Annotated in this window: 44 protein-coding genes and 1 tRNA gene (2 of these 45 running past the window's edge); 25 read left to right on the plus strand and 20 right to left on the minus strand. The window is 54.7% G+C overall.

Going from position 1 to position 57,671, the window contains the following annotated elements:
- Nucleotides 1-310, plus strand: the 3' end of a protein-coding gene (gene aroA / locus ACXJJY_RS08705) for a 3-phosphoshikimate 1-carboxyvinyltransferase (protein WP_456387037.1). 995 nt of this gene lie to the left of the window's left edge; only the last 310 of its 1,305 coding nucleotides appear in the window; its start codon lies beyond the left edge, outside the window; it ends in the stop codon at nt 308-310.
- Nucleotides 311-350: 40 nt separating this feature from the next.
- Here aroA and ACXJJY_RS08710 read toward each other — a convergent pair whose 3' ends face one another.
- Entirely contained in the window at nt 351-2,195 is a 1,845-nt protein-coding gene (locus ACXJJY_RS08710) for a DEAD/DEAH box helicase (protein WP_456387039.1), read from the minus strand.
- A gap of 23 nt (nt 2,196-2,218) precedes the next feature.
- Here ACXJJY_RS08710 and ACXJJY_RS08715 point away from each other — a divergent pair, with 23 nt between their 5' ends.
- Nucleotides 2,219-2,482 (plus strand): hypothetical protein, encoded by a 264-nt coding sequence (locus ACXJJY_RS08715; protein ID WP_456387041.1) that lies wholly within the window; start codon nt 2,219-2,221, stop codon nt 2,480-2,482.
- Between the two features lie 98 nt (nt 2,483-2,580).
- On the opposite strand, the gene ACXJJY_RS08720 is transcribed toward ACXJJY_RS08715, so the two are convergent.
- From ACXJJY_RS08720 to ACXJJY_RS08730, 3 genes are all read right to left on the minus strand, one after another.
- Nucleotides 2,581-3,222, minus strand: a complete 642-nt coding sequence (locus ACXJJY_RS08720; protein ID WP_456387043.1) for a response regulator transcription factor — start codon at nt 3,220-3,222, stop codon at nt 2,581-2,583.
- Nucleotides 3,222-5,285: a sensor histidine kinase gene (locus ACXJJY_RS08725; protein ID WP_456387045.1), complete on the minus strand. Its 2,064-nt coding sequence runs from the start codon at nt 5,283-5,285 to the stop codon at nt 3,222-3,224. The genes ACXJJY_RS08720 and ACXJJY_RS08725 overlap by 1 nt, the downstream gene beginning before the upstream one ends.
- A 277-nt stretch (nt 5,286-5,562) precedes the next feature.
- On the minus strand, nt 5,563-6,705 hold the full coding sequence (locus ACXJJY_RS08730; RefSeq protein ID WP_456387047.1) for a cytochrome c3 family protein: 1,143 nt from the start codon (nt 6,703-6,705) through the stop codon (nt 5,563-5,565).
- A gap of 678 nt (nt 6,706-7,383) precedes the next feature.
- On the opposite strand from ACXJJY_RS08730, the gene ACXJJY_RS08735 reads away from it, so the two are divergent.
- The 16 genes from ACXJJY_RS08735 to ACXJJY_RS08815 all read left to right on the plus strand — a co-directional run bounded on the left by ACXJJY_RS08735 (nt 7,384) and on the right by ACXJJY_RS08815 (nt 27,931).
- The gene (locus ACXJJY_RS08735) at nt 7,384-8,472 is read left to right on the plus strand and encodes a cytochrome c3 family protein (protein WP_456387049.1); all 1,089 of its coding nucleotides are present in this window, start codon (nt 7,384-7,386) and stop codon (nt 8,470-8,472) included.
- Between the two features lie 360 nt (nt 8,473-8,832).
- A complete protein-coding gene (locus ACXJJY_RS08740; protein WP_456387051.1) occupies nt 8,833-10,905 on the plus strand; it encodes a hypothetical protein in 2,073 nt (690 codons plus the stop codon).
- A 2-nt stretch (nt 10,906-10,907) separates the two neighbouring features.
- A complete protein-coding gene (locus tag ACXJJY_RS08745; RefSeq protein WP_456387053.1) occupies nt 10,908-11,489 on the plus strand; it encodes an LpoB-related protein in 582 nt (193 codons plus the stop codon).
- Between the two features lie 3 nt (nt 11,490-11,492).
- Nucleotides 11,493-12,986: a hypothetical protein gene (locus ACXJJY_RS08750; protein WP_456387055.1), complete on the plus strand. Its 1,494-nt coding sequence runs from the start codon at nt 11,493-11,495 to the stop codon at nt 12,984-12,986.
- A 3-nt stretch (nt 12,987-12,989) separates the two neighbouring features.
- Nucleotides 12,990-13,586: a hypothetical protein gene (locus ACXJJY_RS08755; RefSeq protein WP_456387057.1), complete on the plus strand. Its 597-nt coding sequence runs from the start codon at nt 12,990-12,992 to the stop codon at nt 13,584-13,586.
- Nucleotides 13,547-15,196 carry a peptidyl-prolyl cis-trans isomerase gene (locus ACXJJY_RS08760; RefSeq protein ID WP_456387059.1) on the plus strand — a complete coding sequence of 550 codons (1,650 nt, stop codon included), beginning with the start codon at nt 13,547-13,549 and terminating at the stop codon, nt 15,194-15,196. Before ACXJJY_RS08755 ends, ACXJJY_RS08760 begins: the two co-directional genes overlap by 40 nt.
- A gap of 127 nt (nt 15,197-15,323) precedes the next feature.
- Complete coding sequence (locus ACXJJY_RS12995; RefSeq protein WP_498040274.1) at nt 15,324-17,189, plus strand: cytochrome c3 family protein; 1,866 nt, start codon at nt 15,324-15,326, stop codon at nt 17,187-17,189.
- Nucleotides 17,186-18,361, plus strand: a complete 1,176-nt coding sequence (locus tag ACXJJY_RS08775) for a cytochrome c3 family protein (protein ID WP_456387061.1) — start codon at nt 17,186-17,188, stop codon at nt 18,359-18,361. Before ACXJJY_RS12995 ends, ACXJJY_RS08775 begins: the two co-directional genes overlap by 4 nt.
- Nucleotides 18,362-18,520: 159 nt before the next feature.
- Nucleotides 18,521-19,414: an NHL repeat-containing protein gene (locus tag ACXJJY_RS08780; protein ID WP_456387063.1), complete on the plus strand. Its 894-nt coding sequence runs from the start codon at nt 18,521-18,523 to the stop codon at nt 19,412-19,414.
- 11 nt (nt 19,415-19,425) lie between these two features.
- On the plus strand, nt 19,426-20,493 hold the full coding sequence (locus tag ACXJJY_RS08785; protein ID WP_456387065.1) for a cytochrome c3 family protein: 1,068 nt from the start codon (nt 19,426-19,428) through the stop codon (nt 20,491-20,493).
- Nucleotides 20,494-20,498: 5 nt separating this feature from the next.
- A complete protein-coding gene (locus ACXJJY_RS08790; protein ID WP_456387067.1) occupies nt 20,499-21,821 on the plus strand; it encodes a hypothetical protein in 1,323 nt (440 codons plus the stop codon).
- 161 nt (nt 21,822-21,982) lie between these two features.
- On the plus strand, nt 21,983-23,431 hold the full coding sequence (locus tag ACXJJY_RS08795) for a hypothetical protein (protein ID WP_456387069.1): 1,449 nt from the start codon (nt 21,983-21,985) through the stop codon (nt 23,429-23,431).
- 228 nt (nt 23,432-23,659) lie between these two features.
- A complete protein-coding gene (locus ACXJJY_RS08800; RefSeq protein ID WP_456387071.1) occupies nt 23,660-24,769 on the plus strand; it encodes a cytochrome c3 family protein in 1,110 nt (369 codons plus the stop codon).
- A gap of 28 nt (nt 24,770-24,797) precedes the next feature.
- Complete coding sequence (locus ACXJJY_RS08805) at nt 24,798-25,382, plus strand: methyl-accepting chemotaxis protein (RefSeq protein ID WP_456387073.1); 585 nt, start codon at nt 24,798-24,800, stop codon at nt 25,380-25,382.
- A gap of 88 nt (nt 25,383-25,470) precedes the next feature.
- Nucleotides 25,471-26,658, plus strand: coding sequence for a cytochrome c3 family protein (locus tag ACXJJY_RS08810; protein ID WP_456387075.1), 1,188 nt, complete (start codon nt 25,471-25,473; stop codon nt 26,656-26,658).
- Complete coding sequence (locus tag ACXJJY_RS08815) at nt 26,633-27,931, plus strand: NHL repeat-containing protein (RefSeq protein WP_456387077.1); 1,299 nt, start codon at nt 26,633-26,635, stop codon at nt 27,929-27,931. The genes ACXJJY_RS08810 and ACXJJY_RS08815 overlap by 26 nt, the downstream gene beginning before the upstream one ends.
- A gap of 151 nt (nt 27,932-28,082) precedes the next feature.
- Here ACXJJY_RS08815 and ACXJJY_RS08820 read toward each other — a convergent pair whose 3' ends face one another.
- The 11 genes from ACXJJY_RS08820 to ACXJJY_RS08870 form a co-directional block, all read right to left on the minus strand.
- A complete protein-coding gene (locus ACXJJY_RS08820; protein WP_456387079.1) occupies nt 28,083-29,135 on the minus strand; it encodes a tetratricopeptide repeat protein in 1,053 nt (350 codons plus the stop codon).
- A 106-nt stretch (nt 29,136-29,241) separates the two neighbouring features.
- Nucleotides 29,242-31,023: a cytochrome c3 family protein gene (locus ACXJJY_RS08825; RefSeq protein ID WP_456387081.1), complete on the minus strand. Its 1,782-nt coding sequence runs from the start codon at nt 31,021-31,023 to the stop codon at nt 29,242-29,244.
- Nucleotides 31,024-31,376: 353 nt separating this feature from the next.
- Nucleotides 31,377-33,521 carry a cytochrome c3 family protein gene (locus ACXJJY_RS08830; protein WP_456387083.1) on the minus strand — a complete coding sequence of 715 codons (2,145 nt, stop codon included), beginning with the start codon at nt 33,519-33,521 and terminating at the stop codon, nt 31,377-31,379.
- 115 nt (nt 33,522-33,636) lie between these two features.
- Nucleotides 33,637-34,593 (minus strand): NHL repeat-containing protein, encoded by a 957-nt coding sequence (locus ACXJJY_RS08835; RefSeq protein WP_456387085.1) that lies wholly within the window; start codon nt 34,591-34,593, stop codon nt 33,637-33,639.
- Nucleotides 34,594-34,642: 49 nt separating this feature from the next.
- The gene (locus tag ACXJJY_RS08840) at nt 34,643-35,563 is read right to left on the minus strand and encodes a hypothetical protein (RefSeq protein ID WP_456387087.1); all 921 of its coding nucleotides are present in this window, start codon (nt 35,561-35,563) and stop codon (nt 34,643-34,645) included.
- The gene (locus tag ACXJJY_RS08845) at nt 35,560-36,465 is read right to left on the minus strand and encodes a formate dehydrogenase subunit gamma (RefSeq protein ID WP_456387089.1); all 906 of its coding nucleotides are present in this window, start codon (nt 36,463-36,465) and stop codon (nt 35,560-35,562) included. The genes ACXJJY_RS08840 and ACXJJY_RS08845 overlap by 4 nt, the downstream gene beginning before the upstream one ends.
- Before the next feature lie 5 nt (nt 36,466-36,470).
- Complete coding sequence (locus tag ACXJJY_RS08850) at nt 36,471-37,526, minus strand: cytochrome C (protein ID WP_456387091.1); 1,056 nt, start codon at nt 37,524-37,526, stop codon at nt 36,471-36,473.
- Between the two features lie 13 nt (nt 37,527-37,539).
- Complete coding sequence (locus ACXJJY_RS08855; protein ID WP_456387093.1) at nt 37,540-38,277, minus strand: hypothetical protein; 738 nt, start codon at nt 38,275-38,277, stop codon at nt 37,540-37,542.
- Between the two features lie 833 nt (nt 38,278-39,110).
- Nucleotides 39,111-39,187, minus strand: a tRNA-Arg gene (locus ACXJJY_RS08860).
- A 73-nt stretch (nt 39,188-39,260) separates the two neighbouring features.
- Nucleotides 39,261-41,447, minus strand: coding sequence for an Rne/Rng family ribonuclease (locus tag ACXJJY_RS08865; protein WP_456387095.1), 2,187 nt, complete (start codon nt 41,445-41,447; stop codon nt 39,261-39,263).
- A gap of 180 nt (nt 41,448-41,627) precedes the next feature.
- Entirely contained in the window at nt 41,628-42,617 is a 990-nt protein-coding gene (locus ACXJJY_RS08870; RefSeq protein WP_456387097.1) for a radical SAM protein, read from the minus strand.
- A 487-nt stretch (nt 42,618-43,104) separates the two neighbouring features.
- On the opposite strand from ACXJJY_RS08870, the gene ACXJJY_RS08875 reads away from it, so the two are divergent.
- The 6 genes from ACXJJY_RS08875 to ACXJJY_RS08900 all read left to right on the plus strand — a co-directional run bounded on the left by ACXJJY_RS08875 (nt 43,105) and on the right by ACXJJY_RS08900 (nt 50,323).
- The gene (locus ACXJJY_RS08875; RefSeq protein WP_456387099.1) at nt 43,105-45,405 is read left to right on the plus strand and encodes an LPS-assembly protein LptD; all 2,301 of its coding nucleotides are present in this window, start codon (nt 43,105-43,107) and stop codon (nt 45,403-45,405) included.
- A 17-nt stretch (nt 45,406-45,422) separates the two neighbouring features.
- The gene (locus ACXJJY_RS08880) at nt 45,423-46,412 is read left to right on the plus strand and encodes an acetyltransferase (RefSeq protein ID WP_456387101.1); all 990 of its coding nucleotides are present in this window, start codon (nt 45,423-45,425) and stop codon (nt 46,410-46,412) included.
- Between the two features lie 23 nt (nt 46,413-46,435).
- Nucleotides 46,436-47,515: a lytic murein transglycosylase gene (locus tag ACXJJY_RS08885; protein WP_456387103.1), complete on the plus strand. Its 1,080-nt coding sequence runs from the start codon at nt 46,436-46,438 to the stop codon at nt 47,513-47,515.
- 95 nt (nt 47,516-47,610) lie between these two features.
- Nucleotides 47,611-48,753: a murein transglycosylase A gene (gene mltA, locus ACXJJY_RS08890; RefSeq protein ID WP_456387105.1), complete on the plus strand. Its 1,143-nt coding sequence runs from the start codon at nt 47,611-47,613 to the stop codon at nt 48,751-48,753.
- Nucleotides 48,750-49,409: a class I SAM-dependent methyltransferase gene (locus ACXJJY_RS08895; protein ID WP_456387107.1), complete on the plus strand. Its 660-nt coding sequence runs from the start codon at nt 48,750-48,752 to the stop codon at nt 49,407-49,409. The genes mltA and ACXJJY_RS08895 overlap by 4 nt, the downstream gene beginning before the upstream one ends.
- A 110-nt stretch (nt 49,410-49,519) precedes the next feature.
- Nucleotides 49,520-50,323, plus strand: a complete 804-nt coding sequence (locus ACXJJY_RS08900) for an SAM hydrolase/SAM-dependent halogenase family protein (protein ID WP_456387109.1) — start codon at nt 49,520-49,522, stop codon at nt 50,321-50,323.
- A 14-nt stretch (nt 50,324-50,337) separates the two neighbouring features.
- Here ACXJJY_RS08900 and ACXJJY_RS08905 read toward each other — a convergent pair whose 3' ends face one another.
- From ACXJJY_RS08905 to purF, 5 genes are all read right to left on the minus strand, one after another.
- Entirely contained in the window at nt 50,338-50,991 is a 654-nt protein-coding gene (locus ACXJJY_RS08905; RefSeq protein WP_456387111.1) for a methyltransferase family protein, read from the minus strand.
- 65 nt (nt 50,992-51,056) lie between these two features.
- A complete protein-coding gene (locus ACXJJY_RS08910; protein ID WP_456387113.1) occupies nt 51,057-53,714 on the minus strand; it encodes a cytochrome ubiquinol oxidase subunit I in 2,658 nt (885 codons plus the stop codon).
- Nucleotides 53,711-54,808 (minus strand): hypothetical protein, encoded by a 1,098-nt coding sequence (locus ACXJJY_RS08915; RefSeq protein ID WP_456387115.1) that lies wholly within the window; start codon nt 54,806-54,808, stop codon nt 53,711-53,713. The genes ACXJJY_RS08910 and ACXJJY_RS08915 overlap by 4 nt, the downstream gene beginning before the upstream one ends.
- 127 nt (nt 54,809-54,935) lie before the next feature.
- Nucleotides 54,936-55,127, minus strand: a complete 192-nt coding sequence (locus tag ACXJJY_RS08920) for a ferredoxin (protein ID WP_456387117.1) — start codon at nt 55,125-55,127, stop codon at nt 54,936-54,938.
- 356 nt (nt 55,128-55,483) lie between these two features.
- Nucleotides 55,484-56,914, minus strand: a complete 1,431-nt coding sequence (gene purF / locus ACXJJY_RS08925) for an amidophosphoribosyltransferase (protein ID WP_456387119.1) — start codon at nt 56,912-56,914, stop codon at nt 55,484-55,486.
- A gap of 410 nt (nt 56,915-57,324) precedes the next feature.
- Here purF and selD point away from each other — a divergent pair, with 410 nt between their 5' ends.
- A protein-coding gene (selD, locus tag ACXJJY_RS08930; RefSeq protein WP_456387121.1) for a selenide, water dikinase SelD crosses the window boundary here: on the plus strand, nt 57,325-57,671 show its beginning. It continues 739 nt past the right edge of the window; the window shows 347 of its 1,086 coding nt (coding positions 1-347); it begins with the start codon at nt 57,325-57,327; its stop codon lies beyond the right edge, outside the window.

Raw genomic sequence — 57,671 nt, forward strand, 5'->3', positions numbered from 1 at the left:
TGTTGCTCATCTGCGGATCAAGGAATGCGACCGGCTCAGCGCCATGGTCACTGAACTGCGCAAGCTGGGGGCCGAGGTGGAGGAAGAGCCGGACCGGATGATCATCCACGGCCATGGCGGCAGCGACCTGCATGGGGCCGAAATCGAGACCTATCACGATCACCGGATCGCCATGTGCTTTGCGGTGGCTGGCCTGCGGGTGGAAGGCGTGCGGGTAACCGGCGAGGATTGCGTGAAAAAATCATTTCCGGATTTCTGGCAGCGTTTCGATCAGTTGACAGGCGACCGTCCCGTCGTGATCAGAAGCTGAATCGGTTGTCGTCTGAATAACCCTGAGATCCGGCCGGGCATCAGGTATCAAGGACCAGGCTATGACCCTCCTTTTTCTGCTGAGTTTTGAGCCTGCCATGATGGTGTTTGCCGCCGTGACCGGAAGGTATCCGGCTTCTGGTTGTCGTCCGCGTTTCATTGGTTCCTGTACGCTCTTTTCCTGCCGCTTGACGCCGCTGCCGTGTCCGGTCGGAACCGTGTCCGGGATTTTTCTGTTCCAGTCTGGAAATCCGTAACCTCTGGCCCGAGACCCAGACCTTTTTCAGAAGCTTGAAAATATCCCTGGGCATGCCTTCGGGCAGGTCGACCAGGGTAAAGGTTTCCTGGATATTGATTCGGCCGATGTGCTGACTGTCGAGTCCGGCCTCGTTGGCAATGGCGCCGACGATGTTGCCCGGCTGCACCTGATGGGCATGGCCTACTTCGATGCGGTACCGTTCCATGCCCTTTTTGGGCGGGGTCTCTTCCTTGATCATCGGCTTGCAGTTCCCGGAAGCCCTGCTTTCCACTCTGGTCCGACGGGTTTTTGCCTTGCGCCGCTGTTTGCTCTGCAGGAGAAAGGGCGTATCGCCATGCACCAGGCGCGCCAGGGCAGCGGCGATTTCCCGGGCCGGGACATTATGTTGCTCTTGATACTCTTCCACCAGTTGAGAGAAGAAACCCAGGTCCTCGCTGGCCAGGGTTTTTGTGATCCGCTGTTTGAAGCGCAGAATTCGCTGGTCGTTGACCATTCTGATTGTCGGCAGCTCCATGGCCTGGATTTTTTTCCGGGTGGCCTTTTCGATGGCGGACAGCATCCTCCGCTCCCTCGAAGTGACAAAGACAATGGCGTCACCATGGCGTCCGGCCCTTCCGGTTCTGCCGATGCGGTGGACGTAGGATTCGCTGTCACTTGGAATATCATAGTTGATCACGTGGCTGATTCGTTCCACGTCCAGACCCCGGGCAGCCACATCGGTGGCCACGAGAATGTCCAGGGAGCCTTTTTTCAGCATGTCCACGGTGCGTTCGCGCTGGTTCTGGGGGATATCACCGTTCAACGGGGCAGTGGCGTAGCCGAGCGCTTCGAGTTTTTCCGCCAGTTCCACGGTGGCTGTTCTGGTACGGACAAAGATGAGCATCCCGTCAAATGGTTCGGCTTCCAGGATCCTGGTCAGGGCGTCGAGCTTGCCCATTCCCCTCACCGGCCAATATCGCTGGCGGATGGTATCTGCGGTCGAGGTTTTCACCTTAATGGTGACCTCGGCGTGGTCGGTCAGGTGTTTCTTGGCAATCCGGCGTACTTGCTGGGGCATGGTGGCTGAAAACAGGGCAATCTGCCTGTCTGCCGGGGTCTGGTGAAGGATCCACTCCACGTCATCGATAAAACCCATGCGCAGCATTTCGTCGGCTTCATCCAGTACAAGGGTCCTAAGGTTACCCAGCTTTAACGTGCCACGACGCATATGATCCATCACTCGTCCGGGGGTACCCACCGCCACATGGACGCCGCGCTGCAGGGCATGGAGCTGGCCCCGGTAGTCCTGGCCACCGTAAATCGGCAGCACGCTCAAGTTTTTCAGGTTTCTGCCGTATTTCTGAAAGGTTTCCGCCACCTGGATGGCCAGTTCCCGGGTGGGGGTCAGGACCAGCACCTGGGGGTCTTTCTGGCCGAGGTTCAACCTGGAAAGGACAGGCAGGGCAAAAGCAGCGGTCTTGCCGGTGCCGGTCTGGGCCTGGCCAAGCACGTCCCGGCCTTCAAGGAGCAGAGGGATGGTCTGGATCTGGATGGGGGTGGGGGTTTCGTAGCCCACATCTTTCAGGGTTTTCAGCAGGGATGTATTCAGCGCCAGCTGATGAAATGCGCTTACGGTTTCGACGGTCATGTATGGTTCCTGGAAAAGAGAATGTGATTACCGGCAAAATTCAGAAAATGGCTGCACCTGAAGAGAACATCGCAATCCTCTATGAGACTGTGAAAAAAACAGCCTCTCACTGGTATTCCCTGATGAGGAGTCTTTCCATTGCTCAGCGATGTTCTCTGTTTGTTGCTCCGGTGGTCAGTTTGGCTTGTAATCAAAAAAAGATAAAAGTGGTGGAGTGTCTGGGGAAGGGAGTCAAGGGCAGTGATGTCCGTGACTGCCCTGTGATGATTTCTGGCTTCAAAATCTAACAGAATACCGGTTTATGGGGCAAGTTGCTTGCTTTATTTACATCAGAACCCTGCGGTGGTTCGATATTCAAACGTAGACAGTGCCACATTCGAAGTATTTACAGCTCGGTCAGTCCCTCGCGGATGGCGTACTTCACCAGTCCGGCCACCGACGAGATGCCCAGTTTGTCCATGATATTACGGCGCCGGGCCTCAATGGTTTTGACACTGACATTGAGCTTGGAGGCAATCTCTCTGGTGGAATACCCCTCGGCCAGGAGCTGGAGAACCGCCCGTTCACGGGTGGTCAGGTTTTCTTTTTTGTTGGCACTGAGCAGATGCTGGCGGTAATCATTGATCACCGTATGGGCAACCTGGGGACTCAAATAGGTTTGGTTGTTACATACAGCCTGCACGGCATTGCTGAGCTCCTTGAAGGCACATTCCTTGAGCAGAAAACCGGAAACTCCGGCCTGCAGGGCACCGTTGACAAACCGCTTGTCGGCATGCATGGAGAGAATAATCACTTTGCAGCGCGGATTCTCGTCCACAATCTCGCTGGCCGCGTCTATGCCGTTCATTTCCGGCATGGACAGGTCCATGATCACCACGTCCGGCTGCTTTTCCCGTACCAGTTCCACGGCCCTGCGGCCGTTCTCCGCCTGGCCGACCAGCTCCAGGCCATGCTGCCTCTCGATGAGCAGCGACAATCCGTCACGAACGATCTTGTGATCATCGGCAATCACTATTCTGATCGGCATTACTCCTCCTTTTTGTCGTGTTGATCCATACCTGTCAGCGGAACAATCAACCTGATAACCGTGCCGCTGCCTTCAGCCGACTCGATACGCATACTCCCACCTATGTTCATGATTCGCTCCTGGATCGAAAACAGGCCAAAACCCTCCGGCCCTTCATCCGCCTTTACCTCTTTGGCAGCAGGATCAAACCCCGCTCCCTGGTCCCGCACTTCCACCTGCAGGCAAAAATCCCGCTGGTGTACCTGCACCCAGGCCCGGTCGGTTCGGGCGTGCTTTACCACGTTCATCAGTAATTCACGAATGGCGCGGAAAGTAAGGGTCAGGACAGGAGAATCAGTATATTCAGTCAAGGGATCACACTCGGTCTCGACCTTGAGCCCATACCGTTCATCCATGATTTCCACCAGCCATTCCATGGCTGCACCCATGCCCAGCTCATGCAGCACGGGCGGACAAAGCTCGAAAGTCAGGGTACGGGTATCTTCCAGAGTCTGACGAAGAATCTCGGAAACCTGAAGCAGCTGCTCCTTGATTTCATCGATATTTTCCGCCTCCATGACCGAATCAAGGAACATTCGCGAGACTGACAGGGACTGACCGATCCTGTCATGTAAATCAACAGCTATCTGCCGCCGCTGTCGCTCTTCCACGGCCAGCAGCTCTGAAGAAAGCGAACGGAGTCGTTGCTGATAGTTTTTAAGCTCTTGTTCGTACTGACACCGCTCGCTGATTTCCTCCTGGAGCAGGGCATTGATTTCCAGCAGCTCCATGGTCCGGTTATGGACCAGTTTCTCAAGCCGGGTGGTGATCTTGCGCAGGGAGGCCTCGGCTTTGCCCCGCTGCTTGACTTCTTCGGCCAGCCAGACGCTGACCTCCCACAGGTCCAATTTGTTGTCCTTGTCCCTGGCCGCGCCCTGGATCAAGCCTTTTCCTCTGTTCTTCTTCATGTCGGCCAAAAGATTCTGGTCCGGAGGGAGTTCAACCACACTGCGCAGCTCGGCTCCATTACCAGGGTTACGTCCATCCGACTTGGCCATCAAGGTGGCCAGGTGGAAAACCCTGGAGATGGAGTGGACCACCCGCTTTTGGAACAAAAGAATCAGAAACAGGGCCAGGATGCCGGTGGCGATATTTGAAAAAAGAACATAGTTGAAGATCATTCTGGTCCGGGGCGAGATAAAGCGATCCACAACGGCCTGCAAAACGATAGTCGGTCGGCCCAGGTAGTCGGGAAACAGGGTATAAACCTCCAGGTGATCATCGCACTCCCTGAAAGCATAGAGAGCATCACGCAGAAGAGCAACCACGACCTCGCTCCTATCGGGTCGACTCTGAAGATCTGAAAGCAGGAGGATACGCAGGTTCACCCTTGTCTGATCCCTGAACCGCTCCTCGATCTTGCGGTCAATAAACCGGCCAATCACCAGGGTCCCGACCCTGGTTTCCTGCTGATGGCCGAAAAATACCGGCCGTGAAGCAACGATCATCGGCCTTCCTGAAGCCACAATAATACCGGCAATAGAACCGGAAGCCTTGGTGTGGGTCAGCAGGGGATGGTTTGCCGGGAGCCCTTTTGTCGAAAATTCAGGTATCTGAAGCTTATCCATGGTCTTCAGGTCAACAATCCGTGACCAGACCACATTGCCGGACCTGTCATAAAATATGATCAAATTAAGTCGGCTGTCCTGAAAGGTGAAGTCGCCAAGGTTCGCATCGATGTATTCCTGGTAGGGATCCATGATAAACCGGGCGGTCTTGTCCCACGAGGCCAGGTCCAATGCCTGAGAATCAAGGACCTCTATCTCTTTTTGCAGCGTGACGACCACCCTTTCCATGTCTTTTCTGGCAATTTCCCGCTCCAGCCGCTCGTTGGCAGGGACTACCACGTTCCGGACAATAAAGAGATTGGCCAGCGAGAAACCGGTTACCAGAATAAGAAGGCCGACGATGAACTGGATACGCAGTTTACGGATCTGTTCATTGATCTTGCGATGGACAAAGGCAAAGGAGGACTGGTTGCGGTGTTGATTTGGAGCTGCCTGTTTTTTTTCAAGCGAAAGCATCACCGGCGCTGAATCAGGGTATACGGGGGGATTGAGGTGCGGAAAGTGTTCCGGAACCCGGTCTTATGAGTGTATCATGAACAGTATCTCCTTGACCAGCGGTATCTGTGTTCTTCCGAGAGATGAAAAGGGTGGGAGCCCCTGACCTTGACCGGCAAAAAACGTTGACGCCTTGATGCTGGTGGACGACCACCCGAAACAGTAAGCGTTCCGATCGGCTCCAGGGGTAGATGAGCAGGCGGGCCGGGAAAACCGGGATCCCGGCCCGAGGCTCTTGTCAGTCTTTGGTGGTATGGCAGGCGAAACATCCCGCCGTGGTGGCAGCCTGTCCGCCACCGGCCACCATCTGGGAGTAATCCCAGCGCAGCATTGAGCTGTAATTGCTGGCATGGGCCACATGACAGGAAAGACACATGACCGCGTCACTGCCCGGTGTAACGGTTCCGCTGGAGGATGCGGGCACTGCCCCGGTTCTGGCCACAGGAGAGCCTGGGTCATACACAGTATACTGGGCATACTCGCCGGTCGCAGGCAGTGAGAGATCGGTGGGATGCCTGATAAATGGAGACATGGTGTCCGTGCCGATACCATCGGAGGCGTTGTTGGCTACGGTGTGAAAATTACCGTGACAGGTGGCGCAGAACTGGCTCATGGTCCCATCCGGAGGCGCCACCCCGGCACCATCACTGGTATGACAGGACGAAGCATTGCTGCATCCCAGAGCCACTGGTGCGGTGAGGCCGAAGTACTCGTTATGACTGGCCGCCGAAACTGTCTCTTCCCAGTCCCCGCTTTCAAAGCCTTTGACCCCCATGAGAAAACGGTAACTGTCAGCAGGCTCGGTCGGGTTTGCCAGCTGTCCATCCACGTTGTTGTGGTGGGAGCCGCCTATGCCATTGCCCTTACTGGCATACCGGTACCCGTGGCAGCCATTGACACCGGCGCAGGTCAGGTTGCTGGTATTGACATTGATGCCATCGTCGTGTCCATAGAGCACGATGCCGCCCGGAGGGGCGTAGAGGACAGCATCGGTACCGGTCAGTGGGCCGATGTTGTGGCCCTTTCGATCCGAGGCGCCACTGCCCTTGAGGCCGGATATATAGGCGAAATTTCCTCCAGCCAGATCAATCCCGCCGGTATGCATGACCTGCGGCATGCGATCCGTACCGAGGTTGACGACCGCGGTTGAGCCGCCCTGGGCATGACATCCCAGACAGGTCCCGCGAAGAAGATTGTTGTTGGGCGAAGTGTTTGCGTCAAACGTCATGGGACTGCCCCCCTGACTGTTGTGCATGGTATGACAGTCGCCGCAGTTACCCTGAATTTTTGCTGACACCGGAGTTGATATCAAAAATACACCGAGCATCACCGAGGCCATGACCACAGTCATGGACAACCGGCCTTGTCCTCCATCCATCATGGCTTTCCTCCTTGCACACTGGTGGTGCCAGTGTTCAGGCACCGCTGTTTTCCTCCTCCTGTTATACTGATGATTATATCAGATTCAGAGGAAAAAACAACGGACGATACTCGGCTTCGGGAGCTTGCCGGGCAGGAGTGGCCTGTTCCGGGAGCACGAAGGCCAGGCCGATAAAACAGCGGCACCTTTTGGTCAGTCGTCTGTCACGACCAGTACCATCCGGTTAACATGGGGTAATTAAAGAGATTTTTTTTCTGTCAGGGCAAGGGCCGGTCGCGGGCGTCCATTGTTTCTCCGGCAAAGGGCAGGAAAAGGTGAAGGCGAGGCAGGGTCACCCATGGATAACCAGATGTCAGGCCTGGTTTTCCCGGGCCGGGACGAGGGAGTTGGAGTCGTAAAATTAGGGAAAGGATAATCGCTTTTTTGCCTTTCTCCCATGATTTCCGGAAAAACCACACTGTGTCAATAAAAGTGTTGATTTTCTCTTGTCAAAAAGCCGGATGACTTTTAATATGTAAGTAAGGAAGAGGAGTGAGACGATTCAGTCTGACAGTTAAAGAGATCCTTCTTTTAACTCTGTGCAAGCGCAGCGCCAGGGTTTTCAGGCAACAAAACCATTGGTCGCAGTTGGAGGGAGGATAAGACGCTGAGCTTTTCGCTTAAACAAGGAGGAACATCATGAAAGGTATCGCACACGACGGCAGGATCAAACTTTTGGTGCTGGCAGGAGCAGGGTTACTGTGTCTGCCGGCGCTTTCCCTGGCCAAGGTGACAGGGCAGTGTGCCCAATGTCACACCATGCACAACAGTCAGGGGGGCAGCCCCATGGCCGTAGATGCGGCGGGTACATCTCAGGCGACACCAAACAGTGTGTTGCTGGCAAAAGGTTGTGTGGCCTGTCACACCGGCACCAACGACGGAACCAACAACATCCCTTTTGTCAACTCCACCACCGCTCCGACCTATGGTACGGATGGTACCGGTGCAACCACCAACACACTGGCTGGCGGTAACTTCTACTGGGTTTCGGCAAGCGGTGGCGCCACTGACGCCGCTGGCCATAACGTGGCCACCGACGGTCTGGCGGGAGCGGACACGGCGCTGGGGAACACCCCTCCCGGCGGTAGTGCGCTGTCCAGCCAGCTGACCTGTGCCGGTGTCACCGGTTGTCATGGTGATCGGAGCGCGACCAGCGATTTTGCCGCTATCTCCGGGGCCCATCACGGTAACGATGGCACCATCGATGGCACTACGGTTGCAACCAGTTTCCGCTTTCTTAATGGAGTTGTAGGGCTGGAAGACAGCGATTGGGAATATCAGCCCACCGCAACGGCCCATAACCAGTATTATGGCGTTGATCGGACCACGGAAGCAAATGCGGCCGGGACCATCAGCAGCCTCTGCGCCCAGTGTCACAATGATTTTCATAACGGGACCGGCAATGTGGCTGGCTCTGCATGGGGGAGCCCGTGGGTCCGCCATCCCACCGATTTCGACATGGGGAATACGGCTGTCGGCTCCGAGTACCGTAATTACGGTGGCGCCGGGGTTAACGCCTACGTGGTCTCTGCCCCTGTGGCCAGTGCCGATTACAGTGCGGTTAAATCGTCGGTTACTTTTGCCGATGACACCATTGTCACCTGTATATCCTGTCATCGGGCCCATGGCACTCCCAATGCAGATCTGCTCCGCTGGGACTACAGCCTCGTCGATGCCGGCAGCGGCAACACGGGCGGATGTTTTGAGTGCCACACCACCAAGAACTAAGCGTATTTCCTGATACGCCGCTTGGACTCCGGCAAAACAAGCCACCCCTTCCTGCCAAGGCTGGAGGGGGTGGCTTTTTTAGGGCACGATTTCCGTAACCTGCTGCTCGTTTTCGCTGGCCACATCAGCTGGTGGGCAGAACATATTCAGCCGTAGCCACCAGCCGGCACGCAGTACAGGGCCGTTCAGGTGCTGGAAAAAGCTCGCCGGAGGAGCGCTCTCTCGCCTTGCGCTGCAATCGTGACCAGGACGCATACCGATATCAACTCCGGATTATCCGGGCCGGAAAGCGACAGTAGAGGTGTCTGCCGCCGACCTGAATTGTCTCTGGCAATGCCTGCAGGAAGTCTATTCCTGTCCATGCTGTTTTTTCTTATCCTCGACCTGGGCATATTCTCATGTCCACCTTCTGCCCATTCAGAACTTCTCGGGCTTGACGCATCCTGGAGGCTCAGCGAAACCGGGCAGGACGACCAGGACAGGGTCAGCTCCCTTGGCCAGAGGTACCATGCGCAATGGAACCCCCGTATCAGTGATGCCATCACCCTGGACACCAACATTAATTACTCCCGAACCTGGACCGCTGGCACCGGCGTATATGAAACCCTCTCTCCCACGGCCAATTTTCTGGTCCGTAACGATCTCTTTCAGGCCGAGCTGAACGGACTTGTCAACCAGACCACCAATGTCGAATCACAAAAACAGACCGACCAGACCTGGGAAGCCTCGCTGACCTCCAACTGGCAATACGATTGGTGGCCTACTCTATCCGTTTCCCATGGCCAGAACTACCTCAGCGACGATGAAACCATTCACCTGGTTGACAACGACCGTACCTGGACGGAAATAACCGCTGGCTGGCGGTACGGCGGGGTCAACTCATACTACTCGTATTACCAGCAGGAACGGAACGACTCGGTCGAAAATTCGACCTATTACGAAAAAAAACACTTCGGCCGTCTGGAGTACAGTCGCATGCTCTTCGATGATCGGGGCCAATTTTCAATCTCCGAGCAAATCACTCACTCGACCACGGATTTCTCCGCCATCGTGGCAGCAGGTCAGACCATTGATATTTCATTGACCCTGTCCCAGGGGCTGGCCGGCGTGGACGACACTCCCGAAGACTCCAGCCTGCCCGCAAACCCGGCCCTTATCGACGGTAACTCCAACACGGTCGCGTTTACCATAACCCCGGGCCAGGAGGTCAACCTCGGCATAGGAACAGATTACCAGCGAGTCGATCTCCTCCATGTGTACACCACACAGCTTGATGCCACTTCCGTGAGCCAGGTCGCCGACTTGCGCTGGGACCTGTACACCAGTGATAACGGGACAAACTGGCAACGAGTTCTTGTCAATCCTTCGACGTCTTATAATCAGACAGACAACAGGTACGAAGTGATCACCGGCGGTATACAGGCCATTTACATGAAGCTTGTGGTTACGGCCTGGCCGGCCACCGCCGATATTCCGGTCACTGAGATCACTGCCTTCAGGACAGTAACCTCGACCGGTGACAACGTGACAGACTTCCAGCGCCAGGAAAAGTATCTGACAGATTTGAATTTCCGCTTTGATCCCTCCGTGAATACCCGGTTCTCCTATTCCCTGGTCTGGGACAGTTCCAAATTCAACCTGGGCAATGACCGGACCCGTTTCTTTCAGTCGGCAAGTTTCAGCTGGCAGCCAAGCAGGTACTTCGCGCCTACCCTGACGGTCAACAATACGGATACAATCAACTCCGACACCACCGATACCACAACCCGTTCATATGGGCTCAACATTCGTTCATCTCCCACGGAAACCCTGGACACCAGCCTGAGCGTCACCCGTAACGAGAACTACCAGGATGGCACCAGGCAGTCCAGTAATCACACCATTACGCTGCTGACCTCCGCCGTCCTGTACCCGGACCTGGAGTCCTCCCTGGACATAAATGTTTCCTTCAACAAAAACGAGGCAGACAAGGCAAACACAGAGGAAACTTTCAGTGTCCGCTGGAGCTTGACAGCACGATTACGTCCCGGCCTCACCGCTGATCTGGTCGCGGATTACGCCGGTAATTCCCTTGACTGGTCGGCCATAACAAGCAATACGGACTCAGGAGGAAAAGCGACTCTCAATATCAACTGGCGGCCATCTGACCTGGTTTCTTTCCAGATGAATGGTTCCCAGGGTTACGGCAACCAGGAGGACGACAGTCAGAGTCTGCTGTTCGACTCCAAGTTCTCCATTCTCCGGACAAGAAAAACCCAGGTTACTGTCGGTTACCGGACCAACTGGAACCAGGAAGCCACCGACCACAGCCTGAACACCAATTTAAGCTGGAATATCAGCCGATACCTGACCCTGCAATCCCTTGCTTACTACCGGTTGACGGACGACCAAAACAGCTGGGCCATCAATGCCAGCCTTACAGCCAGGTTCTGATCATGAAAAAGACGATAATCTACTCAGTACTTTCTGTTCTGTTTCTTCTGCTCCACGGGTGTGCCACTATGGAATCAACGAGCACAACAACATTTGTGCGCGAGGGGGTTGACCTGGGATACGTAACCAGGGTTGCGGTGCTACCCTTTGAAAACAACACCCAGGATGACTTCGCCGCTCAACGGATACGCGACATAGCCGCGACCCAGATTCTTGCCATGGGCGTCTTTGATGTGGTGGACAAGGGAATCGTCGATAGTGCCCTGCAGGAGTTGGCCATCGACCAGGACACCCCGCTGGACGCTCCGCTGGTGAAACGGCTCGGACAGAGACTGGGGGTCCAGGGCCTTATACTTGGAACCGTCAATGGTCTTGGGGAGCGGCGCCAGGGCTCGTTCAGCTACCCGGAAATTTCCCTGACCCTGGAATTGCTCGATACCACCTCGGCCCTGGTGCTGTGGAGGGTGAGTGACACCATGAGCGGTTATTCTCTGTCGGACCGCCTTTTTGGCCTGAACCCGCTGGATTCTTTTCAACTTACTGTCAATCTCCTGAAAAATATGCTGTCCACCATTCCCAGGTAAAAGATGAGAACCCGGGCACACATACTGGTCCTTCTGCTCTGTTTTGCCATTATGTGGCCGCTGCCGGGCAGGGCCCAGACCATAGCTCTTTTTCCGCTGCTGGACCTGTCCAGGGGTGCCAACGGGGTCAACATGGAACTCACTGCCCAGCTGCGCCGGCATCTGGAACAACTTGATTTTGAACTGGTGGATGAAGAAACGATCATGCGCTTCCTCGTCCGTCACCGGATCCGGACTCTGGGGCGTCTAACCAGTTACGAAATATCCCTGGTGAGAAAAGAGCTGAAAAGCGAGTTCACAATTATCGGTACAGTATGCGAGTTGAAAGACAAGCCCGGCCCGGCCATCAGCCTGAGCCTGCAGATGATTCGTACGGCAGACAGGACCACGGTCTGGTCCAATGTCCTGGACCTCTATTTTGCTGACAAGCTCACCCTGCTGGGACTTCACGACCCGAAAGCCCCGGTCGACCTCTACGAAGACCTATTCTCCGGCCTGCTTGACTCGATCCCGGTCAAAAAATTGCCGGTCGTTGCGGAAAGCAGGGAACTCAACATGGACTCTGTGGAACTGGCACCGCAATACGCCCGGCCGGGAGAAGATATCTCCTGTAAGGTCAAATTGTACCGCCAGCAGGTGGAAAACCCTGTTCATCCTGTTCTTGTCGCCAGGGTAGGGGACAGTGAGTATCCCCTGCTCCTGGACGAGGAGAAGTACTACTTTACCGCCACCTGGCCGGCCCAGCGGGAAGGAGGCCGATACGCGGTGACCCTGGATGTCCGTTGGCCTGATGGTTCCTCGCAGAGCCTGTTGATCGGTTCCTACAGTGTGGATACCGATCCTCCGGAGGTCAAGCTCAACCTGGTGGCCAAAAAGATGGACGGAGAGCTCTATTTCAACGACAAACTGATTATTATCCCCAAACTCCTTCACCCGGAGCCGGTGGTCCGCTGGGAGATCATGGTCCTGGATGACCAGGATGAGGTCATTGTCCTCCAGGGCGCCTCCGAGCATATCCCAAGACGATTGACCTGGCGGGGTAAAACCAGCCTTGGCGGGATGGCGCCGGATGGCGATTATCGCATTGTCTTCAGGGTGTGGGACCGGGCCGGACGGGAATCCTCGGACGAGGCCTGGGTCATCTATCGTCACCAGCCACCCGACATTGTCCTGGAGGTTACAGAAGAGACTGGACAGCTTCTTGTTGATGTGGATAACCTGGAGTTGACACCCATTGAATACTGGTGGATGAAATTCTTTGCCCCTGACGGGCGGTTACTCGAGACGATTGAAGGCGAAGAGTTGCCGACAACCGTGGTCCTGAACCTGACAGGAAAAGAAGAGCGCGCCGGTCCCATTGAATGTATTATCATGGCGCAGGACATGCTTGGCAACAAAACCCGGCACCGGGTTCGCGATCTGCTGCAGCTGCGGCCAATGGAAGAGCCGGAAGACGAAAATATCGAAATGGAAACCGAATGGGTGGAGGAGTTCTGAACCGTGACCCTTCATCTTCGTCCGCTCATACTGTGTGTTCTGGTTGTCCTTGGTGGTTGTGCCCGCTCGGGACCAACACTCAATGTGTTTGCGCCGCTGCCGGAAAACGCATCGTGCAGAGTGGCCCTGCTGCCGATATCCAACAAAAGCAACTACCCCCAGGGCGGAAATATTTTCTATAAAATTTTTATCTCCGAACTTGTGGCGTCGGGACCATGCAAAATTGTTCCGGAAGGTGATATCCTGGAACTGTACCAGGAGCTGATGATCTATCCCGGTCAGTTGCCGACCAGGGAGCAACTGGAAATTATCGGAGGACGGCTGGGGGTGACAATGTTCATCAGCGGTGAAATCCTTTCCATGAAGGAGCCTCGAAGAGGGGTCTACATGGAACCGGAACTCTCGCTGATCCTCAGGCTGTACGATGGCGGAACCGGAGCCTCCCTCTGGTCCACCTATTATCGGCGCCAGGGATCACAGTACCATACTGTCCTGCATCTTGGGCGTATAAACACCATTTCCGGGCTCTCGAAACGTATGGCCCGGGAAATAATAACTCTATGGCAACAGAAAGGACTCGCATCATGCCCTACACCCTGACCCGAACCATCCTCATTTGCTGCATCACTCTGCTGATGGTCATCTCTCAGAGCCAGGCAGGTTGGTTCCGGGACGACACCCTGGTCACCATCGACCGGGAAAAATATACTACCGACGATTTCATGACCTGGTGGGAAAACTGGCGGGAAGAGGACCAGCAACTCCCCGCAACTCCGGATCCCTTTATCGACTGGACCCTGTTGTACCGGGAAGCGGAAAGAATGAAGCTGTACGAGGATCCGGCCTATCGTCAAAAAGTGCTCACCTTTCTCAAGGCCAGAACTCTGATGATGCTCAAGGCCGAGGAGGTCGACCGGAAAATCGATGTCAGCGACGAGGCGATGTGGCAGCGCTACCAGAAGCAGTACGCGCCCATGTATCAGTTGAATATCCTCTTCTTCCATACCCGGGAAGAGGCTGAAAAGGTTATCGGGAAGTTTGAGAACGGGGTGGCCGCTGATGAAGAGTTTTCCAGTCTGCAGATCGGCAAAGAAGGACTGGTATCCCTGCAGACCAGGTGGTACAGGCCGGTGGGTGTCAATCCGGAATGGCTTGAAATTATTCACACCCTCAAAAAAGGTCAATTTTCTTCTCCTGTGGTGTGGCAGAAAGGCTTTGTCGTCCTGCGGCTGCAGGACAAAAAGGAAGGCAGCAAAGAAGATTTTGCTCAGGTACGAAAGTCGATAAGGGACGTTCTCTGGAAAGAACAGGAATCTGTCCGCACCAGGGAACTGCTTGAAAAACTGAGAAAAAAATATAAGGTAACCATTGATCAGGAAAAACTGGACGGTCTTGACCTCAATGCTCCTGACGAGTCTTTTGGGGACGATCCAGTAATATCCACAGACCGCGGATCCGTGACCGAAAAACAGTTCATGGCCCAGGTTCGCCGATTGCAGCGCTTCAGGCAGCAGAACGGCTTCAACCAGGACAGCGATTTTGATTTCAAAAAACAGGTCTTAAACGGAATAATCGATCAGACCCTGACCACCTGGGAAGGGCTTGCCCGTGGCTATGAGAAAAAGGATCCCTTGAAGGGAGTTTATACCTTTTACTGCCAGCATCGATTGATCAAAAGTCTCGAAGAGCGGCTCTTTGTCCCGGAAGCACGGGTAACAGAAGAAGAAATTGAAGAATACTACCGGGATAACATAAAAGAGTTCACCCAGCCGGAAATCATCAAGATGGCCATTGTCGAAGGGACCCAGGACTCTCTCACCGCTTTGTGGACCGAAGTGGCGATGGGAGGAGATTTCATGGAGGTGGCCCGGGAGCGCCTTGGCCACCCGGTTCCGGTACGTGAGATTCCGTACAATCACCTGGAACCGGAAGTCAAAGCTGTGGTCGATAAGCTGACAAACGGTGAAGTCAGTCCGGTCTTTACGGTCAAGGACCATGTGACGATGCTGCAGCTGGTGGAAAGAAAACCGGCCAGGGCAATGTCGCTTACCCGGGTTAAAGAACATATCCGTGACAAGCTCTATCAGAAAAAGCTGGCCGCAGCCAGAGAGGCCTTCCTCGCCAGGTTGCGGGCTCAGTCCACTATAGAGGTCAATGACAAGGTCTGGCAGAAGCTAAGAGAAGAAATGGAAGCGACCGATGAAAAATAGAATATCCGCAAAAGATTTACTGGTGCTGCTGGGAGTGGCGGCTGGCATCCTGCTGATTTCGTGCGTGCAGACAACCAGGCAGGCAACCAAGGCCGAGGCCAAAACATGCCTGGACTGCCACCCGGAAATGGGAGAAAAGTTGTTGCAGGGCAATGTCCACAAACCCGTGGCTGAACACCAGTGCAGCTCCTGTCACCTGCCGCACGGTCTCATTGGAGGACTTTTTCTGCGCGAGAAAGAGCCTTCTCTGTGCTATGTATGCCACGACAAAATGCGCCCGGATCCCGGCCAGAAATCGTCCCATGATCCTGCCGGCCCGGGAAAATGTTCCAATTGTCATGACCCGCATAACAGTCCAAACCCCGCTCTTCTTAAAACCACGGGCCCTGAAAACTGTTACTCCTGCCATGACCGAACGAGCTTTGAGAAAAAATTTGTTCATGAACCGCTTGCCAAAGGGTGTCGAACCTGTCATGACCCGCACAAGTCCGACCACATAGCCCTTCTTGATCAGGAGCCGGATACCCAGTGTAAAAGCTGTCACGAGGTGGACAAAAAAACCTTTGTCTCTGCCCACAGCAATTATCCGGTTACCACCGGGTGCCTGCGCTGCCATACGCCGCATGCCGCTGACCAACCGTCTCTGCTCCGCGGCAATCTGCATCAGCCGGTCAAGAAGGGAGAATGCGGCAGCTGCCATAAGGTCGAGCAGGGTACAATTCTGACCGTGGACACACCGGACAATCTCTGCCTGAAGTGCCATACATCTCCCGATCCGGGAGGACCCGGTAGCGGACACAAACCCTATATGGACAGAGAGTGCACATCCTGCCACGCGATCCACGCCAGTGACGCTGAGCTTTTACTGAAAAAAGAGCCGGAGAAGATATGTCTTTCCTGCCATCAGGTGGAAGAGACTCCTGTTGCCGATTCCATGGAAACAGACAACACCGGGGCCAGAAAAGTACAAATCATCAAAAGTGTTCACCAGCCAGTGGCATCCGGTAACTGCATGGCCTGTCACAGTGGCCATGCTGCGGCTGAAAAAAATCTGCTTAAAGTCGAGCCTGAAAAACTCTGTCTTTCCTGCCATGAATCACGGCTCTATGAAGAAAGCCCGGCCTCGCATCAGCCCGCAAACGGCAAGGCATGCGATACCTGCCACCAGCCGCACAGATCCTACAATCCTTCGCTGCTTGTCCAAAAACAGAAGCAACTCTGTTTATCCTGTCACAAAAAAGAGTCGGACGAACAGGGAAGGTTCAGCCTCCACCGTCCCTTTGCAACCGGCAACTGCGTGGGCTGCCACAGCCTGCACGGCTCCACGGAGGAAAAATATCTTAAGGCATCCCGGACAAACGGTGCTCTCTGTCTCTCCTGTCATGAGAATATCCAGCAGTCCGGAGAGGCGATCCGTCCCCATGAACCTGTGGCTACGGGCCGCTGTGACGCATGTCACGCACCGCACGCCGCCGACTACGCCAATGTCATCCGGCAAAAACCAGGCAAGATATGCCTTTCCTGTCACGAAGATGTGCAGACTACCATCAAAAATACAGCGGTGGTGCACAAGCCGGCAGTGGATGAAAACTGTATCAGCTGCCACGCGGCCCATGGCTCCCCCCACGAGCACATTCTTAAAAAAGGACAACCCATGCTCTGTCTCACCTGTCACACCGAGGTGGCCAGGGACTGGCGTAAGGGTGTGATTCACGAACCGGCCGTGAAGAACTGCATGGAATGCCACCGGGCCCATGGTTCCGATGAACCGGCAATGATCAACTCCCGTCCGGAAGAACTTTGCGTCCGGTGTCATGAAGGTGAAACCCCGGACTTTCTTGCAGCCCACTCAGGTATCAAGCCCGGGGCGGGTTCCTGTGTAAGTTGTCACGACGCCCATGGAAGCCCGGAAAAAGGCCTGCTCTATCCGGTCGGTCATACACCGTTTGTCGAGGGAACCTGCAAACCCTGTCACAAAGGGAGGGGTAAATGATTTTACGCCAACTCTTTTTCAGCCTGATTCTGATCATTGGTTTGTCAAGCGTGGCTCCGCTGTCAGTCCCGGCGGCAGAGGTTTGTTTTCAGTGTCATGATGCCAGGCGGTTTCAGGCGCGCTATGTGCATAAACCGGTCGCCGGTTCTCAGTGCGCCACCTGTCACAATCCTCATGTTGCCCGGTTCGCCGGCCTGCTGCGCAACCGTGAAGATATCCTCTGTTACAGTTGTCATAAAAAAGAAAAAAACAGCTTTGAGCAGGGGTTTGTCCACGAACCGGTGTCAAAAGGTCAGTGCAGTGTCTGTCATACCCCTCACGCTTCGAACCAGAAGGCCCTGATCCGTGACAATCTGGCCGAGGACTGTTTTGCCTGTCACGAGGCTTTGCCCAGGGAATTCAAAAACACCCACAAGCCTTTTGCCGACGGACAGTGCATGTCCTGCCACCGGCCCCACCGTGCCGACAACCTCGAGCTTCTGAAGCAGGAACCGGATGCCCTGTGTACTTCCTGTCACAGCACTTCCCTGCTGGCTCAAAAACACAAGGGTTATCCCGGACAGCTCAACAACTGCCTTTCGTGCCACAATCCCCATGGCAGCGAGAGGCCGGCTCTGGTACGCAATATCCTCCACAAACCGTACGAGGAAGGCTGCGCTTCCTGTCATGACACCTCGGGCGGCAACACCATGACAGCCTGCCTGACCTGTCACGAAAACATAAAAAGCGAAATATATGCCCCTCACAGTCACATGACCAGAAACGGCGGCAACTCCTGTCTGAACTGTCACTCGCCCCATGCCGGCAATGACAGGGCCCTGCTCAAGGGACCGGAGCGGCTGCTCTGTATAAACTGTCATGAAGAGACCATGGCCGGTTACAAAAAGAGCAAATCCAAGCATCCGCCGGTCAAAAAATGCAGCCAGTGTCACCTGCCGCACGGAGGCCGGGACCTGGCTCTTCTCAAGGGTAATGGCAATGATGTCTGTGTCCAGTGTCACGAGGACCAGGGGAAATTCACCCATCCGGTCGGGCCCGAGGTTCTGGATTCGAACACCGGCCAGATGGTGACCTGTGTGTCCTGCCACAACCCCATGGGAACCGAGCATAAATATCACCTGATAGAGGAAGGGAAGAAGGCATTGTGCGTGCTCTGCCATAAAACCTACTGAGCAATGTGGCTGGACCAGCTATCCCAACGTAGATCGGACTTTTTGCGAGGCCATCAGTTTTGCTGGTGATCAGAAAAATATCGTTGGGTTTCGTTCCTCAACCCAACAATGTCACTGCGTGATTCCGCCGCTGCGGAACAACGATGAGGTAATCGTGCGATGAAGATCAGAGTGTCAGCCTGGATAACGGGACCGTTTTTGACTCTGGCCCTGCTTTTGACGTATAATACAGTAACGGTAACCGCCGGCTCGCCCTGGCGCTGGAGCCTTGTTCTCAAACAAAGTGTGCCCAAAGACGCCATGATCATGCCCACCGCCATGTATATAGATCCTGACAAGGGGCATTACTACGTGGTCGATTCCGGCCGTAACCGGCTGCTTTCCTTTGATCGCCGGGGCGAACTTCTGCACATTTTCAATGCCGGCAAAGCCCTTGATATCCCCTTTGACATTATCCGGACCGGTCAAAACGGAATCTGGGTGGTGGAAAAGGGCAAAAACTCTCTCAGCTATATCGACATCAAGGCCCGAAAGGTCGTCCCCCATACCCTGAGATACCAGGGTGAACTGATCTATCCGGACCGGATAGAACCACTGAGGGACAATATCCTGGTTCTCGACAAGGCCACCGGCAATATCATCGAATATACCGCCGACCTGGTTTCCCGCCGACTCTTTTCCTGCGACAACTGTCCCTGGGGATTTGTCGACTTCAAGGTCTATAACGGCAAGATCTGGGCCCTGGATCAGCGTAACAAAACCATCCAGCGCTTTAACCCGGATGGCCGGGTGGAACAGGTGCTGGAGCTTGGTGACGAGGTAAACTTCCCTGTCTCGCTCGCGGTGGGTCCGTCCGGGTACATCTATGTCCTTGACCGGCACCGGCGTGATATTGCCGTATTCGACAGGGACGGAAAATTCAAATATCGGTTTTTGCGCGGTGGTATTGCCCAGGGGCAGCTTTACTATCCCATAGAGCTCCGGTTTGACCCGTGGGGCGGACTCTGTGTGGTCGATGAGGGAAATGCCAGAGTCGAGGTTTTCCGCCGATAGGGAGGGGCCATATGATGCGCCATAAAATCTGCTGGGCTGTTTTCGTGCTGATGGCCATACCGATCGTGGCCGGCGCCAGGGTAACAGGCCCCTGCGTGAACTGCCACACCATGCATAATTCCCAGAACAACTTTCCGGTCACCGACAATACCAGCCCCAACAGTGCTTTGCTGGTATCGGACTGCGTCGGTTGTCATACCGGGACCAACAACGGTCTCAACGACACCCCTTATGTCTTTGACACCAATCCGCCCATGTATGGAGTGACCGGTACCGAAACCACGGCCAACACCCTGGCCGGCGGTAACTTCTACTGGGTCGCCTCAGCCGGCACCCTGGTTGACGACCGGTTCGGTCATAACGTGTCCGGCATCACCGCACCCGACGCCACTCTGACCCAGCCACCAGGCGGAGACGGCACTTTCAACACCCAGCTCCGATGTGCGGGTACTTCGGGCTGTCACGGCCGACAGGCCACCAGCGACCAGGTATCTTCCATGAAGGGTGGGCATCACTACAAGGATCATACGATCTGGCAGGATGGAACCACCCTGGCAAAAAGCTATCGTTTTCTGGAATCCATACAGGGGCTGGGAGATCCGGCATACGAATTTCATCCGGACTACCTGCAGCATAACAAGTATTATGGCCGTGACCGGACCTCGGAAACCGACCAGGCACCAGGAACCATAAGCTCCCTGTGTGCCCGCTGCCACCGGAATTTCCATGATGGCTCCGGGTCCGTAGCCTCGGCCACCACCTTCGGGACCGGAGTCTGGCTTCGGCATCCAACAGACTTCGATATGTCCGGCGCCATGTCTTCCACCGAATATCGGCAATACAACGGTGGTTCCGGGACCAACAACCTCTACAGTGTCATATCACCGGTGGCCACCGAGGATACCTCGACAACCCTCAATACAACTGTCTTCACGACCCCAAACGATGCCGTGGTGATGTGCCTCTCCTGTCACCGCGCCCACGGGACACCGTACAGCGGCATACTGCGCTGGGACTATAAAGCGTGGCCTGCCGCAGGATTCAACGGCTGCGCAGTCTGCCATACCACCAAGGATTGATGGAAATGGATTGTACAGATACAAAGACACTCATCACCGGTTCAGTAAAGCGGCCCAGAGCAGCAGCTATTGTTGTCATCCTGTTCATCCTCGGTATTATCGCGCCTTCCGGGCTCCAGGCCGGTCCCTACATGAATTCAGCCCACGGCTCGGCTATGAGCGGAGTCTATAGGCCCACCATCGGTGATCAGCCTCCATCCGGGGCCGGTTATTCCCGGGGTAACTGTGCCCACTGCCACGAGCAGCACGCCTCGGTCAATGGGGCAGAACCTTTTCCGACCAATGGTCCGGCCGCCTATGAAATCTTTGCGCCGAACTTCAATACCGCTGCGCAAACAGGGCCCTATATCGAATCAGACAACTTCTGTTTTTCCTGCCACAACTCCACGGCCTCGATCCAGGTTGTACAAAACAGGGATTACAGCGAGACCTTTGGCTGCGACAATTTCGGCAGTGGTCCCACCTCCATCATGGACGCAATGAACCAGCAGTCCTATCACAATCTTTACGATATCTGGACTTTCTCCCGCAACCAGTTCAACTGGTTCAGCAATGATTCAAATCCATGCGGCGCCTGCCACAACCCGCATCTTGCCCGAAGAAATATGGCCAATACCAAAGATCCCGCTTTTTCGGCCATTTCAAAGCCTGCGGACCATTTTTCCCTCTGGACCCAGACCATGGACAATGCGTTCAACACCAGTTATGAACCACCATTCTGCAACGACACCGCCACCACCCGGGAACCTGATGGCAGTGGCGATGCGATCAGCGGCCGGGCCGCTACTCCGGATTATGTCGGTTTCTGTACCGATTGTCACAACACCACGACTACCATAACTTCGACTCTGCTGGGAACAGTCATCCAGATCGACTGGGGACCAGGCGGTGATAAACACGGAACCGCAGGGGACAGTCCAGGAGATACTATCAAAGCGCCATACAGCGGGACATCGACATATGTTCTTTCCTGCGCTGATTGCCATGAGCCCCATGGAGCCCCAAACATCAGGCTTCTGCGCCGGCGTGTCAACGGTAAAGATCTGACCGATGCCACCGGGACAGCCGCCTCGATAACCAGCTCAAATTCAAACCAGTGGGGTTATCTGTGCCGTAACTGCCACATGGATGACTATGACGCCACCCAGGCCCAACTGCCAGGTTACCAGTACTCCACCGGAGCCAGAAACAAATGGGAGTATATTCATCATCTGGCAAGCGATCGGCCTTATGTCCAGAAACAGTGCGGATGGTGTCATCCCGGTGGAGGCATGAATCCTCCGCCGATTCCGTGTAACCAGTGCCATGTTCACGGCCAGACTTTCTAATCGATTACAGGTGTGGGTCAAGCAGTACTACTGAAGATGAAAGCCCTGTGTCTCAGCTTCGGAGAGATACATTGTGGATGGACTGGAATACGTGCGCAGGGATGTATCCTGCACATCCTTGGCTTTTCTGTTGCCGCTTTTGCCGTAACAGGAGCGAAACCATGATGACAACAATGCCTTCATCCTCCTTTGACACAAACTGTTTCCGGGTCGTCCTCCTGGTCCTGCTGCTTGCGGTGGCCGTCGGCCTGAGCTCATGCACACCTTCAGCGAACAGCGGCTTTTCCTACAGCCCGGCATCTGGTGCCCGGCAGGGGCGGATTTCCGTTTTTCTCAACCTGGTCGAGCAAGGAGACCCGGACATACAACTCTCCATCCGTTCCCTGGAGATCCTTGCGACAGGAGGAAAGTGGCAGCCTCTGAACAGTGGCCCGTTCACGGTTTCATACAAAAAAGGTAGCAGTGGTCAGCACTTCCTGACCAGGTCTCCCCTGACCCGGGGAAGGTATTCCCGGCTGAGGATCACCATTGAGGAGTTTCGGCTGAATGGCTCGCCTCTGCCTCTGGCAGTCCAGCAAACCGAACTGTTTTTACGGCAGGGACTCTACGTGGGACCGGGAGACTCACGCTCTCTTTTTCTCACCTGGAACATCAGGGACTCCATCGGTGCTGACGGCAGGATACACCCTGCCATCAGTACAGCTTCCGATGTTCGGCATCTCATCGCTGACGTGGCCTATGTGGTTTGCCCGGAGCTTGACACCCTGTTCATGATCCGTACGGATAAAAACTGGGTTTACGATTCCCTTGGAGTGCAGGGGGAACCGGTTTCACTCGTACCTGATCCCGGAAATCCGCAGGAAACCCTGTATGTGCTCAGCCGCCGGAAAAAAGAGATAAGCAGGGTTTCGCCCAGTGCCAACCGCGTGGTGGAAACATATCCCCTCCCCATGACCGGAGATCCGGTCCACATGACCATCAGCCCCGACGGGCGCTGGGGATATATTGCTGACCGGGGCCGGGGATATATACTGCGCATGGACATGGTCTCCGGGCATATCGATCAACGGGTCCGGGTCGGTTACGCACCCTGTTATGTGCTTTACCTCGAAAAGATGAATCTGCTTGCCGTAAGTCTCGGCATGGCCCAGACCGTTGTTCTCCTTGATCCGGCGACCCTGACTACTGTCCGGACCATATCCACCGGTAACCGGCCCGAGGGTCTGGCTCTTTTCAAGGACACCCTGCTTTACATCGCCGAATCGGGTGCCAACTCGATACTTGTCCATGATCTTGAAACAAACAGGAAGCGCAGTCGTGTTCCTGTGGGTTACGGGCCCCGCCGATTCCTTGCCACTACAGGTTTGATCTATGTCGCCAACCACGGTTCCAGGTCCCTGTCTATCCTGAGCCCAGGACAGCTTGGAGTGACACGGACCATTTCCCTTTCAGGTCGGCCACTGGAACTGGCCGAGGCCAGGCGCAACAGGTGGATCTATGTCGGGAACGAGGAGCAACAGGGTTTGACCATCATTGACCCTTTAACGAGCAGGATCGCAGGAATTATCGAGCTGGGTGGCTCCCCGGGGGGGATTGCGGTTATCAATTGACAAATGGACCTTTACCCACCTGTTGAAAAGCGTGGTAGTTTTTCAACGGCCTGTTACAGCGGCAAACAGGTCCTGTCCGTACACTTGAAAAACATGGAAAAAAGTACTGTCCCTGAAGCGAAAGAAAATATTCTCCAGTCCAGCCCCTGGTTTTTGTTGCTGTTGCTGTCTATCCTGTCAACGATGCCTTCCTTGCAGGCACAGGCAGGTGTTGCGCAAACCGATCCTATGGACTGCCTCAAGTGCCATGCCGAAACCTTTGGTCGGGCCATGGGCATGGCCCATATCCATGCCCCTGTACTGGAGCAGAACTGCGTTGTCTGCCATGTGGCCGCTGCTTCCGGCAGTTCCGATTCACTGTCTGCAAAAGAAAAGCGCCCGGAGAGCGTAAAAAGCGTGCGCAAACCAAAAAAAATACACTGGCTGAAAAACCATTACCAGCCCGACCGGAACCACTTTTTTCTCGTGCCGGCCAAAAGAATCGGCGAGACCATTTTTATTCGCAAGGCTGGGCCGGAGGGACGGCCTGAGATCCTTTCCTATACGACTCCGCCGCTGAAATCCCTGCCGCGGCTTGAAAACGACCGGAAGCCACCGGTGATCAGCGACGTCCACTTCCTTGGGATCGAACGCGGTGTCATCCCCGGTGCGGTGATAAGCTGGAAAACAGATGAGCCTGCCACAGTAAAAGTCCTGTACGGTATCCGCCGGCCGGAAGAAAACACGACGCCGTACAACCCGGTGCTGGCGACCAGGCATACAACAGTACTTTCCCCGGTCAAACTCAAAAAGACATATCTTTATATGATAGAGGCCAGGGATATGTTCGGGAATGTCGCCCGATCACCGGTGCATCGGTTTTCTGGCAGACAGTTCAGCCCTGGTTCCCTGCTTTCCGAAGCGCCGGTGCCGGATCGCTCCGTTCAGATAGAGCACCACTTTTATGCAAAGGGGAACCACTACCTGTTCCACTTCGCAGCCGATCAACCAACCTACCTGTCGATAGGAACCACGCGCCGTTCCAATAGAAAGAAAATGGAAATCCAGGGCGAAGATACTTTCGGGGCATCCATACAGCATGTACCGCTTAAGAGCAGCTACGAGACCAACATGATGGTCTGCCGTGCATGCCACGAGCAATACTGGCATGGAGTTTCCCATCCAATCAATGTCAGCCCTTCAAGAAATGTAAAGATCCCGGAGAACTATCCCGTTCTCTCGGACGGGCGTATCACCTGCATGAGCTGTCATGAGGCACACGCCTCGCAAAACGAGGCCAGGATAAGAAGAGCCAGCAAGCGTGATCTGTGTATAGACTGCCATCGCAATTATGGCTAAATCGGTGTGATATATGGGGTTAGAGGCCATGAACGGTACAACAAAAATTCAGCCGCAACACGCAGGGCATTCGGGCCAGAAAATAAAGAGAAAAAAACTCAACCTGGCGGTCAAAAAAGAGCTGCAGAAGTGGCTGCTTATCCGCATAAGCGGTATAGTACTGCTCTGTTCCCTGGTGGCAGCGCTCATACTCTATCTGTATGCCAGGAGCGAAATAACCTCATCGTTTTTCGATGCCCATCTCAAGATCCGCCGGGTCAGTGATCTTCTGCTGCCGGTGCTGCTCACAGGATCGGTGGTGAGCATGGTGGCAGGATTTCTTTTGGCCATGTTTCTGCCTCAGAAGATCGCCGGTCCGGTATACAGGATCGAAAAAGATCTGGAACGGGTGCGGGAAGGGGAACTGACCAAGGAAATCCGTTTGCGCAACGGTGACCTTCTCGTGGATTTGGCTGGCGAAGTCAACAGGACCACGGGCAGTATCCGTGAATATGTACAAGATATAAAGGAAAAATTCCGTACAGTGGAAAAATCCGTGTCAAGCGGCGACGAAGCACTGGTCAAAAATGCTCTTCTCCAGCTGGAGGAGAGCCTGTCCCGGCTCCGAACCTGAGAAGCGACACGTACCATCGAAAAAACCGGCTTCTTCAGTTGCAGACGTACGCTGAAGCTGGTGTCCTCAAACAAGGTAAAAATACATCATGCCCTGCCTGAACAAGTTATGTCCCACGGCCCTGGTCAGACTCTGTGCCCTGCTTTTTTCATGCATCGTGTTTTTACCGGGATTGGCCCACGCCTACACAATTCTGACCCCGGACCCGGGTAAGGGCAAGCTGATGATTCAGGCCAGAAGGTCCACCACCACTCTGATCCTGAAGGTCACCAACCAGAAGGAACTGGCATATCTCAGGGTTGAACATGTTCTCAATCGCAGGGGAGAAACCCAGGTCATCGATGCTCTGGGACACTGGAAGAAAAACGGTGTGGATTACGTTCATTACACCCTGCCGATGAAAAGAGGGACCAACACCTACATCATCTACCCCGATGAACGTGAACTGAAAATAAGATACCGCCCTGTAAGGACGCTGCTGGGTGTCGACTTCGAAGACGCGGCCGCCCATCTTTTTCATCGCAACGCCGTAGTGCCCGGGGAGTGTGGAAAGTGCCACACGGAAAAATTGCCACAGGATGCCAATCTGGATATCAAGAGGCTGCAAAAGAATGAAGATTTTTCTCCGGTATGTTTTTCCTGTCACCGACAGTTGATTAGCCAGTCCATGTGGCTGCACAGTCCCTCGGCGAATGTTTACTGCATGAGCTGTCACCGTAAGGGAAAAGGACAGACCAGGATTACCATGTTGACCGGCAGGGTGGATGAAATCTGCTTTGAATGCCACGTCAACAAACAGAAATTTCGTGATCAGAAACACGTACACGGACCGGTCGGCACCGGTGACTGTACAGTGTGCCACGATCCACATGGTGACAGGTACAAATTTCAACTCTGGGCCGACAGTATGAGTGATCTGTGTGTGGGCTGTCATGCCGACAAGAAAGATACGGCAAAAAAAAGCATCGGATTTTATTCCCACGGCATCATCCAGGGTGGCGGATGTATAGCCTGTCACAGCCCCCACGCCAGCGCGAACCGTTTTCAGCTCCACAAACCCATCAACGATCTCTGCACGAGCTGTCATATTGAACTTCAGGGGGTCGAGCAGGGTCATCCGGTGGGAAACCACCCCCTCAAGGGCAAGCCGGATCCACGCCGGAAAGGACGTGATCTTTCCTGCTCCAGCTGCCACAACCCCCATGGTTCCAGTTACCGTTATATGCTCATAGGTGATCTGCTTGGTGGACATGTCTGCAGTAAATGCCATCGTTGACCGATATGGCCGCTCAACGCTGCCATTTCTGGTGTTCCTGGCCCTGTTTTCGGTCCTGTTTCCGGCGTCTGGAGCAAGCGGCGCCGCAGGTGAGGAGGGCGGTAGTGTTGATGTCCAGGTGATTTCCCTGCTCAGGTTTGACGAACTCGGCGATTCCCTCCGTTATCCATCCTTTGTCACCTATGACCGGGACATGAATGAAATATATGTGGTCGGTGGTGGCAAGAGCAAGATTGTTGTTTACGGTCCTAATTATTTTCCCACTGTCTCTCTTGGGCCTGGACGCGGTGTGGATGCCCCGAGGGGCGTTTACATCCACCCCAACGGGACGATTTATGTCTGCCAGGGAGCAACTTCTGAGAGGCCGGGACGGATAACCCTGTTCAATCCGGCTTTCTTCAAGGTAAGCGAAATAGTTTTTGACCAGGTGCCCGAAGCTCCGAACTTCTCGCCCCGGAACATGGCCATCGGCCTGACAGGAAAGATCTATGTTAGCGGACAAAACACCCGCGGGTTGTTGGTCCTGGATCAGGATGGTCATTTTTCTCACTGGCTGCGGCCCATGGATCGTGTCTACGATCCGGCAGCCTTCAAGGAGGCAACCCTTGCCAACATGTTTGGGGGGGACCCTGAAGAAGCTGCGGCCGGCGGCACAGCAGCGCCCTCTCCCCGGGAAGAGGAAGAAGACACCCTGGATATGACAGAACTGCTTCCGCCAGGCCTTCTGCCCGGAAAAGCCAAAGATTCAAAGCAGGAGGACAAGCCAGGGCACGGGCCGGTCAAGGTTACCGATGTGGTCATTGACAGGGCAGGGCACATCTATATCCTCAGCGAGGAGACGAGTAAAATATATGTCTACTCCCACAACGAGGAACTTCTCTTCTCTTTTGGTCAGAAAGGCGGTTCCACCGGCAAGATGAGTCGTCCCAGGGGCCTGGTGGTGGATGAGGAGAAAAAGGCGGTGTACGTGGTGGACTACATGCGCCACACGATACTTATTTTCGACATGGGCGGGACGTTCATGCATGAATTCGGAGGGATGGGGGGCGCACCCGGCTGGTTTCAGTTTCCGACCTCGCTGGCTTTGACCAGGGATGGGTACCTTCTGGTTGCCGATCTCTTCAACCATCGGGTCCAGGTACTGGATATTGCCTTTGAATACAAGTTCCCGCTGTTCCAGAATCCGAACAACGATCAGCAGCCAGAGGTGAAAACCCCGGAAGAAGTTGAGCAGGGTCCGGATGTTCTCCAACCTGTTCCACTTGGCCAGTAAGGTTTTCCGCCCTTCACAACAGCCCTGTTGCCCTCGGCGGTGGAGTTTGGTCTCGCAAGGGGCAGGCGATCTTGTTCCAGACAAAAAAGGCCCGGAGAGAAGAAAAGAAAACTCCCCGGGCCTTTTTTTTTCATGTTCCAGTAAAACAGCCTCACTCGTGCAGCATCATCTTGCGTTGCAGGAGCTCATATGCCTTTTTATACTCCCGGGCAGCTTCTTCGGGCGCACCAAGTTTTTCCTGGAGGGTGCCGATCAGGAAATGGAGGTCCGGGTCACGACCATGGCGAAAGAGCAGCGCCTGCATGTCGGCCAATGCTTCCTCCAGTTCGCCCATCTTCATGCTGACCCTGGCCAGACAGATCTCCGCCTTGAGAGAATCGGGCTTCTGGTCCAGTCCGGTTTCCAGCTCCTTTATCGCCTCGTCAAGTTTGTCCTGATCAACGTAAAGGCAACCAAGTTCGACCCGGGCCTCAGTCAGCTGTGGATCCAGCTCCAGAGCTTTCTTCATCTCACGGACAGCTGCTTCCAGCATGCCTTTGTTCTTCATGGTTATACCCATGTGCATGTGGCGCCTGGCCAGCTTCTGTTCCTTGGGGATTTCCTTCATTTCCGGATTCAACTCCGCCTCGAGCTGTTCCCGGGTTTTTGTGCCCAGCATTACCTCAACCTCCCCCCGGAGGCGTTCGGCAATATCCTTGGAGTATCCAACGCCGCCGGCAACGTTGCCTTTGGCATCGATTAGCAGCACCGAGGGCAGGACATAAAGACCAAACTTGCCATACGCAGTCCGGTCGGGGTCGACATAAAGAGGAACGGCCAGCCCGGTCTTTTCCATGACCTCTCTGACCACATCTTCACTGTCGTTCTGGACATTAACCACGAGAAGGGCCACCCCTTTCTCTTTGAGATAGGGTTGCAGTTTCTTGACCACCTTCAGTACCTTGATGGTCCGTTTTTTCTTCGCTGCCAGGTCTCCCCCCCAGAAGACAAGCAGGACAGGTTTTCCGGCATGGGCATGTATGGAGGTGCCGGTCTCGGCCCCGTAACCGGCAAACTCGACATCAGGGGCCGGTTTGCCGATTTTCAGGGAACGAAAGGGAAAAGATTCTGCCCGGCCGGTTCCGTTGACGACAAAGAAACCGGCGATAAAGAGCGAGAATAGAAGAAAATTGACTCTCTGATAAATTTTGTTTGTTTTCAGCATGTTGCAAGCACTCCGTCAGGCTGTGGCTTTATTTTCCTCTCTGCGGAATATACCTGAAAATTTCAGGACCAAAGGTCCATAAAAAGTTCCGGAAGCAGAAGAGAAATTACTTTCCATGCTTTTCCACAGGTTTGTTCCGGTCATATTTCTTCGGGGCATGGCAGCCGACCACACAGCCTCCACCGGTCTTGACCGGCGTAAACTCGATGGGATACGACCAGCGGCCAAAAGGCACTTCGTAGCGAATATGCTTGGCCTGGCTGCTCGCGTGGGGATCATGGCAGGCTATACAGCTTCTCCCTTTTTTCCGGTTGACATGGAAAAAGTGCAGGTTGTAGCTGCCGTCACGGAAGTTGGTCAGCTTGGTGGTCTTTTTCTTTTTGGCTATGTCTTTGTTATGGCAACCAAAACAGAGATCGTATTTCTGAGGCTGATACTCGGTATAAAATTCCTCTGGAAAATAGCGCACCAGGAGGCGGCTGAACTCCGAGCCATGGATATTGTGGCATTCGTTACAGCTGCCTGTCTTGACCGGGCCATGGAGATTCTTGCTCTCGGCAATCTGATCGTCCAGGTCCTCGTGGCAGGTTCCGCACAGCTTAATGCCCTTGCCCTTGAGCAGAGAGGTGACATCAGAGCCGTGCGGCATATGGCACTTGGTGCATTCGCCTTTAGAGACCGGCTCGTGCTTGAACTTAGCCGTATCAATGGCCTTGTAAATGTCCGGGGACACATCCCGGTGGCAGCTGGCACAGAGATCTTTGGGGGGAGCCACCAGCTGAAAGCGGGTACCCGAACTATGCGGATCGTGGCAGGTGCTGCAGTCCTCTTCCACGGGCTCGTGAGTATTTTTTCTGGTAAGCTGCTCCCGTACGTTCTCGTGACATTCAAAACAAAGTTTTCCATTGTCCGGAGGTGCGATCAGCAACTTTTCATTGGCGGAACTGTGCGGGTAATGACAGGCTATACAGTCGCCGGTACCCACGGGTCCATGCTGATGTTTCTGGGTGAACATGTCTTTTTCATGGCAGTTGAAGCAGAGGCTTGCGACCATCTTGCCATCACCGCGCAACTGGAACCGCATGGGAGACTGGTGCGGATCGTGACAGTCTACGCACCCCTCTTCAACCGGAGGATGAACAACATTGGCCTCCAGATCCTTTCTTTTGCCCTCGTGACAGACAAGACAGATTTCCTGCCCGGTGCGCTCAAGCTGCAGCGGTTCAAACGATCCATGGGGATTATGGCAGGAGATACAGACCCCCGCTCCTACAGGACCATGAACATGGGGTGCTTTGCCCATGTCGGAGTGACATTTTCCGGTGGTACAGTTGGAACGGGCCGGGATCAGCCGGGTAAAATTATACTTGCCCCGCCGCTTGCGGTGGCACTCCTTGCAGCTGAGCTCAGCCGGTTTGGCATGTACATAAAATTTCTTGAACCCTTTTGGTGGCTTGGCGCCTTTCTTCACGCTTTTCTTTGGCGCATAATAAACCTTTATCTGTTTTTTGATGCCGCCCCCTGATATCGTAATGATATTCTGTCCGTTTTTGAACGTAATAAGGGTTCCGAAGGTACCATCCTTGACCGGAATGATTCCCTTGGCTACCTTGGTGGCCACTCCGGTTACAGCAATCTTGTCTGTCTTGGCTCCTTTGATGTGTCCGGCAAGGAATACCGTCTTCTCTGTCAGAAAGGCGCCATCGGGTGGCGAGACAACAACGATTTTCGCCTTTCCGCCCTGCGCGCTCTTTGCGGCCAGTGTCTGTGGGGGCGAGGCTGTGACGAACAAAACAATCGTCAGAACCGCCAGCAGATACACTGGCCATGATGTACCGACCTTGACCACCTGGCACGGTTTGTGCCGTCTCTGGTGCACTCTAACCATTACTTCCTCCTCCTTTTGAACAGTTTTTTCCTTCTTTTTGTTGCCTACCTATACTTTTTCATAATGTCCTGTGCCTCCAATTTCACAGAACAAATCCAATACAACAGGGGGATGGGATTGTGATCAGGCAATACCATGCCCGAAGGAAAAATTTGTTGTGCCAGACCATCAAGGCCCCCGCCGAACTGCATCGCCATCAAGCATGTTCATGTCGTCAGGGGCGGGCACACAATCCAGTAGAGCATATTACAGGATTCAGGACAAAGAAAAAAAGGTTTTTCCTGATTGTGGCGGTTTAAAAGCCTGCTTTTGGCAGAAGATTTTCCTGATTTAAGGCTGGACACAGCGAATACCTACCGGTTGAGATCCGGTCCACGCTGCTTGGAGTTGTGATAATACTTGAAGCGGAACAGTGCATCCAGGCCATGGCAGTCGATACACATGATCGAATAGGTCTGTTTGCGCAGAAAACTGTTGGTGGCCCGCCCTTCCACATTGACACCGGCGCCAATTCTGTCATATCGCGGATCCCACTGGTGCACTTCATGGCAGGAAGCACAGGCGATATCACCTACTGTCACCTTCTTGCCGGTCCGGTTGTCGTACAGGGGAAAATAATTGGGTTTGCCCTCGATGTTGCGTCCAACATTGGTGATCAGCATCCCCTCGGGATGAGAGTCCACCCGCGGCACCTTGGATTCGGCCAGGTCACCCCGGCGGTGGCAGGACTTGCACATCCGGTCCATGATTCCGGCGCCCCGGCCAAATTTCCGGGCCCACAGGCGCACTTTGTTCCTGGAGTTGTGCACAATATGACAAGCTCCGCAGGTTCCCGATTCCAGGGGCCGCTGTCCCTTGATATTGGTCGAGGCCGGTGCCATGACAATCATGTCATGCTCGGTCATTTCCACATATCTTTTTTTCTTGTGACAGTCACCGCAGAGTATGGGTGATGGAGAGGCCGGCAAACGCAGGAAGCTGTTACGGGCATCACCCTCCATTCCGGCGGTGAAGCGAACCTTTTTTTCCCTGTGATCCCATCTGTGGGGATCATGGCAGGTGAGACACGTCATGATCCCCTTGTCATCCTTTCGAAAATCATTGCGGTCATACAGGGGCAGAGTGGTGCTGATCTTTCTTCGCGCCGGATCGATATTGACCGGATGAGAATATCTCCTGATCACTTTTTTCGAGGCAATACCTCGTCGGTTGTGACAACTAAGACAAACGGATTCAGAAGGAGGAGATCTCCTGGAAGCAGACAAAGGCAAGGCCCACAGCTCTTTGTTCCCGGAGTTATGAATCAAGTGACAAACTCCACAGGGACCGCTCTGTGGAGGTGACGCTCCCTGGATATTGGTCAGATCTTTCCCGGATGCCAGCAGATCATGGTCTGTCCTTTCCACTAAAGCTTCTTTTGGGTGACACTGACGACAGAGGTCTGGCGAAGGAGTCACTGCCTGGCGGAGAAAGTGCTCTTTGCCCCGGGCGCCGGTTTTCTGTGTCGTCCCGCGATGGGGATCATGGCAGGTGGCGCATGTAAGCACGCCCCGATCCAGGGAGACCGCCTGGCCCCGGAGGTCATAGACCGGCAACTCCGGCTGCATTCCCTTGTCAAAAAGAGGTACCTCCAGGGGGTGGGAAAAGCCGCTGAGCAACTTTTTCGGGGCCACACCCTGCTCCCGATGGCAGCTGAGACAAAAATCCTGGGAGGTTGAACCGCTGCTCTTATCCGGCATCTCCCGCCCCCACAGGACCACCCTGCTGCCGCCATGCACGAGATGACAGGCTCCACAGACCCCTGACTCCTCGGGAATTTTTCCCTTGAGGTTCACAGACTGTGGCGCTGTTGTACGCAGGTCGTGACTCGATCCCAAAATCCCTGCCTTGTCCGCGTGGCAATCCAGGCAGAGATGGGCCCCTCCTGAGGCGCTGTCGACCAGAAACTTGTCGTTTGCCGCACCATGAACCGAATGGCAGGTTTCGCAGATGACCTGGTTCTTTTCGGTTCCGACCACTCCGCCCATGCGGACCAGTTCCGGAGAGATATCGAGCCGGGTTGTATCCACAGGATGGTTACCCCGATCCGGCCCACCGGTCTTGTCACTGTGACACATCCGGCACATGGCGGAATTTTCATTTGAAGCTCGTATGAATATGGTCTTTTCAATTCCCATTTCGCTGGGAACACCGTGGGCTGTGTGACAGGTGGCACACTGCATGAAGCCGTTTTCATCCAGGGGAAATGTGGACGGGATCTCCATGTCAGGCGGAGGGGGTCTGTTGACAGGATGCCGACGATCGTTATAAACCCGGTCTCTGGAATCCACCACACTGCCATCGTGGCACGAAAAACATATCTCGGCGCTGGCAACCACCTTTTCGGCCTGATAGGGCACCAGGTCTGAACCGCGTCCGTCAATGAAAAAGGTATCTATCCAGCGATAATGGCAAAGGGCACACTCTTTGGCCGAACTGGGATTGCGTGGTGCTTCCACAGACGTATCTTCCGCCCGGGCAGGCCCGGACAGGAGCAACAGTATGAACAGCACCAAGATACCGGTGCCAGGGGTGTGCAGCCTCACTCCCGATACCATCATAGACGACGAGACCCTAATTTTTCAAAATATCAAAGACTCTGACCCGTTCCCCAAACATCTCCACTACATACAACTTGTCATTCCGGTCGATGTACATTCCCATCGGAGTATTGAAGCGCATGACCTTGCCGGTTTCAGGATCCCCTATCACCGACTGAAAATGACCTTCAATGTTAAAAACCTGGATCACTCCCATGTACGAATCACTGACATACACCAGGCCGTCACGATCGACCGCCACGCCCTTGGGCCGGAAAAACTGTCCTTTCTCCACCCCCCAGTCGCCAATAAAAGTCACAAATTTACCCGTATCAGTGAGGACCTGCACCCGGGTGTTTATTACGTCAACGATGTGGATGTATTTGTCTTTGTACAGGGAGACAAGAAAAGGATACCTGAACTCCTTGCGCTCGATACCGGGCTGGCCAAACCGGGCAAGGAGCCGCCCGGAGACAAGATCATATTTAAGAATTACATGATTGTCGTTATCAGTAACAAAGCCTGCCGTTCCCTCCCGGGTGACCCCTATATCCACGGGGTCGGCCGGTTTCTCGCCCGTGGACGTCACCGGTATGAGGGTGATGAACCTGCCCCGGGCGGAAAAAACCTGGATTCGCCGGTTGCCGGAGTCGGCAATATACACCCTCCCCAGCCCGTCAATATCTATACCGAGCGGATATGAAAACTCCCCGTGACCTTCACCGCGGGTGCCGAATTTGAACAGAAAACGGCCGTCGGCGCCAAAGACCTTGACACAGTGGTTGACTCCATCCACCACGTAAATGTCACCCTGGTCATTGACCGCCACATCGCTTGGCTGCCTGAACTCTTTGACAATGTCGAAACGGTGCCGCACCATGGTCAGCTCAATTGCCAGGGCAGGGATTGTACTGACGAGTATGACCAGACAGGCGAAACAAATCAGCGCCGCCGACAGTGGTCTCCCGGATTTTCTTCCACGATGCAGCACCGTTACCTCCTTGTTGTCAATGTACTGTACGATCAGAAAAACTTCCTGATCATTGGCCCGTCTTGTCTGCCGGAAAGCCCTCCGGAGACTGCCTGGCCTGATCCTGGGCGGGCGCTGTTGTGCTCTCGCCCGGATGCAGCATCTTTGGCATGTAGAACTTGGTGTAGTTTTTGATCATGCCGACAACCTCGGTGCTGGTGATCGAGTCGATGCGTTCCTTGGGGTAGCCCAGGGCGGCAAGAGGCAGGAGAGGATTTTCCTTGCGGTGACATTCCTGGCACATCACCGGTTTTTTGTCGATTCCCTTGTGGATGATCTTTTTGGCCTTGGATTTCTGCCCCTCGCTGAGGCTTTTTTCCATCTTCCGGTACTCGTTGACAAAATCTATCTTGTCCTGGGTGTCGATCCGGACCAGTTTCCCGTTTTCCCGGATAAAGGGTATTATTTTGGCTCCATAGGTTCCCGGAGATGCACCGGTTACAGGGCTGTCGACAATCGCCCCTGTATCCCGGTCATACCACTTGTAAATTCCGGTAGCCTGTTCGGGTGTCTGTTTGACGTGGCAGGTCTGGCAACCGACAAAAAAGGCATGCATATTCAAAAAAGCCCGAATATCTTTGTTGACTGCGTCATGTGGCATGTCCCCGTGACACGAACTGCAGTACGAATGCCTGTCCGGAGCTATATCAAGCCCGATATGATGGAAATGTCCCTCAATATACTGCTGCTCGAGCACCCGGTAGCCAAGATAGTTTTTCACCCTCTTTTCGCTCTTGAGTATGATCTGCTCAAAATTATCATCTTTCTTTTTCTTTTCCTTGTGGGTCAGCCCCTCCTGTATCTCCTTGCGGGCGTGATACTCGTGAATGAGGTGGGCAAAGGTAAGATTCCAGATGAGAACCATGAAGAAAACCACCAGGCCCATAAAGAAAATGATGTAGATCTTGGTAAGAAAACATTTCAATTTCATGCCACTGTCCCTCCCTGGTGAATACCGTTTCCTGTCTCCGGATGATTTTCTGGCACATCAGGATCATTTCCATCTTTATCATCCGCATCGCAGGGTGAACTGTGCCCGCCGTGGGGGGGGAGAATCTCGTCTTCCAGCCCCATCTCCTTCATAACCCGGACATAATGCTCGTAATGCTCTTCCCGCATAAGCTCCTCCGGCAGGTATCCGGTGATGAAAACCGTTCCCATGGGAAATACCGAAGTGGAAAAGTGGACATTGTACCAGTGCCAGATAAACAGAAACAGGGCCGCCAGGAGGGCTTCGTCACTGTGGGCGATGAAACAGAAATTGATGGCATCGCCAGGGATGAAATGAGTAAAAAACTCTTTATTCCATATGATTATCCCTGTTATACCAATGACAAAAATACCCCAGAACGGGGCCCAGTAGTCAAACTTTTCCTTCCAGGTGAATTCGTCTCCGGCCGGCCGTTCGTTGGTGAGGAAAAAAAGATACTTCATCAGTCCCGCGATATCCCTGGCATCCTTCATGTTCGGGACCATCGGCAGCCTGAGCAGTACCCGGACTACATTGCCAAATGTCAGTTTGCCCTCCCGCTTGAGAGGCAACAGGTGGTTCCGGTTGATGGTTGTTGCCAGCCAGTAGACGTGATAGACGAAAAGAACCAGCATGATGGCACCGGTAATCTTGTGAACCATGGGGGCGACATCAATTCCGCCAAACATATTATATAGATATGGAGCCCATGGCTTGCTCGCAAACTTGAGCGGCATGCCTGTCAGCACCAGGATGATGACCGTCGCAGCCAGAATGATATGCTGAATACGCTGATTCAGATCGAAGCGGTAAAAATATTTCTTGCCTTTGATTATCTTGATCGGTGGATATTTTCCTGCCATGATCGTTATTTCCTCCTGCGCATAATGGTAGCGTTTGGAAACAGCCTGCGTAACAGGTCCAGAAACATTATTCCCATCAAAGGCAGCAGGGTGCCGCCGGTGAGAATAATGAAAAAGGTGGTGAACCAGTAAATCACCGGATTCTGTATCCTGCTGTACTCCGCATGTACCTTGTAGTTGGCGAATTTCACCGAAGCGCCTGGATGGCAGTCCACAGAGTTACATATCTGTTCGCGGTTGGCTGGATAAGTTGATGATCTCGGGTCATCATTGCCATACATCTGGTGTACGGATGTCCCTTTGACCACATGACAGTCCAGACAGTCCGGCACGCTTTCATCGAGCAGGTTGGCCGCCTTGCCGTGAAAAGTTTCGCTGTAGGAATATCCGGCCTTGGTCTTCAGGTTGTGCCTGGCGACCAGTTCCGGATCGTCATGACATTTTCCGCAGGCCTGGGCGATATTTAAAGGACTGCGGCTCTTATGCATCCTGGTTGTTATGTGATTGTAGAAACGGAAGATGAAATCTTCTTTTTTATGACACACCCGACACCGCCCCATGGCCTCTTCCGCGATTCCCGGCCGGACTTTCTTGACAAAGGCCAGAGGTCGGAACAGCGGATTGTCGTGACAATCCTTACAGGTCGGCATATCTTCGCTGTATTTTTTCAGGTTCCCCTGTTCGTCTGTTTTGGCGTGCACGCTATCATTGAGATATTTTTCCACCTCCCGGTGGGAAAACTTTTGTTCGCTTGTCGGCTCAACTATGTGACACTCTGTCAGGCAATCCACCGGTTTGGCAGGATCATGGGGAATCTTTGTTATATCTGTATGACAGCCTTCACATTTGACCTTGGAGTGGACACTTTTGTTGAAAATGTCCTCATTGACGAACATCAGTTTCATCCGACCGGTTTCATCGACCCGGCTTAATCCTGGATATTTGTGACACAAGAGACAGTTGCCCATATCCGCTGCCTGTACCTCCCAATCCAGACAGTATGAGACAACCAGTGCTACCACCACAGCCAGTACTGACCGGGAAATAGTTGTAAATGCCATAGCCTCCCCTTCCTTAATTGTTACTGTGACATGCCAAACATATCTTGTCGGCCACCCTTGGCAGCCTGAGCCTGGCGCGTTCTCCCGCTCCTGCGGAAGCCGTTCTTCTTGATGGTATCACCCCCTTTTCATGTGGATTATGACAGGTTATGCAAGTTATCTTGCCTGAACTGTCCAGCGGCATGACGATGGCGAACTTCCGTTCGGCCCGCCGCATGGAGCGCAGAATTTTTCTGGTTGGTTTCTTGAGGTGATTGGCATTGATCGGGTGCATTTTGGTCTGTTTGTAATGGCACCGGTAGCAGATCGCATCGAGATTGCCCATCAGGGAAACCTCTTCATCGCCGGGCCGCCTTTTTCTCAGGGCCCCATACTCAACATCCGGCACCCTGGTATGACAGTACAGGCACTTGTCTTCACGGATACGTCCCTGCTTGTCGAGCTGGTTATGGGGGTCGAGCATCCGGTATTTGCGCTCATCATGGCACTGAAAACAGATGGCGGTACGGGAAAGAAAGGGATTGATACGAAGGAAGGCCGGGTTTACACGGGCCAGGGTCGCGTCATCGCGGCATTGAAGCCGCAGGTCATGGCAGGTGTTGCAGGTGATTTTTCCATCCGTGAGGGGGAAGTGGGGGGGGATTTTGGCTTTTTTATCCGGGCCTGGGGTGACTCCCACCGGATGGGTATAGGTGTCGGGGGTATAGCCGTGACAGCGGCAGGTCCGGGTAAGATCGTCAAACCTTAACAACGGTTTCTTACCTTTATCCTGAATGTCCAGATGACATTCGTTGCAGTAATATCGATTAAAGTGGATGTTGGTTAAGGTGCTTACCTGGGGGTTGACAAAGTGCAGGTCTGTGGCGGGTTTCTTTCCCGCCTGAACAGAAGAGTTAAGAAGTGAAACAACTGAGAATATGCAGATAAAAACCAGAATACGCGTCACGTATACCTTCAAGGCAAGAGTTTAACTGAAACTTGTGGTACATCTGCTTACTGTTAATATACGTTTTTATCAGATTCAAAAAAGAGCCTTTTCCCTAAAATGAGCGTTCAAAAAGCCTGATTCTTGTATGGGAAAACCCTGTTCAAACAGGAGGAGTTTTTTTCATATACACATTGTTTTGCAAAACGTAATGTTATCATTAAAGATATACCAATTGCATATGGTACCGATTTAGCGTGCTTAGGAATTTTCAACAGGCAGGGTTGGTCTGCTCTAATGGATGAAAACTTTATAGACAAACGGTTAAATGTCAGCCTGGTGCGTACCCGGTGACCAGTGACGGCTGAGAAGGCAGTGAATTTGAAGCGGTAGCTGGTGATAAAGATTCCTGTTGTTCCAGGTTTAACCTTGCCAGAGGCAATATGTCTGGAAAACGGAGCGACCTGTTGAGGTCTGAGCAGGTATCAGCGGAACAGTCGAAGAGCAACTGCAGGGATTGTATGGATAAGCCACAAAACAGAGTCTCAAAGATTACATGGCTGCCTGAGCGGAAGCGAACCTGGCATCATTCCGTGTAACCGGCATGTAACCAGACGAAACAAGGGGTTAGCCCTGACAGGCTAACCCCTTGATGTTTCTGGCGCGCCAGGGAGGATTCGAACCCCCGACCTACGGATTCGTAGTCCGGCACTCTATCCAGCTGAGCTACTGGCGCATATAACGCGGGCGACTATACCCTAACTTGAGATGGAGTACAAGATATTTTTGTCGAGCTTCCATCTCCGATATCAGGCCGCGAGAAATTCAAGCTGATTGTCACCGGGTTTCATCTCCGGTCTAGGGATAATATCGATGGTTGCTTCGTGACGGCTTTCGAGTTCAGCCAGTTCGGTTCGTTTCTTGTTGAGGAGGTAGTGGGCAACTTCCAGGGGCAGCCTGGCCTCTACCCGGTTCACTTTTTTGCGGCTGATACCGGTCTGGATCCGGCGGAGATAGTAAAGGGCCAGGGTTTCCACCGAGCGGATGACTCCGCGGCCCTGACAGTACTCGCAACGCCGGTAACTTCCTTTTTCAATGGGCGCTCCCATCTTCTGGCGGGATATCTGCATCAGGCCAAAACGGGAGATGCGGCTGATATCCACTTTGGCCTTATCCCTCTTCATGGCGGCCTTGACCTGTTTCTCCACCTCTCGAATATGTTTCTTGTTGCGCATATCGATGAAATCTACGACGATCAGGCCGCCCAGGTCGCGCAATCGTAGCTGGCGGGCCAGCTCATCGGCCGCCTCCATGTTGGCCAGGAAAATGGTCTCCTCGAAGTCTCCGTTTTTGGACGTTCGGCCCGAATTCACATCGATGGCAACCAGGGCTTCGGTGGGATTGATGACAATGGATCCCCCGGAAGGAAGCGGAACCTGCGGCTGGTATATGGACTCGATCTGTTCTTCGACGTTATGCTGGTTGAATATAGGTTTGGCTCCGCGGTGCAGTCGAATCCGCACCTGGCGCTGTTTTGCCGGGAGAAGCTCAACGAACGTCTGAACCTGGTCAAAAGAGTCCTGGGTATCGACCAGGATCTCCTGAATCTCGGGCACGAAATGATCGCGTAAAAACCGGACCACGATGTCCTGGTCCTCGTAGATCAGGGCTGGTGCTTCCATGGTCTGCCCTCGCTTCTTGATTTCTTTCCACAGGCGAAGAAGATAGCGCAGATCCTGCTGGAGGGCGGTCTTGGTGATATCGGCGCTGGCGGTGCGAACGATGAATCCTATTCCTTCGGGGATGTTGAAGGACGACATCATGTCCCGCAGCTGGGCCCGCCTTTCTTCTCCGGCGATTTTGCGCGAAATACCGGAAGAGTCGCTTCCCGGCATGAGGACGAGATAGCGACCGGGCAGCGACAGGTAGGTGGTCATATTGGCCCCCTTGTTCCCGGTAACCTCTTTGACCACCTGGACCAAAACCTCCTGCCCCCGCTTGATCACGTTTTCGATCTTGAGTTTTTTCCACTGTTTCTTAGCAATCAACTCCCGGCTGTGCTCGTCCACATCCTCTTTGTAGTATTCAGGATGGATGTCGGAGAAGGGCAGGAAACCATTACGGCCGGTGCCGATATCGACAAAGGCGGCCTGGAGGTTCGCCTCCACCGAGACGATCCTTCCCTTGTAGATGTTATTTTTGGTCCGTTCCCTGACAACGGTATTGACATGGAACGATTGCAGCCGTCCGTCTTCCACCAGGGCGATACGGCACTCTTCAGGTTCTTCGGCGTTGATGAGCAACTTGGTGACGATCTTCTCGTCATTTTTTCCAGAAGAGGTTTTCGGCTCTTTTCCCTGGCTGCGTTGCTGTTTTTGTCGCGTTCCGCCATTGGAAGACTTACGCCGGCCTGAATTTTTTTCCTGTACGTTTTCCCCGTCACCGCTCTCTTCGGAAGTTTCCCGGGCCGAAGGTTCCTGCGCGGGTTTTACCTCTTCGCTCTTTTTCCGCGAACGGCCCCGACGACCGGAGCTTCTTGAGCGGGAACGACCTTTCTTTGCGGCTGGTTCTTCCTCGACAGCTGCATCCCGGGTCTCCGACTCCGCTGTCTCGCCAGAGGACGGGTCCCTGGAGACACCGGTATCGTCTTCCCGGTCTCTCTTGTCTCCGGCTGACTCGCCGTCCCTGTGCGACTCAGCTTTACGGGTAGAACGGCTTCGGCTCCGACCCTTTTTTCTGCTCCTGTCGTCGGTGGTCTCGGTGACCGGGGGCTCGTCGCCAGTCTGTTCTTTCCGGCCACTGTCATCTACAGGCTGTTCTTTTGCTTTGCTGGCTGCAGGCACTTTATCGGGTTCGCTCCCGCTGTTTTGTTGTTCGTCCTCAGCCTGTTTTTTGCCGACCAGCAGGTCTTTGGCGCTTTTCCACCAGGCACCGGTGGTCACTTTGCGAATTTTCGGCTCCCTGGAACCTGTGGTCTTCTTTTTTTCCTCTGTCATACAGTTTTCCCTGTTTTATTCTCTCGGGCCTCCCGGTGGCTGCCATGTAAAACAGAAACGTGCTCCTGTGAGCATCGACAGGCAGAAAACCATCTACCGGACAGCCTGTCAGGCGGTCCCTGCCCGATGAAACGGACAGGTATCTGTTTTTCTGCAGTGAGTCAGGCAGGGAGAGCCCCTTTATAAATGAGCAGTCGTGCCGGAGCCGGATCCCTGGTAATAAAGCCTGTCGCCATGGGAACGCAGCTGCAGGCGTCCCTGCCGGACAAGCGGCTCCAGAAGATGCTCTACCTTTTTCGGACCTCCGATTTTGAAGATCGAATCTATATCGTCGGCCGTACAGGGCCGACGCTGTACCATCTGCACGATCTCCTCGACCACATCCCCGGTCGGAGAGTCATGACTTTGTTTCCGTATTTTTTTTGTCTGTCCCTGCCGGGCCAGAAGATCGACTGCAGGATTGCCGGGTTCGGCGCCAAAACGCGCCGCGATTTCCTGCAACCGCTCCGGGGCGACCGGGCGGGCAAAGGACTCCAGGGGCGGTCTGGCAACAGTGTTGAGCTGGATGCGTTCCAGGCGCATGCGCCCGGTTATCCGGCACAGGGCTTCTATGTCCGCACTCGAGTCATTGATTCCCCGGGCCAGAAGAATTTCGAGCCACAGGTGACCTTGGAATTCATGGGAAAATGTGACCAATCCTTCGATGATTTTTTCCAGGTCAAGACAGCGGGCCGGTCGGTTTATACGGCGGAAGCTGGAGGGACGGGCGGCGTCCAGCGATGGAATAACTATATCGGCCAGGGCCATTTCGCGGCGGACCTGCGGATCATGGAGAGTGGAGCCATTGGTCAGCACGGCAACCGGTTTTTCCGCAACATCCTTTAGATGGGCAACAATTCTGCCAAATCCGGAGTGCAGGGTAGGTTCGCCGCTGGCGGTCACCGTTATCACATCAATCGCTGCCAGCTTCTCACGATTGCGGCAATAAGAGTCGATTTCGGACAGGATTTTTCCGGTGGGTACATACTCGGCCCGCTCGCAGGTCAACTTGCGGGTCGGTCCTACTTCGCAGTATATGCAATCGTAATTGCATACTTTATCTGAAAGAAGATCTATTCCGAGAGACATGCCCAGACGTCTGGAATTCACCGGGCCAAAGATGTGATCCATAGGAGAAATGCTGAAATCAGTACCGGCGGCAGGCCGTTTTTGAAAACGGTCTGACAAGAATTGAAAAATCAAGACATTAAGAAATAGATAATCATTCTATTTCATAAACTAAAACCGACCGGGCCGCAAGTCAAATCTATGCCCCGTGGTGGCCGATTTTTCTCCATCCCCGGGCCGTGGTGGAGTCGGTAGTTTCCCTGGAGTTCTACCCGGATGATATGGTCATGCCCCAGGATCATATCGGGAAGGCAGGGCCCGGTCCGGCCGGGACCGCACTGCGGGAGGGGCGGCCCTGCTTGTGAAGATAGGTGGCAAAACCATTTCCTGGCAGCTCGTCTATAGTCCTTTGTGCAGGTGCGTCCGGCCCCTTGAACGATGAGTTTTACCTTGACACAAACTGGCTCTGCGCGTACATTCCAAACATCTGAGCTGCCAGGCATTTCCTTTCTATTTCCGCTACTTCAGTCCACTCAAGGAGCAGGTCGAGGTGAACCCGGACAAATCACCGCTGGTGATCAGCGCGCTGGTATTGGCACTTATATACTCTGTTTTGCTGCCAGGTTCCATCAGGGCCGCCGATGTTATCTCGGCCCAGGAGTGGCAGATCACCGCGGACCGCATCATACGCTACGCCACCCCGCCCTGTGTCATTGCCGAAGGAAATGTTATCCTGGAAAAAGTCCAGACCATAACCAGGGATGGGAAAATATCGGGAAAAACCGATTGGAGCAGCCTGCTTGGCGAGTCGGCTCCCGCCACCCGGCCCGGGTCGGCCGAGCTCCGGACGGAAAAGGTGACGGTGACCACCGTCCGGGCCGACTGGCTGGTGTACGACATGGATCTTGGTACGGTCAAGGCCCGGGGAGAGCTGCTGATCCGGATCGGTCCGGATCAGCTCACAGCCACACAGGGAGTAATCAACCTGAAGCGGGAAACCGGTATCTTCACCGACGCTACCATCATCCGCCAGGACAAGGAGCTACACCTGGCCGGCAGGGTGATTGAGAAGACCGGCGTCCTCACCTACCATATCGAGGATGGCTGGATAATCACCTGTCGCCTTAAGGATGGCCAGACACCACCATGGAGTTTTGCGGCCGTTGACGCCACCATTGAGGACAACGGTTACGCGGTTCTCAAGCATGCCACCTTCCGTATCAAGGGCGTACCCGTACTCTACACCCCTTACATGGTGCTGCCGGCCAAGCGCCGCCGCCAGACCGGCTTTCTCTTACCCCGTGCCTCTCAGTCGAGCCGGGACGGTTTCGGCCTCGAACTGCCCTTTTTCATCAACCTCTCGCCCTCCAGCGACCTGACTCTTTACCCTTATTACATGGCTGACCGGGGCCTGATGAACGGATTGGAGTTCCGCTATGTCCTCGACCAGGACTCCAAGGGAGAGTTCAGGCTCAATTTCCTTAACGACGCCCGCAGCGATCCGAAAGATCCGGACAACGCTGAGTATTACCGGGATGGCAATTATACCCATACCAACGAGAACCGCTACTGGCTGCGCGGCAAACTGGACCATGACTTCGCCCAGTGGGTCACCAGGCTGGATCTGGACCTGGTCTCGGACCGCGATTACCTCACCGAGTTCAACTCCGGGATCACGGGCTTCAATTCCACCAACGACCGGTTTCTGGAGGTCTTTGGCCGGGGGTTCCAGAACGGGGACGACGATCAGCGGAAAAACTCCTTCCGGGTCCTGAGATCTTGGGCCAACGGTATCTCCTTCCAGGGTGAGCTGTTGGGAATAAACGATGTTCGGGAGGATACTTCGGCCCCGACTCCCCTGTGGAAACTGCCGGCTTTCAGTTTAACCGGCCTCAGTCCGGTCAGGGACACCTCCATCAACCTGACCTGGAATGTTGATTATGTCAACTATTGGCGCGAAGAGGGAGTCGGAGCCCAGCGCATAGACCTCTTTCCCCGTCTCTCCATGCCGGTGCCGCTCAATCGCTACCTGGAAACCACCGTGGAATTGGGCCTGCGCAACACCTCCTATCTTGTTCGCGAGCATGGCGGTACCACCTGGACCCGGGACGATTTCCAGAATCGTTTTCTCTTCGAGTTCTCTGCTGAAACCGGCACCACCATGGTTCGTGATTTCCCGATGCGTATCGGTGGAATTCATACCTTGAGCCATACCTTCCGGCCCTATATAATGTATGGCTATATCCCGGATGTGGACCAGGAGGATCTGCCCCGGTTTGATATCGTGGATTCCATCGGCGAAAAGAACCTGGTAACCTATGGCCTGGACAACTACTTTCGTATCGCCGGTACCAGAGAAGGCCGCAGCTACCAGCGCCAGTACGGTTACCTCAAGCTCAGCCAGGGATACGATCTGCGCAGCAGCGAAAGCGACACCCCGCTGACGCCCCTGAGCCTCAAACTGGGCTACCGACCTCTGGGTGACCTGAGCCTGCTCTACAAATCCGACCTGGACATGTACGGGGACGGCTTTGTCATGCACGGCCTGGAAGGATCGTATCGTGACAGCCGCGGAGACACAGTCGCGGTCGATTACCGCTATAAAAAATTGGAAAAAATCAACTCCATCACCTTTAAAACCCGCCTCAACCTGTTCAACCATGTATCGGCCGGGTACTCCATTGAGCGTTCCCTGGAAGACAGAAAAACCGTGGAGGAAAACGCCATGCTGATCTATCAGCCCGCCTGCTGGTCGGTGGAACTGGCCTCCAATTACACTCCTGGAAACCAGAAATTCACCCTTATGTTCCGCCTGGCCAATATCGGCGGTCCGCTGGGACTTGGCTGGTGAGACCAGAAGCGTCTATCATGCACCCTGTCGACGTGTTCAACGGCGATGCGGACGGAATCTGCGCCCTGCATCAGCTGCGCCTCGCAAGCCCTGTTATAGACAAGCGTTCGTCTACCTTCGGCACGCTGGTCACGGGTGTCAAGCGCGATATAAATCTCCTGGCGCGACTGCATGACCTGCATGGCCAGTCCATAACAGTGCTCGACATCTCGCTGGACAAAAACAGGAAGTCTCTGGACCGGCTTCTCGACCAGGACAACCGGATCCTGTATGTGGATCACCATTATAGCGGCGATATACCGGAGCATCCCAATCTGGAGGTTCATATCGATCCGGACCCCATGGTCTGCACATCCATCATTATCGATCGGTTGCTGGAGGGTGACCACCGGCCATGGGCTGTGGTAGGGGCCTTTGGAGACAACCTGGATGAATCGGCTGAAAAACTGGCCCGGAGTTGCGGGCTTGGTGGAAAGTCCCTGACAAGACTCAAGGAAACAGGGATTCTGCTGAACTACAATGGCTATGGCGCCTCTCTGGAGGATCTGTTTTTTCACCCCGCCAAGCTTTATCGCCTAGTGCATGAATATGAAGATCCCCTGGAGTTTCACGCCACCAGTCCTGCCATCCAAATCCTGCGCCGGGGGTATCAGGACGATATGGAGCGGGCCGTGGCCTGTGAACCCTTTTACCAGTCTCCCGCCGGTCGGCTCTATGAATTGCCCTCCGAGCCCTGGGCCCGACGGGTGGCCGGGGTGTTTTCCAATACACTGGCCCGTGAACGGACAGACCTGGCCCATGGCATCCTGACCCGAAACAGTGATCAGACCTACCGGGTCAGCATCAGGGCCCCGTTGACCAGGCGAAGCGGTGCCGATACACTCTGCCGGAGGTTTCCCACCGGCGGGGGGCGGGCCGCTGCCGCCGGAATCAACCAGTTGAACGAATCCCTGCTCGACCGGTTCATTCAGGATTTTGACCGGGAGTTCAGCCCGCAGGAGCCATGACAATTCAAACCAGACGACAAAAAATGCCTGTGAATATTTCCACCATGCAATCATGTCGGGCCCGTCCGGGCCTCTACCTGCTGATCGGCCTGCTTGTGGGCCTGGTTCTCGTCCTGCCTCCTGCTGTCCGGGCCAAACAAAAAGCCGCCGATCTGGTGACCGATGGCCAGCCCATAGACCTGAACCAGGCAATATACCAGAAGCTTTTTGGCGAACTGGAAAAAGAGTATCGGTTTACCCGGGCGGAACTGGAGGAGATATTTTCCGGCCAGACCATATCCCGCCGCGTGCTCGAGCTGATGGACAAACAGTGGGAGGCCAGGCCGTATTACAGATATGCCCCGCTTTTCCTGACTCCTGGAAAAATCAGCAAGGGCAGGGAAAAACTGCGACAGTACCGGGAACTACTCGACCGGATAGAGGAGCGCTTCGGGGTGGACAGGGAAATCGTCATTGCCATCTGGGGAATTGAGACCAGGTACGGCGAATACCAGGGCGCCTTCAATGTCCTGCGGACCCTGAACACCCTCTTTGCCGCCTATCCCCGGCGCTCCGCCTTTTTCCGCAAGCAGCTGGTGCATTTTCTTCTTCTGTGCCGGGAAAACGGGGTCGACCCGCGGACGGTCAAGGGGTCCTATGCCGGCGCCTTCGGTCAGACCCAGTTTATCCCTTCTTCGTATCGGGCCTATGCGGTCAGCTTTGACGGCGATACCCGAAGCGATGTCTGGGAATCGGTGCCAGATGTACTGGCGTCCATAGCCAACTATCTGAAATCATTCGGCTGGAAGCTTGATGCGCCGATTTATGCCGAACTTGGTCCTGAGCTGAAAAGCCAGAAGTTGTTATCTGCCTATCTCAAGGGCAGGAGGGCCAAACTGCCCCTGAAAGAGGTGGAGAAGCTCCAACAGCTTGAACTGCCGCCCTGTCCGGGTCCGTGCAAGGTCACCATTGTCGGCCTGGAGCTTGATCCTGAAAGTCGCCATGCCATGCGCTACATCGCCGGCTATCCAAATTTCCAGGCCATTACTGCCTGGAATCATTCGAACCGTTATGCCATGGCAGTGACAGAACTTGCCGAAGCGCTCGGGGAACAGGATCGGTGACAAGCATTGCATCGTTTCAGGCGTTCAGGGGCAACAATGGTTCCGGAGAAAAATCAGCGGCCTGTCTCCCCGGTCTGGCATTTCTGATTGTATTTTTGTTCTGTGTTCCAGGCTGTACCGTCACCCCTCTTGTTCAGCTCACGGACCGGGAATCACCCTCTTTCGTCGATGATCTGGACAGGACGTCCCTCTCCCGGTCGATCGACAGAAGCTTGGCCTACCTGCGCAGACTCCCCCGGGACCGGCCGCTCAACCTGGGAGAGCACACAGTACCTGCCGGGCGCATTGTCGATTCCCTGCTTGTCTTTCGCCACCTGCTCGCCACAGTTTGGGACAACAGGCTTTTCGACCTTGCCATCCAGCAGTATTTCGATACTTATCAGGCCGGTGGTACCGGCCGGTACAATCCGGGTCGCACCATGCTGGTCACCGGCTATTATCAACCGCTTTTCGATGGCAGCCTGACCCGAAAACCCGGCTACATCTACCCGCTCTACGAGATTCCTTCCAACCTGGTGGTCCGCCATCATCCTGACGGAAAACAACAGGTCGGTCGTCTGGAGAACGGTACCTTCAAGCCATACTGGTCCCGAGGGGAGATTGAAAATCAGGCCATTGCCAGCGGTCACGAGATTGTCTGGCTGCGGGATCCCCTGGATGTCTTTATCCTGCATATACAGGGTTCAGGGCTGATCAGGCTGGAGGATGGAACCATCCGGGGGATCCATTTTGCCCTGAAAAACGGGCTTCCCTATCGGAGCATCGGAAAATACATGGTGGAAACCGGCAAACTGAAGCTGGAAGAGGCAAGTCTTGATACTATCCGGGCGTACATCAAAGCCCATCCCGAGGAGCGCGACGAGATTCTCCACCACAATCCATCCTACATTTTTTTTGAGTGGACAGATACCCATGGTGCCATCGGCAGCCTGGGAGAAGAACTGACTGCGGGACGCTCCATTGCCGTGGATCAATCCATCTTTCCGGCCGGAGCCCTTGCTTTTCTCCGGTCCCGGCAACCGGTTATCAAGGAAGGCAGGGTGGTGAACTGGAAACCGCTGCAGCGATTTGTACTTGTTCAGGACAGAGGCTCTGCCATCAAGGGGCCGGGCCGGGTCGATTTGTTCTGGGGAAGTGGAAACGAGGCTGGCCTGGCGGCCGGGAGGATGAAACAGGGCGGGAGCCTCTATTTTCTCCTTTTGAAAGACAATATTGTAATTCCAGCCACATTCAAATGATCAGCAAGCATAGCCCCTCTGCCACGGTTTTCCATGAACGGGCCCGGGAATATGATTCATGGTTCGAGAACTCTCTGCTTTTTGATATCGAACTGACGGCACTCAGGCGGGCCCTGAACGGCTGCCATGCGCCCCGGCTGGAAATCGGCTGCGGACCAGGCCGTTTTGCCCGGGCCCTGGGAGTACAGTTTGGTATTGATCCGGCCGAGGCCGCCCTGCAGCTTGCCTCCAGGCGCGGAATCCTGACTGCGGCCGGTATCGGGGAACAACTGCCGATTCGTTCGGGAAGCATGGCCACGGTACTTGTTCTCTTCACCCTCTGTTTTGTCGAGGACCGGGATCAGGTACTCAGGGAGTGCCGTCGTGTCCTGCGTCCCGATGGGCGGCTGGTGCTGGGCATCATTCCGGCCGGCTCGCCGTGGGGTACATTTCTGGCCGACAAAGGGGCTCGGGATCATCCCTATTACCGATACGCCCGTTTCCTGGAGCTGGACGAGGTGGATATATTGCTCAGAAAGACCGGTTTTATTCCTGCTGAAACGATTTCCACCCTGTTTCAGAGCCCCCAAAACCTTGAAGCGCTGGAAAATCCGCGCTCAGGAGCTGACAGGAGGGCTGGTTTTTGTGCTATTACCGCCCACTGTGCCGGTGATTGACCTTCCTGAAAAGGCATGGAAAGTGCAAGATTATCCGCGGTTGTCCCGAGGTGCGGCACCGGGGCGGCGGGAAAATTTTGCTGGAACCTACCCGGGAGGAAGCAGATATCATGATACAGGACAGTCTCGTCACCCTCACCACCGATTTTGGCCTCGAGGATCCCTATGTCGGCCAGATGAAAGGGGCTATCCTGAAGCAGAACATGCACGCCCGCATCATCGACCTGACCCATGCCATCCCGGCCCATGATATTCTCGCCGCAGCGATTACCATCTGCTCCAGCTACCGGTATTTCCCGGTCGGCACTACCCATCTGGTGGTGGTCGATCCCGGGGTGGGCAGCCTGCGCCGTATCCTTGCCGCCTCGGGCGACGGTCACCGGTTCATAGCCCCGGATAACGGCATTTTCACCCTCCTCCTCCGGGACAGCATCATCGATACCGTCCATCTGGTGGAGAACAGGTCTTTGTATCCCCGGGAAATAAGCGCCACCTTCCATGGCCGGGACATCATGGCCCCTGTGGCCGCGGCGCTCTCCGGTGGCATGGAGCTTGACCAAGTCGGACCGGCTATCGATCCAGCTCGCTGTGTGCTTCTCGACCTGCCGGAACCGGTCATCAAGGACAGCAGTATCACTGGCCAGGTCCTGCACATCGATCGGTTCGGAAATGTCCGCACCACCATAACCACGACCAGCCTGAGCCGTTTTCAGCCAGGTGCTTTTGCCGGCATCGAGATACAGGGACGCAGAATAAACACCATATCGTCCACTTATTCCGACGTGCCCGAAGGAGAGTTGCTGGCCCTCATCGATTCCTCGGGGTATCTGGAGGTCGCTGTCAACAAGGGCCATGCCGGCCGGGAACTGGACTGCCGGCCCGGCGCTCCGGTTATCGTCTCTTACCGCAAATGAGCGTGGCGTACCTTTTAGTGGGATCGCCATTTTTTTCGTTTTTCTCTATCCGTGTCATTACCGGCGGCCCCTGTCTTCCACGGTATCAGCATCGGTACCTGTCGGCAGTATTCAACATACCGGTGTCCGAGCTCCTCTTTCAACTTTTGTTCTTCCAGCATGGCGCCGATGACCAGATACAGGCTGAGGACCATGCGGCTGATCAGGTTGACATCGGTTAGAGGCCCTGCTGCCCAGAGCAGAGCCAGGCCGCCCGAATACCAGGGATGACGGACATGGCGCAGGAGACCGCTGCGGCGAAAAGGCACCTGCCGGATGTGCAGGGCACCGGCCCGGTACTCCCGCCATTGCTTGAGCCCGAGGAAATACTCCATATCGTATACTTTCTTGCCACCATAAAACATAATGAACGCATAGAGCAGCAGGAGGGCCTGGAGAAGTCGCCAGGTGCCCTGGTATTGGAACAGAACCTGTTGGGGGAGCTGGAATTGATACCAGATGAGCGGCAGGAGTGAGAGCAGGGAGAAAGAGATGTAGAACAGGCGGAAGCCTCCCTGCCATAGACCTCCGCGCCGGCGGAGATACGCCGTTATCCGTCGACTGACCAGGAAGCTGTGCAGGGTACTCCAGACTATCCAGAGCAGGCAGAGAGTGAGCTTGGCGGGCATGGCCTGCATCCTCAGGAGTGGGGACCTCCCGGCCGGAACACGATTTCGGGCCGGGTGGCTGCCGGTTACTGGTTGCGGAAGGGACGGAGCATGTTGGGGTGGTGCATTTCGTCTTCCATCTCCACGGTATGGCAGACATGGCAGCTGTCGTTGGAGCCGATGGGATATGGAGTGGACTGGTACTGCAGGGGCTGGATCACGTCAAGTTGGTCGTTGTAGGGATTTTGGGCCGGGTAAAGGGCATGGGCGCTGTTATGGCACCCGATGCAGCGCAGCTGGCCTGTTTCATCGGTCCGATTGCGAAAGAGAGCGTCCTGGTCGGCGGTCCAGATGTTAAAGGTTTCTTCGGTTTCAGGCGGCTGAAAGTCCTGATGGCAGTTCAGGCAGTCGGGTTCATTGATCCACGGCTGTCTGGGCCTGATCTCGTCGAGTTCTGCTACAGCTTCAGGTGCAAGGTGGTCTATTAATTCGCCGGCACGGGCTTTGCCCTGCTCCTGTTCTCTTTTGAGCAGAGCCAGTGCATGGTCTGAGAGAGAACCGTGGCAGTTGGTGCAGTCCATCTCCAGATTGTGATGGATACCGCGTAACGCCCGGGTGGCGCCATCATTTGCTGCCGGGTGGCACTGGGTGCAGGCTTTGGCACCCAGGTCGGCCAGAAAGATGGCATGGAAGCCGTGGATGGCGGCGGAAAGATTGAGCTGGCCACTGTCCGGTCCGGCCTGGAGCAGGCCTTTGCCCTCCAGTAGAGGGTCATGGTGGCATTGCTGGCACAGTACCGGCTGACCCGATGCGGCCTGTTTCTGCAGGCTGGTTCCGGAAAGTCGATCATGGGTGGCAAGAACGGACATTGCCGTGGCGGTGGAAATTCCGGCCCGGTTCTCTTTTTTCCAGGGACCGCCATGACAGGTTCGGCAATTCATCTCTGTTGCCACCGGTACTACGGCCCGGGTCCGGGCCAGAACCCGGCCCTGTTCGTCCACGGCCCGGATCGAGACCTGAGGATAGGGCATGTATCCTTTGTCGGTATAGGGGACCACGGGCAGCAGGTCGGCACGAAAGGTCAGGCCAGCCGCTGTCATGGTGCCTTTCAGCCCTTTTCCGGCCAGTCCGGTGTCCGGCGGCGGGACATTCTCCACCCCTGGAAGTTTGCCAAGGTTTTCCCAGAAATCGATCTGGCTGGAGGGGCGGTTGAATGGCCGGTCTATCTCATAATGCAGGGTCACACCTTCGGTGACCACCTCCGGGGTCTCGCCGCGGCGGATCAGTTGGGCCTCGAGGTTGACTCCCGGAGGCAGCATGAACCAGGACGCGCTGGCATCGGTGAGTGATCGCATGCCGAAATCGCTCCAGGCAAGCAGTACGTAGCCCGCCTTCTCCCGGTCAAATTCCGGGACGCGAACAGTAGCTGCAGGCAGCGCAATTGCCTGGGTCCGGTCGGTGCGGCCATTGAGGCCATGGGCGATGTACCAGGCCAGTGCTCCGGCCTCCTCCCGGGTACCGGCAAAGGGAGGCATGTAGGGGTGTATTTTGTCCATGTTGAGAATCATGGACTGCAGGCCAGAGGGTGAAAACGGCGCAGCCAGAGGCCTGATGTCGTTAAGGGGGCCATCGATGGAGTGGCATGGCAGGCAGAGAATGTTGTAGAGCTGCCGGCCCGCTTCCAGCCTGTTTTCCTCAGTGATGTTCCTGAGATTCACCCATTTTGCCTCCTGGAGCACTCCTTTTTGCTTTACTTTGTTCAGGTCGCGTTTGAGGATAGAGGTGGAATACATGTAGTCGTAAATGATATAGGGCCGCCGTCCACCTTCGCGCAGAAACTCAAAGGTACCCATGTACATGAGGCCGATGATCAGGATTATGGCGGCCAGAGGCCTGGAAAGCAGGGTGGGGATCCGGATGGCCATCAGCAGGCCCCCCAGGATCAGAAGCGGGGAGAGGAGGGCAAAACCGGTGATGAACGGACGCATCTCGGGCATGGCCTGGAAGATCAGCTGTTCCAGTTCCGGGGGCAGGGCTTTGCGATACCACCAGGCCGAGGCCAGAAAACCGCCAAAGGGCAGCAGGAGCCACAGGGCACAGTAGCGGACCATGGTGGTCCGAAGTTTTTGTTCCCGGATCCAGGTGGAGGTCAGCAGGCCGAACATGCCGGCGATCATGAAGGCCAGGAACGAACGGAAAAAGAGGGCCGGCCAGAAGGTCGGGTTGAAGAATCCGGTCCAGAAGTTGTTGTTCTCCAGCCAGCTGCCCGGGGTGAGCATGAAATCTATGATACCGTTGATGATGAACAACGACATCCAGGCAGCACCGAAATAGATCCAGCCGATGATCAGGTGGTCCCGGCTGTTTAACCGGTCAAAGGTGTAATAGTAGATGAAAAGTGCCAGAATCTCGATGGTGAAGAAGACCCACTCCGTGGCCCAGCCAAAGACAAAGATATGGATCAGAGAGGAGGTGGCGGCCGGGTTCAGGAGGGCGATGGTGAACCATATGCCGACCCCGGTGATACCGCCGGCCACCATGGTGAGCAAAAGGAAGAACCTGGTGTGCAGGCGTACATATTTCAAAATACCCTTGTCCCGGGCCCGCAGGCCCTTGATCTCGGTCAGGACCAGAAAGAGTCCGCCGCCCACGGCGAAATGAGAGATATAGACGTGAAAGACCGCGATCAGGGCAATGAACAGCCCGCCACCGAAAACATCGAGTTCCCAGACAGGATAGTTCATGAGCTTACCTCCTTTTTGTCCTCAGCAACGGGCCGTTCATATCTCCGGTAAGCAAGGCGCATCATCCAGGCCAGCAGGACCAGCCCGGCGGCAAAGAAGAGCAGGAAAACGATCATGGGTGAATACTGGGGGGTCACCGGAAGATCACCAGGTGAGAACCAGGGCTTGAGATAGGCGGCGCGAAGCAGGTCCCGGGCCAGGAGCATGATGAAAATCGATCCCAGTATCAGCCATGTCGCAGGCAATACCTTGAGCCTGAAGGCCTTGATGACGGCCAGGCCCGCCAGTACCATGCCGGCCAGGAGGCACACCGTGATCAGGATGCCGGTTGTGGTGGAAAGGTCAACAGCTCCAGGAGGCAGGCTGCCGAGAAACCAGAAACCGATACCGAAGTTCAGGATTGTGGCCCAGCCGAACAGGTAGCAGCCATAACGGATCCAGGTCGAGGCCTGCTCTCTGTCTTTTCCGGGGCTCATGGTATAGTAGAAGGCGATGGCCAGTCCCCCCACGGCCACGGACGAGACCACGAAGTGGAGATAACGCGGTATGATGGTGGGGTCACTGAAAATAAGGAGGGTGCCACCGGGCCGGTCAAAATAGCGAACCCAGGAGTCCGGCCGCATCATCATGACAAAGTTGCTGGTGAAGAACAATCCGATGAGCAGTAGCAGGAGAAGGCTCAGGCCCACGGTGACGGTGCGGCCTATCCGCATGTTCTCGTAGCGGTAACTGTAGATATAGGCCAGGTAGTAGGCCGCGATGAGCAGGGCGACGATCAGGAGCCAGAAACTGGCCATGAGGATGGAGCTCGTGTACATGAAGTGCCCGTAGAGGACCTGGACAAAGAGAAGGGGAGCGACGCCGAAATTAACGGTAAAGGCAATGGTGAAGGGCAGCCGTCTGGAGATCGTCCTGCCCAGGGGGCAGGGAGATTCAGGATGGATAAGATGGCGGGCAAAGGCAATGAAGGCCCCGCCCAGCATTATGTTCATGAGCAGGATATGAAGGAAAAGGGTGATGGTCAGCAACAGCTGGAACCATCCCCAGGGCACCTGCAGGGGATCAGGGGTGGGGATCAGGGTGGCAGGGACCATGCTACCTCCTCGTTCTTACATGGCAAGAGGGTACAGGGTTTGTAACCATACGGTGTCGACTGCAATTAATTGTCCTGCCCCGGCTTTCAATTTCCGATTGCGTCGTAAAAGTCCGGTTACGATACCATCAATTCCTGATCTCAATGCATTTTTCCGGACAGTAGGCCACGGCCTGGCGCACATCTTCGGTTATTTCCGGGTTGATTGAGGTCAGCCCGATTGTTTCCGTATCCTCATTAAAGTAAAAGACATCGGGACAGAGTTCCACGCAGGTCAGGCAGTTGCTGCAGAAATAGGTATCAATGAGAATTTCAGCCATAAATGAAAGATTCTGATTAGAGAGCATATTGAGAAACTGGCATGTTGTCCGCTCAGTGTGTCACCGGTACGTTGAAAAATGTTCATATCCACTTGAACATGATACGCTTTTCAACTTTTACTCTCTTTATTCCCGGGCCAGATTCTCCAAAGTACCCCGAGGGGAACATTGGTGTGAGGAAATAAAGACATCGTGAGCCGTCTGATAAGCAAATGGTATCACAGAACCGGGCGGTCACCAAAAGAAAAGAAGGGTCAACCTGGCTGCTGGCAGGAGATTCAGGCAGATTTACAGACCAAAACCTCTTGTTTGCCTTGCCTGCCAGGGGAAATCGGCGAGGTGACACGGAGAAAAAATCAGCACCCACAAGCGCCAAGTGCGTCCTTGTTGAAGCTTTTATCCGGGCTGATGGGGTATTTTCCGTCAAAGCACGCCAGGCAGAAGGAATTCCGTTCAAGGCCTGTGGCCTCCACCAGGCCATCCAGGCTGAGGTAGCTCAGCGAGTCCAGACCCAGATAATCCCGGATATCTTCAATGGAGTGAGTGGCGGCGATGAGTTCGGTGCTGGATGGAAAATCGATCCCGTAATAGCAGGCGTGGGCTGTGGGCGGGCATGAGACCAGCATATGGACCTCCCGGGCGCCTACGTTGCGCAGGGAACGGACCCGGCTGCGGCCGGTGGTGCCACGGATAATAGAGTCCTCGACAATGATGACCCGTTTGTCCTTGAGCAGATGGCGGACCGGGTTGAGTTTGACCCGGACCGAGAAGTCCCGCATGGACTGGGTGGGCTGGATAAAGGTCCGGCCGACGTAATGATTGCGGATCATGCCCATTTCCAGCGGAATACCCGATGCCTGGGAGTAGCCAATGGCTGCGTAGTTGCCGGAGTCGGGAAAGGGCATGACAAAGTCGGCTTCGATTTTCGCTTCCCTGGCCAGTATTTCACCCATTCGTTTCCGGGTCTGGTAGACGTTGATACCAAACACGTCCGAGTCGGGCCTGGCAAAGTAGACATGCTCAAAGATGCAGAAACTCTTGGGCTGGGGCGGCCAGGGGAATATGGACCGCGGGCCGTCCCTGTCGATGACGACCACCTCGCCTGGTTCGATATCTCGTTCATAGCGCGCCTCGATCAGATCAAGGGCACAGGTCTCCGACGCCACCACCCAGCCGCCGTTGTCCAGCCGTCCGAGACACAGGGGCCGGAAACCGTTGGGGTCGCGGACCGCGATCATGGTGTTTTTGGTCATGAGCAAGAGCGAGTAGGCGCCTTTTATGCAGGCGAACGACTCTTTGATGGCCCGTTCGATTCCCATTTCCATGGTTCGGGCCAGGAGGTGAAGAACTATCTCCGAATCCATGGTGGTCTGAAAAATTGATCCTTTGGCTTCAAGATGGCGACGCAGGTCAATGGAGTTGACAAGGTTGCCGTTATGGGCCACGACCAGGGGCTCACCCTTATGGGTGACCATGAAGGGCTGGGTGTTGATGATGTTGGATTCTCCGGTGGTGGAATAGCGGACATGGCCGACCGCCAGGTGACCGGACAGTCGCTGCAGTATCCGCTCGCTGAAGACTTCGGGTATCAGCCCCATGTCCTTGTGGATGGCGATTCGTTTGCCATTGCCTGCGACAATGCCGGCGCTTTCCTGGCCCCGGTGCTGAAGAGCATAGAGGCCGAAATATGTTAGCTTGGCCGCGTCCTCGTGGCCGAAAACACCGCAGATGCCACATTCGTGTTTGGGCTTGCCCCAGCTGTTGAAATCAGGAATATACTGTTGCATGTCTACTTTCCATAACTGTCAGAAATATGCCGCTCTGCCAGGAGATATTTCTTGTGGTGGAGCGGGATTGGCGCAGGGACCTTCAGTTTGACTTCACGAAGGTTTGCTGCCGGTCCAGGGAGGGACTCGTTTTTATTCAAGAGGTAAAACAGTATGTGGTGGAATTTTTACGAGTTCATTAAACTCGAAGGGCACAAAGAATAATCTCTTTGTGCCCGGCTGAGTTATCCATATAGGCCTTCGAATATTTCCTACAAACCAGATTACACTATTTTTTTCAACAAATATATGCTGATATTTGATAGATTGACAGGTACGGATGCTCTCTCGCCTGATTTGTCCCGTTCAGATCCGGCTGACGGCAACACGACCGAAAAGATACTGTAACACAACAACCGGGTTATTATTCGATGAAGAATTCCTTTCCCCGTCTGACACAGACTGTCAAGGCCGCAGGCTGAGCTGCCAAGCTGGGCCCGGGGGACCTGGGCCGGATTCTATGTGGACTTGACCTGCCACGCGACCCTAACCTGATCGTGGGATCGGAGACCTGCGACGACGCCGGGGTGTACCGTTTGAACGATACCACGGCTCTTATACAGACCGTGGATTTTTTTACGCCCATTGTCGATGATCCCTATGCCTTCGGGCAGATCACGGCGGCCAATGCCCTGTCCGATGTCTATGCCATGGGCGGGCGGCCTCTGCTCTGTATGAATATCCTTGCCTGTCCACTGAAGACCATGCCCGAGACCGT

It is taken from the genome of Desulfolithobacter sp. (assembly GCF_054025815.1).

What these genes read in the sequence shown, in the direction of transcription:
- ACXJJY_RS08710 (WP_456387039.1), bottom strand. Translation starts at nt 2,195, where the DNA reads ATGACCGTCGAAACCGTAAGCGCATTTCATCAGCTGGCGCTGAATACA.
- ACXJJY_RS08720 (WP_456387043.1), bottom strand. Translation starts at nt 3,222, where the DNA reads ATGCCGATCAGAATAGTGATTGCCGATGATCACAAGATCGTTCGTGAC.
- ACXJJY_RS08725 (WP_456387045.1), bottom strand. Translation starts at nt 5,285, where the DNA reads ATGCTTTCGCTTGAAAAAAAACAGGCAGCTCCAAATCAACACCGCAAC.
- ACXJJY_RS08730 (WP_456387047.1), bottom strand. Translation starts at nt 6,705, where the DNA reads ATGATGGATGGAGGACAAGGCCGGTTGTCCATGACTGTGGTCATGGCC.
- ACXJJY_RS08735 (WP_456387049.1), top strand. Translation starts at nt 7,384, where the DNA reads ATGAAAGGTATCGCACACGACGGCAGGATCAAACTTTTGGTGCTGGCA.
- ACXJJY_RS08740 (WP_456387051.1), top strand. Translation starts at nt 8,833, where the DNA reads ATGCTGTTTTTTCTTATCCTCGACCTGGGCATATTCTCATGTCCACCT.
- ACXJJY_RS08745 (WP_456387053.1), top strand. Translation starts at nt 10,908, where the DNA reads ATGAAAAAGACGATAATCTACTCAGTACTTTCTGTTCTGTTTCTTCTG.
- ACXJJY_RS08750 (WP_456387055.1), top strand. Translation starts at nt 11,493, where the DNA reads ATGAGAACCCGGGCACACATACTGGTCCTTCTGCTCTGTTTTGCCATT.
- ACXJJY_RS08760 (WP_456387059.1), top strand. Translation starts at nt 13,547, where the DNA reads ATGGCAACAGAAAGGACTCGCATCATGCCCTACACCCTGACCCGAACC.
- ACXJJY_RS12995 (WP_498040274.1), top strand. Translation starts at nt 15,324, where the DNA reads ATGGGAGAAAAGTTGTTGCAGGGCAATGTCCACAAACCCGTGGCTGAA.
- ACXJJY_RS08775 (WP_456387061.1), top strand. Translation starts at nt 17,186, where the DNA reads ATGATTTTACGCCAACTCTTTTTCAGCCTGATTCTGATCATTGGTTTG.
- ACXJJY_RS08780 (WP_456387063.1), top strand. Translation starts at nt 18,521, where the DNA reads ATGAAGATCAGAGTGTCAGCCTGGATAACGGGACCGTTTTTGACTCTG.
- ACXJJY_RS08785 (WP_456387065.1), top strand. Translation starts at nt 19,426, where the DNA reads ATGATGCGCCATAAAATCTGCTGGGCTGTTTTCGTGCTGATGGCCATA.
- ACXJJY_RS08790 (WP_456387067.1), top strand. Translation starts at nt 20,499, where the DNA reads ATGGATTGTACAGATACAAAGACACTCATCACCGGTTCAGTAAAGCGG.
- ACXJJY_RS08795 (WP_456387069.1), top strand. Translation starts at nt 21,983, where the DNA reads ATGATGACAACAATGCCTTCATCCTCCTTTGACACAAACTGTTTCCGG.
- ACXJJY_RS08800 (WP_456387071.1), top strand. Translation starts at nt 23,660, where the DNA reads ATGGACTGCCTCAAGTGCCATGCCGAAACCTTTGGTCGGGCCATGGGC.
- ACXJJY_RS08805 (WP_456387073.1), top strand. Translation starts at nt 24,798, where the DNA reads ATGAACGGTACAACAAAAATTCAGCCGCAACACGCAGGGCATTCGGGC.
- ACXJJY_RS08810 (WP_456387075.1), top strand. Translation starts at nt 25,471, where the DNA reads ATGCCCTGCCTGAACAAGTTATGTCCCACGGCCCTGGTCAGACTCTGT.
- ACXJJY_RS08815 (WP_456387077.1), top strand. Translation starts at nt 26,633, where the DNA reads ATGTCTGCAGTAAATGCCATCGTTGACCGATATGGCCGCTCAACGCTG.
- ACXJJY_RS08820 (WP_456387079.1), bottom strand. Translation starts at nt 29,135, where the DNA reads ATGCTGAAAACAAACAAAATTTATCAGAGAGTCAATTTTCTTCTATTC.
- ACXJJY_RS08825 (WP_456387081.1), bottom strand. Translation starts at nt 31,023, where the DNA reads ATGGTTAGAGTGCACCAGAGACGGCACAAACCGTGCCAGGTGGTCAAG.
- ACXJJY_RS08840 (WP_456387087.1), bottom strand. Translation starts at nt 35,563, where the DNA reads ATGAAATTGAAATGTTTTCTTACCAAGATCTACATCATTTTCTTTATG.
- ACXJJY_RS08845 (WP_456387089.1), bottom strand. Translation starts at nt 36,465, where the DNA reads ATGGCAGGAAAATATCCACCGATCAAGATAATCAAAGGCAAGAAATAT.
- ACXJJY_RS08850 (WP_456387091.1), bottom strand. Translation starts at nt 37,526, where the DNA reads ATGGCATTTACAACTATTTCCCGGTCAGTACTGGCTGTGGTGGTAGCA.
- ACXJJY_RS08865 (WP_456387095.1), bottom strand. Translation starts at nt 41,447, where the DNA reads ATGACAGAGGAAAAAAAGAAGACCACAGGTTCCAGGGAGCCGAAAATT.
- ACXJJY_RS08870 (WP_456387097.1), bottom strand. Translation starts at nt 42,617, where the DNA reads ATGGATCACATCTTTGGCCCGGTGAATTCCAGACGTCTGGGCATGTCT.
- ACXJJY_RS08880 (WP_456387101.1), top strand. Translation starts at nt 45,423, where the DNA reads ATGCACCCTGTCGACGTGTTCAACGGCGATGCGGACGGAATCTGCGCC.
- ACXJJY_RS08885 (WP_456387103.1), top strand. Translation starts at nt 46,436, where the DNA reads ATGCCTGTGAATATTTCCACCATGCAATCATGTCGGGCCCGTCCGGGC.
- ACXJJY_RS08895 (WP_456387107.1), top strand. Translation starts at nt 48,750, where the DNA reads ATGATCAGCAAGCATAGCCCCTCTGCCACGGTTTTCCATGAACGGGCC.
- ACXJJY_RS08900 (WP_456387109.1), top strand. Translation starts at nt 49,520, where the DNA reads ATGATACAGGACAGTCTCGTCACCCTCACCACCGATTTTGGCCTCGAG.
- ACXJJY_RS08905 (WP_456387111.1), bottom strand. Translation starts at nt 50,991, where the DNA reads ATGCCCGCCAAGCTCACTCTCTGCCTGCTCTGGATAGTCTGGAGTACC.
- ACXJJY_RS08910 (WP_456387113.1), bottom strand. Translation starts at nt 53,714, where the DNA reads ATGAACTATCCTGTCTGGGAACTCGATGTTTTCGGTGGCGGGCTGTTC.
- ACXJJY_RS08915 (WP_456387115.1), bottom strand. Translation starts at nt 54,808, where the DNA reads ATGGTCCCTGCCACCCTGATCCCCACCCCTGATCCCCTGCAGGTGCCC.
- ACXJJY_RS08920 (WP_456387117.1), bottom strand. Translation starts at nt 55,127, where the DNA reads ATGGCTGAAATTCTCATTGATACCTATTTCTGCAGCAACTGCCTGACC.
- purF (WP_456387119.1), bottom strand. Translation starts at nt 56,914, where the DNA reads ATGCAACAGTATATTCCTGATTTCAACAGCTGGGGCAAGCCCAAACAC.